The following is a 55,754-nucleotide window of genomic DNA, read 5'->3' as shown; positions in this document are numbered from 1 at the left end:
CGTCTCCCTGCCCTGGTGCGTCGTCGGCGGCTGGGCGCTCGACCTCTGGCACGGCCATCAGACACGCGAGCACGAAGACCTCTAATTCACGGTCCTGCGCAGCGACGTGCCCGTCTTCCGCCGCGCACTCGCCGGCATGGAATGCCACACTGCCGGAGATGGCATCGTCAAGCACCTGCCCGCGCAAAGCGCCCCGTCTGCCGAAATCTCCCAGATCTGGTGCCTGGACGTCGTGCGGCACTGCTGGCGCGTCGACATGATGATCGAGGAAGGTTCGCCGGATCTGTGGGTTTACAAGCGGAACCCGGCCGTAGCAGTGCCGCGCACTGACATTGTCGCCACGACGCCGGCCGGCATCCCCTACCTCAAGCCGGCAGCCGTCCTGCTGTTCAAGGCCAAATACGGGCGCCCCAAGGACGAAGTAGATTTCGTCAATGCCCTGCCGAAGCTGCAGCAGTCGGAACGCAGCTGGCTGAAGAACTGCCTCGACCTATGCCATCAGGGACATCGATGGGCGGAAAGGCTGTAACCTCGTCCATCACTAGTTTTGATCAGCACGCCCGACCTATTGCTTGAAGCAATGCTCGCGATGCCAGAGCAGGAAGTGTGGATGAGGACGATCGGACAGGCGCCGGGGGCCGATTGCTCGGCCGCTGCGATTGACGATGCCCTTTGTACCATCGGGATCGTTTGCCTGGCGGGAAATCAGGATTTCGAGATCGTCCGACAGGCTGATAAGGCCACGATCGAACATCCAATGGGCTGTTCCCGATAACGCGATGCCGTTGCTGACGACGTCCGGTCCGTCGGCCTCGACAGGGCGAATATGGGCCGCCGCAACTTCCGCCCTTCCGCCACCATTGATGAGCTTCAATCCGGTGATCGCGCAGCGCTCGTCATAGGCACGCAGAACGATCCTTCGGAAGACGCGGTCACGCACGATGCGGGATGTCAGGAACTGCGTACGCTCGCGGCTCTCCGCAAACACGAAGGGCGCCTGGTCTTCGAAGAAGCCGCTGGCCGGCGCTACCGGATCGACCCTTGGAAGCGTAGATTCTGCCTGATCCAGCCCCAGCGTGACGATGCGACTGAAATCGGCTGGAGAAAGCGGCCTTACCGCCGCCTGCGCGCGCCCAGAAATTCGCCCGTCGTCGTTGAGGAGCCCGCGCTCGATCACACCGTCAGCGTCGCTGAAGGGAACCGGATTGGCAAAATCGAGATAGCTGCCTGGTTCGACAAGCGCGAGAAACATGCCCTTCGCGCCGGGATCCGGGATGACCTGCTGCACCTTGGCAACAGCGAAGTATCCCTTGGTGTCGGCTACCTTACGTGGCTCGTAATAGACGATCCAATCGCCGACACAGGCCTGCACCCGGCCGAAATATTGCGGCGGAAACTGATACCGTTCGGCAGGACTGTCGTCGTAGATCGAATCCGACCGGTGAATGAAGACCCCGTACCCCATTCTCCCCAGTAACGCGAAGCAGGAAGATTCGCGAGAACAGTCATTCACGAAATCCAGCGACCGACTTGTACTGCTGCGCGACATCAATGCTGCGAGAGTACAATATGGCGCGACCGACACTGCACATAGCCTTAAGACGGCTTTGGCGCAGCAACTTTGCAGATGGACCCGACGCACAAAACTCTCGCATCAGGTCCAACGCCGCCCCGTCAGATGGTAGACGACCTCGATCGCCCGCCGCCTTGGCTACGCTCAGAACGGGATTTCGTCGTCGAGGTCGCGCGAACCGCCACCGCCCATGCCGCCACCGCCGCCCTGGCCGCCACGATTGCCACCGCCGCCGCGGTTACCGCCGCCATAGCTGTCGGTCGGGCTCGATTGGCCAAAATCAGAACGGCCGCCGCCATAACCACCACCCTGACCGCCGCCATAACCGACCTGGCCGCCACCGCCGCTATAGCCTGCGTCACCGCCCTGGCCGCGCGCGTCGAGCATCTGCAGTTCGCCGCGGAATTTCTGCAGCACGATTTCGGTGGTGTAGCGCTCGATGCCGTCCTTCTCCCATTTGCGGGTCTGGAGCTGGCCTTCGATGTAAACCTTCATGCCCTTCTTCAGGTACTGCTCGGCGACCTTGGCGAGGTTGTCATTGAAGATGACGACCTGGTGCCATTCGGTCTTTTCCTTGCGCTCGCCCGAATTCTTGTCGCGCCAGCTTTCCGAAGTCGCGATCCTCAGGTTGACGACCGGCTCGCCCGAGTTGAGCCGGCGGATCTCGGGGTCAGCGCCCAGATTGCCGACCAGAATGACCTTATTGACGCTACCTGCCATGACACCGCTCCGCGCTAGTCCTAAACCAATTCCAAGAAAATGTGAGGGCGCACACTAGCCCATCGCACCCTCCGCCCGCGCCCCCTGCCGGCGGAAAACCTCGTGCCGTCCACAAGTCATTTATGTTCTCATTTTGTTCTATCGCTAATGATTGGAAATGGCAAGAGGCGTCATGCCAAATGCCAGCGGGCCGCCCTTCCGGACGCCAAGCCAGCTTTTCGATGTCAGGAACAGGGGTTACGCTTCGCCCTGCATCCGTTCCTTGAAGAAGTCGAGATGCTTGCGCTGCGCCTCGATCATCTTCTCGCGGTAGATGCCGTAGATCACGTCGGTGTCGTGCAGCGTCACACCCTCGATTGTCGGCGAGGCAAATGTCGGCAGCTCGATGCCGCGGTCGGCAAGCTTTTGCGCCGTGCGCGCGATCAGCTCATGCGTCATGATCATGGCGAGCACCGTCGACGAGCCGGCTACCGGGCGGCTCCAGCCTTTCACCGGCACGATCGCGTCCTCGATCGGTGAGGTCGTGTCGATGACGACGTCGGCGGCGTCAGCCAGGCGCTTGCCCGAGGAATGGCTCGCCGGCTTATCGAGATTGTTCTTGCTGGTGATGGCGACGACAAACAGGCCGCGCTTCTTGGCATAGAGCGCGGTGTCGATGCCGGAGGCGTTGCGGCCGCTATGACCATAGATGATGATGGAATCGCCAGGGTTGAGCGGCTGGTGGTCGAGGAATTTTTCCGCATAGTTCTCCGTGCGCTCGAGCCACAGAAGCTCGCGCACGCCGCCCGAGCCGAGCACGTTGTGCCACATGACGCGCGGGTCGGTCAGCGGGTTGAAGCCGACATAAGAACCGTAGCGCGGAAACGCCTCCTGGCACGGCAACACCGAATGGCCCGAGCCATAGAGATGCACCAGTCCCTTGTTGGCAAGCGTCTCAGCAAGCCGGACTGATACGGTCTCGAACGCCGCCTCGTTGGCGCTCGCCGCCCCGTCGATGAGCTTGGCCAGCCGGCTGATGTAAGAAGTTTTCATTGAAGAACCTTTCAGATGGTCAGAGATGGAGAACGGAACGGATTTCGTAGCGGTCGCCGCGCATGGTCGAGACGGTGAATTCGAACGGGCCGGAGCGGTCGAAGGCGATGCGTTCGACCATGAAGGCGGAGCTGCCGGCCTTAAGCTGGATCAGCTCGGCATCCTCCGGCTTGACCTCGCCGATGCGGTAGATTTCGCGCGCCTCCTGGGGCACGATGCCGTAGCTCGCCTTCAGCGTCTCATAGAGCGAGGAGACGGTTCCCGCCGTTTCCAGCAGGCCTGGCACGCGCGCCGCCGGCAGATGCGCTGTCTGGATACCGATCGGCTGGTCGTTGCCAAGCCGAAGGCGGCGCAACCGGAGCACCGGCGTGCCTTCCTCGATCTCCAGCGCGCCGGCCACCTGGACGTCGGCGGCAATGATCCGGGCGTCGAGCAGCCTTGTGCCCAAATTGAGCCCGAGATTGGCCATCTCCTGGGTGAAGCTGGTCAGGCCGCGCACGCCGGCAATGACGGTCGGGCTGCGCACGAAGGTGCCGCGCCCGTGCTCACGGCTGAGCAGGCCGGAATCCTCGAGGTTGCGCAGGGCATGGCGCACGGTGATGCGGCTGACCCCCAACAGGTCGCACAGGCGCTCCTCATTTGGGATCTGCGCGCCCGTGGACCACTCGCCGGACGAAATCAGCGTCCGCATCGCCTGCTCGGCCTGGTGCCACAGCGGCTCCGGCCGGCTGCGGTTGGGTTTTGCAAACATTCCGCTCATCGGATTTCGTCCCATTGTTGGCCGCGGACGCCTGCGAATGCCGCCCCCACAAGGCTGGCATCCTTGCCGAAGCTGCCGGCCTCGATGCGCACGCATCTCAGATGCGGCGGCAATTGCTTCTTCATCGCGGCTTGCACCATCGGCACCAGCACGTCGGCCGCCTCGGCAACGCCGCCGGCCAGGATCACTGATTGCGGGTCGAGCAGCGCCACGGCGGTTGCCAAGCTCACGCCCAGCGCCTTCGCCGGCCGCGCCAATGCATCAATTGCATCCGTGTTTCCCGCACGCGCGGCCGCCACCACACCGCGTCCGTCACTGAAGCCGGCCTGCCGCCCGATGGCATCGAACGCCCTGCCCGCTGCCTGCCGCTCCAGCCAGCCGTCGCGGTCGTCTCCGTCATCGTCGAGATCGGCACAGGCCCAGCCGAAGGAGCAGGCAGCACCATGCCCGCCGCGTACGATTCTCGAGCCTGAGAGCACCGCCGAGCCGATGCCGGTGCCGATCGCCACCAGGATCGCATCCGAAAGCGTCTTTGCCGCGCCCGCCGAAGCTTCGGCAAGCAACGCCAGTTGCGCATCTTGTCCCAGACCGATCACGAGATCGGGGAATTGACCTGAGAGGTCGACACCATCAAGCCAAGGCAGATTGGGGATCCACAGGCAGCGCGCGCCGCGTGCCGTCCCCGGCACCGAAACGCCGAGCCGTTCCGCGCTATGTTCCTTGGCCAGCCAGGCAATCGTCTCGCACAGGCCGTCGAGCCCCTTGGGCGCCGGCCACGCGCCGATATGTCGAACGGCTGCAGGCGCAGCATCGTCGCAAATCCCAGCCCTGAGCTGCGTGCCGCCGAGATCGATGGCCAGAACCTTGCTCATCCCTTCACTCCGGAGCTTATGATGGAGTCGACGAAGAAGCGCTGCAGGAACACGAACAGCACCAGCGGCGGCAGCACGGCCAGCGTCGCACCGGCCATGACCAGATTTGTGTTGATCGCGCCCCGGTTGTAGCTGAGCAGCCGGCTGAGGCTGATGACGATGGGATACTGTTCGGCATTTCCCTGCAGCACCGTCAGCGGCCAGAGGTAGCTGTTCCAGTGATAGACGAATGCAAACAGCGCCAGTGCCGCAACCGCCGGCGTCACCAGGGGTGCTACGATCGCAAACAGGATGCGCATCTCCGAAGCGCCGTCCATGCGCGCCGCATCGATCAAGTCGTCAGGTACGCCAGCAATGAACTGCCGCATCAGGAAGATGCCGAAGGCATTGGCCAGATTGGGCAGGATCACGCCGGCAAGGCTGCCGTCGAGCCCGATGGTACCGATCATCCGGTAGAGCGGGATCAACGTCACGATCGGTGGCAGGAACATGGTTGCGATCAGCAGCGCAAACAGCGCGTTGCGACCATGGAAGCGGTGCTTGGCAAAAGCGTAGCCTGCCATCAGGCTGGTGACGATGATTCCCGCCGTGGTGATGGTGGCGATGACGGCCGAGCTCAGCATCGAGCGGCCGACATTGATGACGCCAGACACCTTGCCGAAGGCCTCCAGGCTCGGGCTCTCGGGCACCCACACCGGCGGCACCTGCATGGTTTCGGCCGGCGTCTTCAGGCTGGACAGCACCATCCACACCAGCGGAAAGGCCGAGGCCACGGCGACCACTAGCATCAGCGTTGCCACGACATAGTCGCCGCTGGTTGGGCGTGACCTGAAGAAGAACAGACCGCGGCGCGGACGCCATTCGCCAGCCGCGCTCATTCGTCGTCTCCCTTGCGAGCGAAAGAGAACAAAGCGAAGATCACCACGATCAGCGACAACATCAGCGTCACCGCCATGGCGGAGCCCAGGCCACCCTGGGCGCGTTCGATGCCGACACGCCTGATGTGATAGGTCAATACGTTGGTCGAGCCCACCGGCCCGCCCTGCGTGATCAGCGCCACCGGCTCGAACACCTGCACGGCATTGATGATGGCAATGACGGCGCTGAACAGTAGCGTCCGCTTCAGCAGCGGCAGGGTGATCGCCGTGAACTGCTGGCGCCCGTTGGCGCCGTCGATGGTCGCCGCCTCGTAGAGACTGGCCGGGATCTGCGTCAGCCCGGCCACGACAAGCACGGTAAAATAGCCGACCTGCTGCCAGACGTTCAGGACGACGATGGAAACTAGGGCCGTATCAGGGGACGACAGCCAGGGCTGTGGCCCGATGCCCACCCAGCCGAGCATCTGGTTTATCGGCCCCTCGCTCGGTGAATAGAGCTTCGACCACACCAGCGCCACTGCGATCATCGGCACCATGTATGTCGAAAACAGGATCGTCCGCAGTGCATTGCCGCCAGCGACATTGCGTTGGTAGACCAGCAATCCGAACCCCACCGAAGCAGGCAGGATCAGCGCCACCGACATCAGCGTGTAGAGCGCCGTGTTGACCAGCGCGCCCTTGAAGTCGCGGCCCACCGAGGTCGCGCCGAAGATCTCACGGAAATTGTCGAATCCGACGAACTGAGCCGTCTGGAATCCGGTCTGGGTCGACCAGTCCTGCAGCGACAGCCACACCGTCAGAACCATTGGCACGAAGATGAAGGCGCCGATCAGCGAGACGGCCGGCGTCAGCATCATCCAGACGGAATGTTGGTGGGTTCTGGTCATTAAATGAACGGCCAAGGGTGAGCGAGAGTGGGCGAGACGGCGCCGCTGCGTGCTTCTCCCCGTCACGGGGAGGTGAGAGGCGGCCAGCGCAGCGGACGAAAGGCCAATTGCCTGGCTTTTCGAGTATCGAACGCCGGCAGGCAGATGAGGGGCAGCGCCAAGTTGTCCAGACGTAGTGCCGCCCCTCATCCGACGCGTTGGCCACCTTCTCCCCGCAGGCGGGGAGAAGGAAAAAGCCTACTTCGCATCCTTCTCCAGGATCGCAGTCGCGTCGGCCTGCGCATTCGTCTGCGCCTCGGTGGCTGAAACCTTGCCGTATTGCAGCGCCTCGATGGTCTGCTGCAGCGACTCCGAGAACTCCTGGCCGCCGAGAACGACCGGGAATGGTTTGGCATCGGCCAGCACGCTGACATAGCCAGACAGGAATTCCGAGCCGAGCTTGTCCTTGAAGGCTTCGACGTCGGAACTGCGCGACGGCAGGATGCCCATCGACATCAGGATATCGGCCATGGCCGAAGCGCCGTTCGGGCCCGACTTCGGGCTGTTCAGCCAGGCGAGGAAATCCCACGCCGCCTCCTGCTCGGCCTCCGCCGCGCCAGCATTCACCACGGTCATCCACGAATAGGAGATCGAGCGCGGCTTGTCGCCTGAAGGCCCGACAGGGATCGGCGCCGTGGCGATATTGGCGAACTTGTCGCCCATACCTGCCTTGACCGCACTCTCCCACCAGTTGGCCATGATGATCATACCCGTCTTGCCGGAGACGAAATTGTCGAGGAACGGTCCAGTCGTGTTGGCATCGGCCGTGCCCATCGCCGGGTCGCTGGAGCCCGCCTTGATCAGGTCCTCGTAGAGCTCGAAGGTCTCGCCTGCGTTCTTGCTGTCCAGCACGGGCTTGCCGTCGCTTACAAGCTCGCCGCCGTTGGACACCAGCAGCGATGAAAACGGATGCACCACGCCCGCCGCCCAGCTGTTGATCATGCCAAAGCCCTGCTGGCCGGCGTCCTTCTTGGTCAGTTTCGCCGCCGCGTCCTTGAACTCGTCCCAGGTTTTTGGGGCCGCCTCGATGCCGGCTTCCTTGAACAGCGCCTTGTTGTAGTTCAGCGCATAGACGTCGATCTCGTTAGGGATGCCGTAGAGTGTGCCGCCGACGCTCGCCGCCGTCACCACGCCAGCGGGCCAGGCACCCTTGACCTCGCCGGCAACCGGCTCGGGCGCGGGGGCAACGAGCTTGTCGCGCGCCAGTTCCGGCAACCACAGATCGTAGATGCCGGCAATGGTGGCACCCTGCCCGCCGCCCTGCGAACGCAGTGTCGTCAACAGGTCGCCGAACGGCACGGCTCGCACCGTCACCGCCACTTCGGGATGGTCCTTGGAAAAATCCTTGGCCGCCTGCTCCAGCAGCGCCACTGTCTCCGGCGCCCAGTGGGTCAGGTAGGAAATATTGACTGACTGCGCCCAGACGGCGCTCGGCAACAGGGCGATGCCGGCGGCCAGCGCGCCCTTGATCCACGCGAGTTTCATGAATTCGTCCTCCACATGCGGGGCCATATTCCAGGCCTGACCCGCACCAAGAGGTTATAACGTCATACTGACCTGTCAAGCAGGCAATTCGATTTCCCGGACATGAGTGTGACGGCCTCCAGTGGAGCGTTGTCAGGAGACCGGCCGTACCGGCTTGCAGTGCCAGACGCCGTCTGCGACAGCTGCCCTCGGCAACGGCAAGCGTTTTGGAGGATCAGGTGATCGCAGCCTACATCGACGAGTTCATCATGCTCTGTGCCGGCGTATGATTGGCGGCTGTCGCTTACGGCTATGTCGACCTGCCGATGCCGCCCAACCAGCCCTGGCTCGGCAACCTCGTGCGCCAGTTCAAGTGGATGGGCCCGCTGCTGATGTTGATCGCCATCATCCTCGCCGTCGCCGCACCGGCCTAGCACTTGCGCATTGCATCAGCCGGGCGCGGAATCAAGCTCTCTCGGTTTAGTTGCCGCGCCGTTCAGCGAACCTCAACAGGCTGCCACTACCCGTTCAGATCATCTGGGAACGGGTGATAGTTGCGCGGTGATTTCGGAACATGTTCTTGACGCAGCCTTGCGAGACCTGTTCGAACTTTCGCCGGTGCCGTGCTCGATTTCAAAGATCGACCACAACTCCCGCTACATCAAGGTAAAACGGGCCTATCTCCGCATGATCGGGCGCTCATGGAGCGAGATCGAGAGCCAGCCTCTCGAGGTCGACCTGCCCTATTCGATCGACGATCGGGCACGCCGCGAGCGGATGGCGCTGCTCGCATCAAGCTGGATCGAATACCACTCCGTTGAAACCGTCCTCACCCCGCCAGTGCCAGCTCCACCGCCGCCTCGGCATGCAGCTTGACCACGTCGAATGCCGGCATCGGATAGGCATCCATACCGAGCAGCAGCGGCAGTTCGGTGCAGGCGACGACGGCGGCTTCTGCCCCGCGCGCGCCGAGATCGCCGGCCAGTTGCTGCAGCACCGCGGCCGACACCGGCTTCACCAAGCCGAGCGTCAGTTCGTCGATGATGATGCGATGCAGTGCCGTGCGCTGATCCTCCGACGGCACGATAACCTCGATGCCGAAACGCTGCTGAAGCCGCTCGGCGAAGAACCCAAGTTCCATCGTGTAGCGCGTGCCGAGCAGCCCGACGCGCTTGATGCCGGCGGCACGGATCGCTTCGCCGGTTGGGTCGGCGATGTGCAGCAGCGGAATGCCGATCGCGCCGGCCACCTGATCGGCAATCGTGTGCGGCGTCACCGCTGTCAGCATGGCGAAGGCGGCTCCCGCCTTTTCAAGGCTGCGCGCCGCCTCCGAGATCACCGCCGCGACCCGCATCCAGTCGCCTTCGGCAGCCAGCCGGTTGAGCTCATCGAAATCGAGCGTGAACATCAGCGAGCGCGCATTGTGATGCCCGCCCATCCTGGCATGTGCCGCCTGATTGATCAGCCGGTAATAGAGCGCGCTGGACTCCCAGCTCATCCCGCCCAAAAGTCCGATCAGCCCGGTCCGGTCAACAGTCACGATTGTTCCCCCCGCTCGGCCGTGTTGGCGGCCTCTCGATGCTAGGTCGGAACGATCAGGCGATTGTACAAGGGTTGTAGCGGAGTTTCAGCACCTCGCATGCTTTGGAAACTCGAGCCCGGAATCGGCAGCGACAAACAGCCCAGGGACAGCCGCAGCCCAGGGACAGGCGGGCCCAAAAAAGTTGGCCCCGCCGCTACAAGTTGGCCCCGCCGCTACCAGGAGCGCACGGGGCCTGTTGTCGGGTTATACCCTTGCCTGCCGGGAATGGTTTACCGGCTTTGCTCTCTCGGATGCTTCGTGGCTCACAGCCAACGATCCGACAATGGTTTCAAATTGTCTGGGGGAACAACAGGTCGGGGTTTGCGTGAGGCTTTTCGCTAGGGAAAGCCAGGCACCTGCGCCTGCTGTGGTTCCGTCCTGTTAGCGGAACCCTTTGGGACTGTCCGGTGGAGTCATGCTCTGCTCCTACGTCAGTTGCGCCATGTGTTCGCCTGCTGCTCAACTCGCGTGTCTGCGGCGTCTCGCAGACCGACCGTAGCATGGTGAGGAGCCCTCAACGAGGCTCGGCCTCAGGCGACATACGCAGTCTGCATCCCTGATTCGGCGGCGTCAACCACAACATTGTTAGTCGGGAAAAATGTGATCGAAGGCGGCTTTCGTGGCCCCGGATTCGCGTGAGGCTCCTGCCATAACGTTGTCAGGAGCGCGTTCGGCCTTTGTTCTTTCCACTTGCCCCTGCGCGCCAAAGGCGCTTAAACGCATTTGGTTGCGGCGCCTCTCGACCGGGCGGCGAAAGTACCTACATGAGGGATGGCCGGGTTCACCCGCCACTCCAAGCAATTCCAGATTTGAGGCGGCGGCGCGGCAATGGCCGATCACAAGTACATTTCCATTCGCGGTGCGCGCGAACACAATCTCAAGAATGTCGATCTCGACCTGCCGCGCGACAAGCTGATTGTCATGACCGGCCTGTCCGGCTCGGGCAAATCCTCGCTCGCCTTCGACACCATTTATGCCGAGGGCCAGCGCCGTTATGTCGAGAGTCTGTCGGCCTATGCCCGCCAGTTCCTCGAGATGATGCAGAAGCCCGACGTCGACCAGATCGACGGCCTTTCGCCGGCGATCTCGATCGAGCAGAAGACGACCTCGAAGAACCCGCGCTCGACGGTCGGTACCGTCACCGAGATCTACGACTACATGCGCCTGCTGTTCGCGCGCGTCGGCGTGCCCTATTCGCCGGCGACCGGCCTGCCAATCGAGAGCCAGACGGTCAGCCAGATGGTCGACCGCGTGCTCGCGGTCGACGAAGGCACTCGCCTGTTCATCCTGGCGCCCATCGTCCGCGGCCGCAAGGGTGAGTACAAGAAGGAGCTCGCCGAGCTCCAGAAGAAGGGTTTCCAGCGCGTCAAGATCGACGGCGCCTTCTACGAGATCGCCGAAGCGCCCGTTCTCGACAAGAAGTACAAGCACGACATCGATGTTGTCGTCGACCGCATCGTCGTCCGCCCCGACCTCGCCACGCGTCTGGCCGACTCGATCGAAACGGCGCTCAAGCTGGCCGAGGGCCTCGCCGTGGCCGAGTTCGCCGACAAGCCGCTCGATGCCAGCCAGACCGGCGCCGACGCGATCAACAAGTCCGCCAACGAAACCCACGAACGCATTCTGTTCTCGGAGAAATTCGCCTGTCCGGTCTCGGGCTTCACCATCCCGGAGATCGAGCCGCGCCTGTTCTCCTTCAACAACCCGTTCGGCGCCTGCCCGGCCTGCGACGGCCTGGGCAACCAGCGCGCCATCGACCCGGCGCTCGTCGTGCCAGAAGAGCATGTATCGCTGCGCGAGGGTGCCGTGGCACCCTGGGCCAAGTCGACCTCGCCCTACTACACCCAGACACTGGAAGCGCTCGGCAAGGTCTACGGATTCAAGATCGGCGACCGCTGGCGCGACCTTTCGACGGAAGCACAGGAAGCCATCCTGCGCGGCACGGGCGCCAAGGAAATCACCTTCAACTATGACGACGGCCTGCGCTCCTACAAGACGACCAAGACCTTCGAAGGAGTGATCCCCAATCTCGAGCGCCGCTGGAAGGAAACCGAATCCGCCTGGATGCGCGAGGAGATCGAGCGCTTCATGTCGGCCACGCCCTGCCCGGCCTGTTCGGGCTACCGCCTCAAGCCCGAGGCTTTGGCGGTCAAGGTCGGCGGCAAGCACATCGGCGAAGTCACCGAGCAGTCGATCCGCAAGGCCAATGCCTGGTTCGAGGAGCTTCCGGCCCTTCTCAACGACAAGCAGAACGAGATCGCCGTACGCGTGCTTAAGGAAATCCGCGAGCGCCTACGCTTCCTCAACGACGTCGGCCTCGAATATCTGACCCTGTCGCGCAACTCGGGCACTCTGTCGGGCGGGGAAAGCCAGCGTATCCGGCTGGCGTCGCAGATCGGCTCGGGACTGACAGGCGTGCTCTACGTGCTCGACGAACCGTCCATCGGCCTGCACCAGCGCGACAATGCCCGCCTGCTCGACACGCTGCGTCACCTCAGGGACATCGGCAACACCGTCATCGTCGTCGAGCACGACGAGGACGCGGTGCTGACCGCCGACTATGTCGTCGACATGGGCCCGGCCGCCGGCATCCATGGCGGCCAGATCATCGCCGAGGGCACCCCGCAGCAGGTCATGGCCAACCCGAACTCGATCACCGGCAAGTATCTGTCGGGCGAACTCGAGATCGCGGTTCCCGCCCAGCGCCGCGAGCTGAAGAAAAACAAGCGCATCAAGGTCGTCGGCGCGCGCGGCAACAATCTGAAGGACGTTACCGCCGAAATTCCGCTCGGCACCTTCACCGCCGTGACTGGTGTGTCGGGCGGCGGCAAGTCGACATTCCTGATCGAAACGCTGTTCAAGGCCGCGTCGCGCCGCATCATGGGTTCACGCGAGCACCCGGCCGAGCACGACCGCATCGAGGGCCTCGAGTTCCTCGACAAGGTCATCGACATCGACCAGTCGCCGATCGGCCGCACGCCGCGCTCCAACCCGGCCACCTACACCGGCGCCTTCACGCCGATCCGCGACTGGTTCGCCGGCCTGCCCGAAGCCAAGGCGCGCGGCTACCAGCCCGGCCGCTTTTCCTTCAACGTCAAGGGCGGCCGCTGCGAGGCCTGCCAGGGCGACGGCGTCATCAAGATCGAGATGCACTTCCTGCCCGACGTCTACGTCACCTGCGACGTCTGCCACGGCAAGCGCTACAACCGCGAAACTCTCGACGTGCTGTTCAAGGGCAAATCGATCGCCGACGTGCTCGACATGACGGTCGAGGAAGGCGTCGAATTCTTCGCCGCCGTTCCCGTGGTGCGCGACAAGCTGATGACGCTCAACCAGGTCGGCCTCGGCTATATCCATATCGGCCAGCAGGCCAATACGCTGTCCGGCGGCGAGGCCCAGCGTATCAAGCTCGCCAAGGAGCTGTCGCGCAAGGCCACCGGCAAGACGCTCTACATCCTGGACGAGCCGACCACCGGCCTGCACTTCCATGACGTCGCCAAGCTGCTCGAGGTGCTGCACGAGCTCGTCGACCAGGGCAATACCGTGATCGTCATCGAGCACAATCTCGAGGTGATCAAGACCGCCGACTGGGTGCTCGACCTCGGCCCTGAGGGCGGCGACGGCGGTGGCGAACTCGTCGCCTCCGGCCGGCCCGAAGACATCGTCGCCGCGCCGCGCAGCTACACCGGCCAGTTCCTCAAGGAACTCCTGGAACGCCGCCCGCGCGGCAAGCGAGAGGCGGCGGAGTAGTCCGCCGCCGTGGCAACGAACGAGCCACATGAACACGCGCGACGCGAGGCATTCGCGGAGATTCCAGGCGCCCGCGAGCTAATCGATTGGTTTGGCTTCGTGCCACATTTTCACGATGCCGAAATGTTCGACATCGACTTGTCCTCCAGCCGGTCCGGACAGCTGAAGATCCGAGCGTTTCGGATGACCGCTCAGGTTGATGACCAGGGCTATTTTATCCTTGATCGTCATGTTGTCGTGACACTCACACTCGAATCCATCAGCGAAATCTCGCTGTCCGACTTTCATCTGCCGGGCATTATCGGAGATCTCGTGGTCGTGCGGTCTGGCGACGAGTTTCGCGTTGAGTGGGACGCATCCTATGGCGTGGCCGGCCGCATCGCGGCGGCAAGGGTACGCTTTGATTTCGAAGCATGCCCCGTCGAACGAACACCATTGACCGCAACGCATCCAGTCTGACGCCCGACAAATTGGCAGGCTATCTTACGTGGCTGCCACCGAGCTCGCCTCGTGCTGCCGGCGCAGCAGCCACACATAGGCCAGGAAGACACCGCGACCAGGCAGGCAGAGATCAGGGCAACGATTGGCCTGATCAGCCCGAACAGCGTCCACTCGACACGGTCCTTTGCCAGCAGGTCTCGGTCGTTGTCGGCGAAATCGTAGGCGATGAGCGAAACGATGGTCGCCCCGGCCAGGGCGATCATGCCCATCCGCACCATCCCGGAGGGCGAAGCCGCCCGCGTCCCTGGGATCTTCGACATGAAGTCCACGAATGTTTGTGTTTGTATGACCTTCGCCAGGCGGCTATCCTCCAACAAACAGTAAAATCTCTTACCGGCTCCGCGCGATGTATTGCCTGCCGGCATCGGCCTTCGCGGAAGTTGCTGTCAGGATGCTTGCCCAAGACATCGTTCGCGGCTTTGACGCTCCTCTACCTTCGGCTAGAAGTGACCGCAGTGACTGAGAAGGGATAGGTCGATGAGTGGAAACATCCGGGCAGGCATGGGCGGCTGGACGTTTGAGCCCTGGGAAGGCACGTTCTACCCGGAAAAGTTGTCCAAGGCGAAGCAGCTGCAATTCGCCAGCAGCCACGTGCCGACGATCGAGGTCAACGGTACCTATTATTCATCCTTCAAGGAACCGACCTTTCTGAAATGGGCCAGCGAGGCCCCTGATGGTTTCGTCTACGCGCTCAAGGGCAACCGCTTCGTCACCAACCGCCGCGTGCTTGGTGAGGCCGGCGAATCGATGATGCGGTTTCTCGGCTCGGGCGTTGCCGCACTTGGCGACAAGCTCGGCCCGATCCTGTGGCAGTTTGCGCCGACCAAGAAATTCGACGAAGCCGACTTCGGCGCCTTCCTCAGGCTTTTGCCTGAAAAGCAGGATGGCGTGGAACTGCGCCACGCGGTCGAGGTGCGCCACGATTCCTTCATCGTGCCCGAGTTCGCTGCGCTGGCCCGGAAGCATGACGTCGCCATCGTTTATGCCGACCACGCCAAATATCCCGCAATCGCCGACATCACCGGCGATTTTGTCTATGCGCGGCTGCAGACCGGCAGCGACGACAATCACGATTGCTACACGTCGGAGGCACTTGATGCGTGGGCCGAGCGCGCCAAGGTCTGGGCTGCCGGCGGCACTCCCGCCGACCTGCCCCGCGCCGATCCCGCCGCTGAAGCACCGGCCAAACCGCGCGACGTGTTCGTCTACTTCATCACCGAGGGCAAGGTCCGCGCGCCCTTCGGCGCCATGGCCTTCATGAACAGGATCAACGGGTAAGCAATTTCAGGAAAACCGTGCCGCGGTTTTCTGCCCGGAATTGCGCAAGAAGGCCTGTCAGGTACGGGCGCCGCGTTCGGCGCCTGCCGTCAGCGCCCCCCACGCAGCTATCGCCCCGTCGGCTACCGCCAGCAGCGCCTCACGCGAGGCACCGTCGCGTGCCTGCACCGACATGCCTTGCTGAACGGCGAGGTAGAACGCAGCGATGGCGTCGCAATCGGCAGATTCAGGCAGCTCCCCCTCGGCGACGGCCTGTTTCAACCGGCCAGCCATATCGCGCGCGCTCGACATGCGGCGTTCACTGAGATCGCGGAACACCTCGACATTGGTTTCGCTGACATTGAGCGCACCCAGCACGATCAGGCAGCCCCTGGGGTCACCCGGTTCGCTGAAAGCGCGTGCCGAAGCGCGCAGGAAACCAGCGATCGCCTCCTTGACGCTGACGGGTCGCTCGAAGGCGCCCCAGATCTCGAAACCTTCGGTCGCGCCGTAGAGATCGACTGCCTCGCGAAACAATGCCTCCTTGCTGCCAAAGGCGGCATAGAGGCTGGGCGAGTTGATGCCCATCGCCGTCGTCAGCTCCGCCAGCGACGCCCCGTCATAACCCTTTTTCCAGAACACCCGCATCGCCTGCCGCAAGGCGGAATCGCGGTCGAAGCTGCGCGGACGACCCTTCCGAGACATCTGAAACCCTTCTGTTATGATCGATACATATTGCCCTTGACGCCCCCAGGCAAGGCTGCCATGTATTTTGTATCGTTCAATACAGAAAGATAAGCCATGTCCTCCCCCAGCGGTACGAAACGACACTCCGGGCTCAAATTGTCCGGACTGGAACTGGCAGGCAAGGTCGCCCTGGTGACCGGCGGCAGCCGTGGCATCGGTGCTGCCATTGCCGTCCAGCTCGCCACCTCAGGCGCCGACGTCGCCCTGACCTATGTCCGCTCTGCGGAAAAGGCCGAAGCCGTCGTCGGGCAGGTCGAAGCCGTTGGGCGGCGGGGCCTGGCGATCCAGGCCGACAATGCCGATGCCGCAGCCGTCGAAGCAGCGGTGACTGCCACCATCGCGGCGTTCGGGCGTCTCGACATCCTGGTCAACAGCGCCGGCATCTGGCACCACGGCCCCATCGATACGGTCTCGCTGGAACAGCTCGACGAAGTGATGTCGGTCAATTTCCGCGCCCCCTTCATCGCCTCGAAGGCAGCGGCTGGCGTCATGCATGACGGCGGCCGTATCATCTCGATCGGCAGCAACCTCGCCGACCGCGTGCCCTTCGAAGGCATTGCCCTCTATTCGGCCAGCAAGGCAGCGCTTGTCGGCCTGACCAAGGGCCTCGCGCGCGACCTCGGCCCGCGCGGCATCACCGTCAATGTCGTCCATCCCGGCTCGACCGAAACCGACATGAACCCCGCCGAGGGTGACGTCGCCGACTACCAGCGCAGCCTGATGGCCATCCCGCAATTCGGCTCGCCCGACGACATCGCCGGTCTTGTAACCTGGCTCGCCGGCCCGCAATCCCGCTTCGTCACGGGTGCAGCGCTGACCATCGACGGCGGCACCAACGCCTGAGCACGTCCTCTCCACCACTCTGCCTACGGAGCGTTGAGAGCATTTCACCTTTGTCGCGATCCTTCCCACGCCCTCTCGCCTGCCGGCCATCTCCCCCCGCAAAGGGGAGATCAGGCCGTCATTGACCTCGCAGTCAATCGCCATGCCAGTTGGTTGAACATTGGGACATCTCAGCATGGGCGCCGCCGGCGACGCGACTGATCTCCACCCTTGCGGGGGAGATGGCCGGCAGGCCAGAGGGGGGTGTGAAGGAACGTGAAGCAAAGGATTGCTTCGCTCGACACCTGCCAAACTGACCTAGTCCGTTGTCACCACCCGTCACCCAATCCGCGTGGACGGTCCGGCCCGATTGCCCACGCCCAACGCGGAGCAGCGCGCACCCTCACCCACTCAACCGCGCCACCACCTCCCTCAGCGCCAGCGGCAGGTCCTCGGCGATCAGGCCGGGCCCGAATCGCTGTGCCGCCTCGGCGTGCATCCAGACGGCGGCGCAGGCCGCCTCGAAAGCCGGCATCCGTTGCGCCAGAAGGGCGGCAACGATGCCGGACAGCACATCACCCGACCCGGCGGTGGCCAGAAGCGGCGTCCCGTTGGCATTGATCGCAGCACGCCCGTCGGGCACTGCAATCACCGTGTCGGGGCCCTTGTAGATGATGATGGCATTGGCCTTGGCCGCCGCCGCCCGCGCCCGCTCGAGCTTGGACAGCGACGCATCGGCGGCGATCTCGGGAAACAGCCGGCCGAACTCGCCATGATGCGGTGTCAGCACAAGCGCTGGCGCATTCGGGCGCTTTCGTGCCTCGAAGAACGCGGCGCGGCGATGCGAAAGCGAGGTAATGCCGTCGGCATCGAGCACAAGCGCGCCGAAACGGCCCTCGGCAACGGACATCAGCTCCAGCGCAAAACGCCCGATTTCGGGCTCGGATCCAAGGCCCGGGCCATAAACCAGCACCTCGGGCTTGCGTGCACCGAGGAAGGCCAGCGCATCCTGAAGCGTATCGGAACGCCTCAGGATGATTGAGGTCAGGTGCGCCGCATTGGCAGCCAGTGCCGCTCCAGGTGACAACACCGTCACCGCACCCGCCCCTGCCCGTGCTGCTGCCATCGCCGACAGTCGTGCAGCACCGGTGGCCGACGGACCACCGGAAAAGACACCGACATGGCCGCGGCTATATTTGTGAGCGTCGTTCGGCGGCGACGGAAAACGCGGCCGCCACCATGCCGGATCGTTTTCGAAGCAGCGCACGGACGTAGCGCCAACTATGGCCGCGGCAATGCCGATATCGGCAACCACCACCTCGCCGCACTGTGCGCGCCCGGGATAGAGCAGGTGCCCCGGCTTCTTGCGGGCAAAAGTCACGGTCACCGTCGCCTGGAAGGCACTGCCCATAATCTCGCCGGAAGCACCCGACACGCCGGAGGGTAGATCGACCGCAATCACCGGAACAACGGCCGAATTCGTCCGTGCTATCGCCTCGACCACCTCACCGTCGAGCGGCTTGGAAAGACCGGCGCCATAAAGCGCATCGACGACAATCACGCCCGACTCGGGAGCGAAGGCAGCCAACGGCTCCACCATGACGGAACATTCGGCAGCAGCCAGCGCCGCATCGCCTCCGCTGCGCGGCGCAGCGGTCGCGAATAGCCTGACGGCAACGCCGCTTTCGGCAAGCAGGCGCGCCGCGACATAACCGTCGCCGCCATTATTGCCCGGCCCACACAGCATATGGACAGCCTTCGCGCCGGGAAACCGCTTGAGCACCACATCGGCAACGCTGCCGCCCGCCCGCCGCATCAGGCCGATGCCGTCGACTGGCCCGGCGGCGATCGTCAGCCTGTCGGCCTCAGCCATCTCGCTGGGGGTCAGCAGTTCAAATGCCATGGCAGTCATCCCGGATGAATCCTCCTACCGAGTTAGCACGCCGCAGCCACTCGGCCCAAACGGCCATGCCTCAATTCAACCACGCACAAATCGAAGGCATGTTGCCGCATTTTTGTGCACCACCAACATTGCGAAAACGATGAATTTTTGTGCGCATCTCGACCGAACGCTGGAAATCGGTTCCAATCGCCCACGTCTTCGGCTGCCTGCAGGGCAAACCGAACAAAGTTGCCGCACCCTCTCGACTTGGCACGCTTCGTGCTTGAAGTTGCGCGAGTGGGTGCATCACCCCTGAGTTACGGCAGTGGAGGCCATATCCGCATGAAAAAAATCGAAGCGATCATCAAGCCGTTCAAGCTCGACGAAGTGAAGGAAGCGCTCCAGGAAGCCGGCCTGCAGGGCATCACCGTCACCGAGGCCAAGGGTTTTGGCCGCCAGAAGGGCCACACCGAGCTCTATCGCGGCGCCGAATATGTCGTCGACTTCCTGCCCAAGGTGAAGATCGAAGTCGTTCTCGGCGACGAATCGGTCGAGGCGGCTATCGAGGCGATCCGCAAGGCGGCCCAGACCGGCCGCATCGGCGACGGCAAGATCTTTGTCTCCAACATCGAGGAAGTCGTTCGCATCCGCACCGGCGAGACCGGCGTCGACGCCATCTGACCTCGCAAAGAATTCTCGTTTCAACGTCATCAAGACAGGAAAACCCCACATGACGACAGCCAAAGACGTAATGAAGCAGATCAAGGACAACGACGTTAAGTTCGTTGACCTGCGCTTCACCGACCCCAAGGGCAAGCTCCAGCACGTCACCATGGACATCGCCGAGGTCGAGGAAGAGATGTTCGCCGACGGCGTCATGTTCGACGGTTCGTCGATCGCCGGCTGGAAGGCCATCAACGAATCCGACATGGTGCTGATGCCCGACCTGGACACGGTCCACATGGACCCGTTCTTCGCCCAGTCGACCATGGTCATCCTGTGCGACATTCTCGATCCGGTTTCGGGCGAAGCCTACAACCGCGACCCGCGCGGCATCGCCAAGAAGGCTGAGGCCTACCTCAAGGCTGAAGGCATCGGCGACACTGTCTATGTCGGCCCGGAAGCTGAATTCTTCGTCTTCGATGACGTCAAGTACAAGGCCGATCCCTACAACACCGGCTTCAAGCTCGACTCGACCGAACTGCCGTCGAACGACGACACCGACTACGAGACCGGCAACCTCGGCCACCGTCCGCGCGTCAAGGGCGGCTATTTCCCGGTTCCGCCGATCGACAGCTGCCAGGACATGCGTTCGGAAATGCTGACCGTGCTGACCGAAATGGGCGTGCGCGTCGAAAAGCACCACCACGAAGTCGCTGCCGCCCAGCACGAGCTCGGCGTCAAGTTCGACACGCTGGTCCGCAACGCCGACAAGATGCTGATCTACAAGTATGTCGTGCACCAGGTCGCCAACGCCTATGGCAAGACAGCAACCTTCATGCCGAAGCCGATCTTCGGCGACAACGGCTCGGGCATGCACGTCCACCTGTCGATCTGGAAGGGCGGCAAGCCGACCTTCGCCGGCAACGAATATGCCGGCCTGTCGGAAAGCTGCCTCTATTTCATCGGCGGCGTCATCAAGCACGCCAAGGCGATCAACGCCTTCACCAACCCGCTGACCAACTCCTACAAGCGTCTGGTCCCCGGCTATGAAGCCCCCGTCCTGCTCGCCTATTCCGCGCGCAACCGCTCGGCCTCCTGCCGCATTCCGTTCGGCAATTCGCCGAAGTCCAAGCGCGTCGAAGTCCGCTTCCCCGATCCGGGCGCGAACCCCTATCTCGCTTTCGCGGCCCTGCTGATGGCCGGCCTCGACGGCATCAAGAACAAGATCCATCCCGGCCAGCCGATGGATAAGGATCTTTACGACCTGCCGGCCAAGGAGCTCAAGAAGATCCCGACCGTCTGCGGCTCGCTGCGCGAAGCGCTTCAGAGCCTCGACAAGGACCGCGGCTTCCTGAAGGCCGGCGGCGTCTTCGACGACGACCAGATCGACTCGTACATCGAGCTCAAGATGGCCGAGGTCATGCGCTACGATATGACCCCGCACCCGGTCGAATACGACATGTATTACTCGGTGTAATCACCGGAAAATAATAAGAAAAAGCCCCGGATCGCTCCGGGGCTTTTTTGTTTGGCGGGGCAGCCGTCGGCAGATCGACGACGACTGCGGAGGATATGCCGCCAAACGGTCAGATGCTCTTCGCGCTCATCTGTCCGGCGATGTAGTCGGCCTGGCGGATGGCCAGGGTGACGATCGTCAGCGTCGGGTTCTCGGCAGCACCAGTGGTGAACTGGCTGCCGTCGGAGACAAACAGATTCTTGATGTCGTGCGTCTGTCCCCATTTGTTGACCACGCCGTCGGACGCCTTCTCGCTCATGCGGTTGGTGCCGAGATTGTGGGTCGAGGGATAAGGCGGCGTCGGGAAGGTCCTGGTTGCACCGACAGCATCATACATTGCCATGCCCTGCTTATAGGCATGGTTGCGCATGGCGACGTCGTTGGGATGGTCGGTGAACCAGACGTCGGGGATCGGCATGCCGTGTTTGTCCTTGAGCTCGCCATGCAATTTCACCGCATTCTGCTCCTGCGGCATATCCTCGCCGACGATCCACATGCCGGCCATCTTGTCGTAGTGGTCGAGTGCCGTGGTGAAAGAACGGCCCCAGCCGCCGGGATCGAGGAACGCCGCCATGAACGGCAGTCCCAGCGCCAGCGTTTCGAGCTCGTAGCCGCCGACGAAACCGCGTGACGGATCGTGCTTCGCCTCGTCCCTGACGATGCCGGCCATGGTCGTGCCCCGCCAAAAATGCACCGGCTTGTCGAACACCGCATAGACCGAGCCGGTAGTGTGGCGCATGTAGTTCTTGCCCACCTGCCCTGACGAGTTGGCCAAGCCGTCAGGGAATTTCGACGATGCCGAGTTGAGCAGGATCCGCGGGCTCTCGATCGAATTGCCGGCGACGCAGACGATGCGCGCCTTCTGGCTCTGCAGCCTGCCATCCTTGTCGGCATAGACCACTGCCGTCACCTTGCCGCTGTCGTCGTGCTCGATTTTGAGCACGTGGCTGTTTGGCCTGACCTCCAGCTTGCCGGTCGCCTCGCCCTTGGGGATTTCGGTGTAGAGCGTGGACCATTTGGCGCCCCACTTGCAGCCCTGGAAGCAGAAGCCGGTCTGCTGGCAGCCCATGCGGCCGTCGCGGTCGGCGGAATTGATGGCCATCCGCCCGGTGTGGCACTCCTTGTAGCCGAGCTTGTCGGCGCCGGCCTTGAACACTTTGAAGTTGTTGTTGCCGGGCAGGCCTTCGATGCCGTTGGTGCGGGTCACGCCCATCTTGTCTTCGGCCTTGGCGTAATAGGGATCGAGGTCAGCCAGCGTGATCGGCCAGTCGAGCAGATTGGCGCCTTCGACCTTGCCGTAGTTGGTCAGCGTCTTGAACTCGTGCTCCTGGAAGCGCAGCGATGCGCCGGCCCAGTGTGTGGTTGTGCCGCCGACCGCCTTGACGATCCAGGCCGGCAGGTTGGGAAAGTCCTTGTGCACGCGCCATCCGCCGCCTGTCGTGCGATTGTCGAGCCAGGCGAGCTGGCCGAAGGAGTCCCATTCGTCGTTGATGAAGTCCTCATATTCGATGCGCGGGCCGGCTTCGAGAATGACGACGTCGATGCCCTTCTGGGCGAGTTCGTTGCCGAGCGTACCGCCACCGGCTCCGGAGCCGATGATGACGACGACGCTGTCGTCGTTGAGACCATATGGTGCAGGCATGTTTTCCTCCCGGGAATGCTGAAAAGGCTGGGTTCGCGACTGGGGCCAGTCAGAGCCACTCGATGTCGTCGAAGCCGCGCGCGATGTATCCGCCCTTGGAGTAGGACTCGCCTTCATAGCCAAAGATCGGCCATAGCTCCTTCTGGTTGTAGAGGCCGACGACGAGTCCGCCCCGGACCGCCTGGAAGAACGGGGTGCTTTCGATCTGCCGGAGGACGGCGACACGCTGGTCTTCCCATCCAAGGCCGGTGTAGCCGCCGGCGCCGGCCTTCTGGTCGAGATCGGCGATGCCTTTCTCGATCAGCTCCTTGTGGGCCGGATCCTTGCCGGCGAGCTCGTCATGGCTCTTGATGGCAATGGCGTAGAACTTGTCCGGTACCTGGTCGTGCGGATAGACATCGCGCGCCATCTGGATCAGCGTCGCCACGGTTTCGGGCTTCAGCGCCGTGCTTTCGAGCCCCCAGGCCTCGCCGGTGCTGAGTACGGCAGAGCCACTGATGATGAGCAGCGCGCCGGCTGCTGTGCCGCGCTTGAGCAGCTCACGCCGCGACAGGCCGGACCTGCCTTGATAGATCGTCACCATGATTTCCTCCCTTGCTTGCTATGCGCGCTCCGCGCTTGGCTGGCGCGGCGCTCCTCCGCCGCGGCATGTCACTTGAAACGGCCGCTCCTCTGCAAAACCTCGATTTTGTAGCCGTCGGGATCCTCGATGAAGAAGAAGCGGGCCAATGGCGTACCGCCCGGCGCGAAGTCGACGATGTCCCTGGGGGTGAGCCCGGCGGCAACCATGCGGGCGCGCTCGGCGTCGAGATCGGCCACCGACACGGCGAGATGGCCGTAGCCGTCGCCGAGAGCATAGGGCTCGGCCCTGCCCTTGTTGACCGTCAGCTCGACTTCGAACTCGGTCTCGGGATTGCTGAGATAGATCAGCGTGAAGGTCTCGAAGTCGAGCCTGTCGGCGATCTCGAGGCCGAAAGCCGCGCGATAGAATGACAGCGAGCGCGCTTCATCGAGCACACGCACCATGGAATGGATTGCCTTGGCCATTCGTCCTCCTGGCAGTTGGAACAGGACGATTATGAATCCGTGCAAAGCCAAGTGGTGGCAGCCCGTTACCACGCTTGCCTAGGCATAGTTTTCTACCCAGGAACGAATGCATGGTTGCGATGGCGTGCCGTTGGGTCGATGATGGCATTCAAGATGCCAGCACCGGCGCAATCGGCCGGGGCAAGCCATCGGGAGGATTGATATGTGCAAGGTGTTTGCCGGACAGGATCCGAAGGGCTATCGCCAGATCAACCGGTCGATCCGGATCGCCGGACATTCCACCAGTATCCAGCTGGAGGCGACGTTCTGGGACCTGCTCGACGAAATCGCGTCCTCGCAGGGGCTGACGACGCCGAAATTCATCTCGAAGCTCTATGATGAGGCGATCGAGATCAACGGCGAGATCCCCAACTTCGCTTCGATGCTGCGCACCACATGTGCGCTCTATCTGCGTGGTCACAAACCGGGCGCCGACGAGATCGACGCCTTGAAGCGCCAGGCAGCCTAGCGAAGCATCACGGCAGGCTGAAAACAAAAAAGCCCCGGGAATGGACCCGGGGCTTTTTGTTGGAACGACCTGCCCGAGTGTTAGGCAGCAGCCCTGGTCTCGATGCTGGTCGGCACCGAATTGATGGTCTTCAGGATCTGCGAGGCGATCTGGTAGGGGTCGCCCTGCGAGTTCGGGCGGCGATCTTCGAGATAGCCACGGTAGTCGTTGCGGACGAAGCTGTGCGGCACGCGCACCGAAGCGCCACGATCGGCAACGCCCCAGGTGAAGACATCGATCGAAGCCGTCTCGTGCTTGCCGGTCAGGCGCAGGTGGTTGTCGGGGCCGTAGACGGCGATGTGCTCTTCGCGGGCCTCGCCGAACGCTTCCATGAGCGCTTCGAAATAGGCCTTGCCGCCAACGTCGCGCATGTAGTCGGTCGAGAAGTTGGCGTGCATGCCCGAGCCGTTCCAGTCGGTGTCACCAAGCGGCTTGCAGTGGTACTCGATGTCGATCTCGTACTTCTCGGTCAGGCGCTGCAGCAGGTAGCGGGCGAGCCACATCTCGTCGGCAGCCTTCTTCGAGCCCTTGCCGAAAATCTGGAACTCCCACTGGCCCTTGGCCACCTCGGCATTGATGCCTTCATGGTTGATGCCGGCCTCGAGGCACAGGTCGAGATGCTCTTCGACGATCTGGCGGGCGATGCTGCCGACGTTCTTGTAGCCGACGCCGGTGTAATATTCGCCCTGAGGTTCGGGGAAACCGCTCTCCGGGAAGCCGAGCGGACGGCCGTCCTTGTAGAAGAAATACTCCTGCTCGAACCCGAACCATGCGCCCTCGTCGTCGAGGATGGTGGCACGGGTGTTGGACGGATGCGGGGTGACGCCGTCGGGCATCATCACTTCGCACATCACCAGAACGCCGTTCTTGCGGGCCGGATCGGGATAGACGGCGACCGGCTTCAGCACGCAATCGGAGCTCTTGCCTTCGGCCTGGCGGGTCGAGCTGCCGTCAAAGCCCCAGAGCGGAAGCTGCTCAAGCTTCGGGAACTCCGCGAATTCCTTGATCTGGGTCTTGCCGCGGAGATTGGCCGAAGGCGTGTAACCGTCCAGCCAGATGTACTCGAGCTTGTACTTCGTCATGCTATCCTCTCAGTGTCGTTCCTGCCGGCCTTGGGATGGCCGGCGCGTCACAAAAGAGAAAGCAAGCCCCGTGCCAATTCGAAAATCCCAGCTTCTACACAGGGGCGGCAGTTGCACGGAAAAGCCACTGCTCAAAAAACAGGCAAACTGCGGCAGCATGACTGACATTTTGCCCAAGAACCGTGCTGCCCCAGAACCGGGCTGCCCAAGAAACCGGACGGCCCAAGCCTCGGATCACCCAAGTCTCGGACCACCCAAGACTCGGATCACCCAAGACTCGGATCACCCAAGACTCGGATCACCCAAGACTCGGATCACCCAAGACTCGGATCACCCAAGACTGGGCGCTGAAGTGCCTGCCGGATCGCTCAGCCCTTGAGCGCCTCAAGCAAAGCCACCGCGGCAAGCATGTCGCGCTTGCGGGCGGCGCGGCGCGCCACGGCCTCGGAGTCCTGGCCCCAATGCTCGATCTGCCAGTCTTCGTCGACATGCGCTGCCGCCCAGGCGTCCTCGACAGACATTTCGCCGGTCTCGACGGCGAGGGCCAGAAGCGCCGAACCGGTCAGCGTGGTCATCACATGGAGCGCGGCAAGCTTCATCGGCTCGGCGCGTTGCGACAGGTGCACACTGAGCGCTGCGATCGCCTCGCGCGGCTGTTCGACATGCATGACACCCTCGGCCAGCACGAAGCGCGCGCCGAGCGAGGCGCGTGCCCAGTCCAGCACCGGATCCCAGGCTTCGGCCTGGCGCTCGACGAGCTTTTCCGGGCTGTCGACGCGGTAGCAGAGCAGGTCGCTGGACGAGAAGCGCAGGATATCCTCGAGAACGGCCTGCGGATCGGTGGCGACGCCGTCGATTGCCGTGTTGACGAGACGCAGCACCGGCATGGTGAAAGGATCGATGACTTCGACCTGGGCTGCGAACTCGTCGGCAACCAGCTGTGCCGCAGCAGCCGTCGGCAGCGCGAGCAGCGCCCTGCCCGGCGTTCGCACCGACTTGCCGTCGAGCAGAACGGCGTGGCCTTCTTCGAACGCAGCGACCGCTGCAGCTTGGTAAAACCGCTTGGGCAGTTGCTTGCGCAGCGTGCTTTGCGCGCGACGGATCGGATCTGGATCGGACAGGCCGTCGCTGGTTTCGAGGTCGCTCAGGATTTCTCGCATCTTTACTCCGCTCCGGCCGCACGTCTGCGCGATGGCCGATTTACAATGATCAGCCCGGTCGCGATGAGACCGAGCGCCAGAAAAATGTTCCAGGTCAGGGCTTCGCCAAGCACCAGCCAGCCGCATATCACGCTGAATGCCGGCGACAGGAAGGCAAAGCTGGAGAGGCCCGCCGCAGGATAGCGCCGCATCAGCCAGAACCACAGAATATAGGTGAAGGCGACGACATATACAGCCTGAAACAGCAACGCTCCGGTGGCGACCGTCGATACGTCGCGGAATGCCGGACCGGCGAGCCAGACGAGCGGGATCGCCATGAGCGCTGAGACGACAAGCTGGTAGAGCAGCACCTTCTCGGCCCCGGCGCTGGCCAGCCTGGTACCCTTGATCGCCAGCGTGGTCAGTGCCCAGAGCAGTCCGGCGACGAGTGCGAGAAGATCGCCGAACAGCGTCGAACCGCCGGTATCGCCGAGCTTGTCGGCAAAGACCACCGCAACGCCGCCGAAAGCCAGGATCAGGCCGAACAGCTTTTGCAGCGACATACGCTCGCCGAGCCAGAAATGCGCGCCGATCAGAACCCAGAACGGCATCGTGTTGACCAGGAGCGAGTTGCGCGCAACCGTCGTGTGTTCAAGGCTGACGAAAACCAGAATGAACTCGGTACCGAACAGAAGCCCGGCCAGGATGCCGGCCCACAAGGTGCCGTCGCGGGTAAACAGCGGAACCCGGCGGTAGAGGCACCAGAGATAGACCAGCACGCAGGCAATGCCCGAACGCGCTACATTGAGGAAGATCGGGTTGTAGCCCGACGTCGCCAGCTTGGCCGCCACACCGTTCATGCCCCAGGACATGGTCAGCATGAGCATGAACACGACGGCTGCCGTATCGATCGCGTCGCGACGTTCCAATGGCTGTGTGACGGCTGTCATGAATTCCTCCACGCTCACCGAGCGCGATGCTGATGGACAAGGGCTGGCCGGGCCGCATTGCGAGGCAGGCTGGCAACGCGGCACGAACAAGAACCCGGCCGCGCTGCGTGGGCCGCAACCTAACGCACGACGCTTGCCGCCACTTGGGCCAGCTAGTCGATAAGAGGTAGCAATTCGCCAGGTCTGTCGATGACAGCGTGCGCGCCGGTGGCAAACAGGCCCTCGCGATTGTGGTACCCCCAGGCCACGCCTATGGCACGGGCACCGGCACTGCGGGCCATCTGCATGTCGTAGATGGCGTCACCAATGACGAAGGTCGACGCCGGATCGACACCCATCTCGGCGCAGCACTCCAGCACCATCGCCGGGTGCGGCTTGGACGGGCAGTCGTCGGCGGTACGGATGGTCACGAAATGGCCAGCAAAGCCGTGCGTTTCCATCACCCGCTCGACGCCACGGCGCGATTTGCCGGTGACCATGCCGATCAACACGTCATCGCGTCGCGCGAGCGCTTCGATCAATTCGGCGATGCCGTCATAGAGCGGCTCCTTGAAGCTCGGCAGGTGCCGCGAGGCGATGAAGTGTTCCTTGTACCGTCCCGCAAGCCTTGTGCTTTCGGCATCCGGAGCGCGCTTCAGCAAGGTCGCGATGGCAATGTCGAGCGTGAGCCCGATGATACCCTTGGTCGCTGCCTTGTCGGGCTCCGCCAGACCCGCCTCACGAAATGTCGCCACCATCGAGGCATGAATGATGTCGGCGCTGTCGACCAGCGTGCCGTCGCAATCGAAAAGAACGAGCTTCAGGGCGCCTGCATCGCGCCCCGACGATGCAACAGATGTCACGCCGGCTCCCCGCTCTCGTCGTCGAAGCCGATCAGGTTCCAGCTCTGGCGCATATGCGGCGGCATTGGCGCGGTGACATCGATAACGCCCTGGTCGGGATGCGGAATGACGATACGGCGGGCATGCAGATGCAGCTTGTTCTGCAGGCCACCGGGAAATTCCCAGTTGGTGTCATGCTCGAAATATTTGGGGTCACCAATGATCGGGCAGCCAATATAGGCGGCGTGCACGCGCAGCTGGTGGGTACGGCCGGTATAGGGCTCCATTTCCAGCCAGGTCATGGTCTGGGCGGCCTGCTCCAGCACGCGGTAATAGGAAACGGCGTGGTCGGCACCCTTTTCGCCATGCTTGGCGACACGCATGCGGTCGCCGTCGGGTGTCTGCTCCTTGATCAGCCAGGTCGAAATCTTGTCTTCGCGCTTGGGTGGCGCGCCCTTGACCAGGGCCCAATAGGTCTTCTTGGTCTCGCGGGCACGGAAAGCCTCGGCGAGCTTCATTGCTGCCAGGCGTGTACGCGCAACGACCAGCACGCCCGAGGTGTCGCGGTCGAGCCGATGCACCAGACGCGGCTTCTCGCCCTTCTTGTTGCGCCAGGCTTCGAGCATGTCATCGAGATGACGCACCACGCCCGATCCGCCCTGGACGGCAAGGCCGGCCGGTTTGTTGAAGACGAAGACCTTGGAGTCTTCATAGATCAGCATCCTGGCCAGCACGTCGCCATCGTCCTGATCGCGCATGGTGCGGGCGGTCAACGGGCCGTCGTTCTTCTTGTCGACTTCAAGTGGCGGGATGCGGATGACCTGGCCAGGCTCGACGCGCGTGTCGGCCTTGACGCGGCCGCCATCGACACGGATCTGGCCCGAGCGCAGCAACTTTTGCAGGTGGCCGAAGCCGAGCCCCGGATAATGGGACTTGAACCAGCGATCGAGCCTCATGCCCGTTTCGCCGGCTTCCACCGTGATCTGTTCAACGCCTGCCATTGTTCAATCGTCCTTTTCGAAGCGGCCCAATAGCATCAGCCGATGCTTCTTGCGAGCCACATTCCCAGGAACAGCGCCAGTATGGCTGATATGACGCTGGCAAAAGCATAGCCGAAGGCCGAAATCGTCGCTCCACGCTCCCACAGAGTGGCGAAATCGAGCGAAAATGCCGAAAAGGTGGTGAAGCCGCCGAGAATGCCGGTTGCGACGAACAGCCTGAGTTCGGTCGAGCCGCCGAACCGGCGGGCCAGCAGTCCGACGAACAGTCCCATCGCCAGCGATCCCAGCACATTGATTGCCAGCGTACCCCAGGGAAAGTTCGGCCCGACCAGCCTGAGCGCCAGAAGATTGGCGAGATGACGCAGCGCAGCTCCAATGGCGCCGCCGATTGCAACGAGTAACAAGTGCAGCATGTACAAGCCCTGTCTGCGCGCGAATGTCCGGTCAATAGCACGGAACCGCCGGCGGACCGCGCGATGGTCGGCTGCTGCCGCCGAATTGGTTGTGGACAAGGCCAGCCGGCAGCAGGCCATTGTTGGGAGGGCGGCAACGGGGCTATAGCATCGCCCCATGCAACCTTCCAAAGACATCGCCCGCCTGATCGAGATCATGGCCGCCCTGCGCGAGCCGGAAACCGGCTGCCCCTGGGACATCGAGCAGAATTTCGCGACGATCGCACCCTATACGATCGAGGAGGCCTATGAGGTCGCCGACGCGATTGCCCGCAACGACATCGACCACCTCAAGGAAGAGCTCGGCGATCTCCTGCTGCAGGTGGTGTACCACGCCCGGATGGCTGAAGAGACCGGTGAATTTGCCTTTGGCGACGTGGTGCAAGGCATCACCACAAAGATGATCCGCCGACATCCGCATGTATTCGGCGATGCCAAGGCGCGCGAGGCCCGATCGGCCAAGGGCATGTGGGAAAAGATCAAGGCCGAAGAGAAGGCGGAGAAGCGCGCCACGCGCATTGCCCGCGGGCTCGACCCCGAGGATCACGGCAAGGGGTTTCTGGACAGCGTGCCGGTGGCGTTGCCGGCGCTGACACGGGCGCTGAAGCTGCAGGAAAAAGCAGCGCGCGTCGGCTTCGACTGGGGCGAGGCAGCGCCGATCCTCGACAAGATCGAGGAAGAGATCGGCGAATTGCGCGAGGCGATGGCCAAGGGCGACCAGGCGGCCGTCAAGGACGAGTTCGGCGACATGCTGTTTGCGCTGGTCAATCTCGGCCGCCACCTGGAACTGGACTCGGAGGCGGCGCTGGGCGGCACCAACGACAAGTTCCGCAAGCGTTTCCATTATGTCGAAAAGGCGCTCGATGACGCCGGCCATAGCCTGGAGGCGGCAACGCTCGACGAGATGGAAACGCTGTGGCAGCAGGCCAAGACGGCGAAGTAAGCCGTCTTAGCCCTTGTTCTTGCGCAATATTTTCGCTGCGATCTCGTCACGGGCGGAGGCGGTTGCCTTGAGCGTCATCGACACGCTGCCATCGTCATTGTCGGTACGCGAAACGACGTCGCCATTGCGGTAGAGCCAGTCGATCTGACCGAGCTGGCTCGGCTCCAGAGTGACGTCGATGCTCTCCAGCTCGCCCGAAACCCGCTTCTCGATCAGGCCGGTGAGCGCGGAAATGCCCTCGCCCGTAATGGCCGAAATGGCAATCGGCGGCGTCTTGCGGCCGTCGCTGCTGTCGGCAAGCAGGCGCTCGCGGTTGCCCTCGTCGAGCTGGTCGATCTTGTTCCAGACCTCGACGACGCGGTCGGTGTCGGCAGCATCGACGCCGAGATCGGACAGAATGCGCTCGACATCGTCGGCCTGGGCAGCCGTATCCGGATCGGAAATATCGCGCAGGTGGATGACGAGGTCGGCTTCGACGACCTCCTCCAGCGTCGCCCTGAAGGCGGCGATCAGGTGCGTCGGCAGGTCCGAAATGAAGCCGACGGTGTCGGACAGGATGATCGGCGTGCCATGCGGCAACCGGACCCGGCGCAAGGTCGGATCCAGCGTCGCAAACAGCATGTTCTCGGCCAGCACGCTGGCGCCGGTCAGCCGGTTGAACAGCGTCGACTTGCCGGCGTTGGTATAGCCGACAATGGCAACCACCGGGAACGGCACCTTGCGGCGCTTCGAACGGTGCAGGTCGCGGGTCCGGACGACGGTTTCCAGCTCGCGCTTGAGCTTGATGATCTTTTCCTGCAGCGCGCGCCGGTCGGATTCGATCTGCGTCTCGCCGGGGCCGCCGAGGAAGCCGGCACCGCCGCGCTGACGCTCGAGGTGGGTCCAGCTGCGAACCAGCCGGCCCTTCTGGTAGTTGAGATGGGCAAGCTCGACCTGCAGCGTGCCTTCCTTGGTACGGGCGCGCCGGCCGAAGATTTCGAGGATCAGCCCGGTGCGGTCGAGCACCTTGGCGTTCATCTCTTTTTCGAGGTTGCGCTGCTGCACCGGCGTCAGCGGATGGTCAACGATGACCAGTTCCGCCCCGCGCTCCTTCACGATCGTCGCGAACTCCTCGACCTTACCGCTGCCCAGCAATGTTGCCGGACGCGGATCGTTGAGCGTCACGATCGCGGTGTGAACGGGTTCGAGATCGATGGCGCGGGTCAGGCCGACCGCCTCGTCGTGGCGGGCCTCGGCCGAACGCTGCAAACGCGGACGCGCACTGTCGTCGTCACCCTTGGGCTGGCGCGTCAGCACCGGCACGATGACCACCGCGCGCGTGGGGGCCTTGTCGCCCCCTACCGATTCGGGTCCATTGCTGTCGCCGGCCTTGGCGCCGGCAGTCCTGTCGCGTGCCAATCAGCCGCCCTGGCTTTCCTCGCCATCGAACATCTGAACCGGCTGGCTCGGCATGATCGTGGAGATGGCATGCTTGTAGACGAGCTGCGAGTGCCCGTCACGGCGCAACAAAACACAGAAATTGTCGAAGGAGGTAACTACTCCGGTCAACTTCACGCCGTTAATCAGGAAAATGGTGAGTGGGTTTTTGCTCTTGCGAACTGAATTCAGGAAAAGGTCCTGAAGATTCTGCGATCGTTCCGCCATTGTTTTTTTCTTTCGCCGATCCCTGTCTGCTGCCAATGCGCCAAATTACCGGGCCCATGTCAAGCCAGCAAACACCCCCTTGCCACAACGCGTAGCAAGCTGAACGAGATGAATTTAACCATTTACGCCCAAGCGGTTATCAGGCTTGGATTTTTTCCGCAACGTCAAAAAATGCATCACGGAGTGAAAGCGCGACCGATCCGGGATGCCCGTTGGCGACCGGCTGGCCGTCAATGGCGACGATCGGCATGATCACGGTCGTTGCCGCGGTCATGAACGCCTCGCGCGCCGACTTGGCTTCCTCGACGGTAAACCCGCGCTCCTCGACCTTCAGGTCAAGCTTCTTGGCGACATCCATCAGCGTCGTACGCGTGATACCGCGCAGGATGCCGCTGTCTGCCGGACGGGTGACGAGGTGGCCGTCCTTGGTGACGATCCAGGCGTTTGTCGCAGCCCCTTCCTTCACGGTCCCATCCGGGTCGACGAACCACGCCTCCTGCGCGCCGGCCTCCTTGGCCTGCTGACGCGCCAGCACGTTGGGCAGCAGACCAACCGACTTGATGTCGACGCGCTCCCAGCGATTCTCCGGAACGGTAATCACCTTGATGCCTGCCGCCGCCCGCTTGGCCGACGCGACCGGGTCGGTGCGCTTGGCGGTCACGACGAGCGATGACAGGGTGGTTTCGCCTGGGAACACGTGGTCACGCGGCGCGACGCCGCGCGTCACCTGGAGATAGACCATGCCATTGCGAACACGATTGCGGGCAATGACCTCGCGCATGATGTGGACCAGCACGGCGCGATTGACAGGCCAGGCGATCCTGAGTTCGGAAAGCGAGCGGTCGAGGCGGTTGAGATGGCCGACGCTGTCGACGATGAAGCCGCGCGCCACCTCGCAGACCTCATAGACGCCGTCGGCGAACTGATAGCCCCTGTCTTCGATATGCACGCCTGCCTGGGCATGCGGGAGATAGCGGCCGTTGACGTAGGCTATGCGCGGCATGGTTTTCGTGTCCCCGAAAATTCAGACGGAGTTCTAGTCGATTTGCGCCGCGCGGCAACGCTCAAACGTCTGGTCCAGATCAGAAGAATTCGAGGCTGACGCGGAACATCTGCTCGACCTGCTTGACCGCCTTGTCGAGCGCGAAAATGACGACACGATCCTTGGGCTTGACCTTCACCGACCCGCTCGGCTTGACCACATGGCCATCCCTGTAGATGGCGCCGATACGCATGCCGTCGGGCAGATCCAGGTCGCGCAGCAGCGTGCCGACCAGCGGCGAGGTTTCGAGCGCCTCGGCCTCGATGATCTCGGCGGCACCGCGCTGGATCGAGTGCACCTGGCGGATGCGGCCGCGCCTGACATGCTGGAGCACGCGCGAGATCGTGACGGCACTCGGATTGACGTGCGCGTCGATGCCGAGCGGCTTGGTCAGGTCGTGATAGGCCGGGTTGTTGATCAGAGCGAGATTGCCCTTGCAGCCCAGCCGCTTGGCCATGACGGAGGAAAGGATGTTGACCTGGTCGTTGTTGGTCAGCGCCACCATCAGGTCGGCGTCCTGAATGTCGGCTTCCATCAGAAGCTTCTGGTCGAGCGCGCTGCCGTTGAGCACCACGGTACGACGCAACTCGTCGGCGACCTTGATCGCGCGCTCCCGGTGCGCCTCGATGATCTTGATCTTGGTGCGGCTCTGGCGCTGTTCGAGCGTGCGGGCCACAAACAGGCCGATATTGCCGCCGCCGGCAATGACGATGCGGGTCGCTTCCTGCTCATCGTGGCCGAACAGGCCGAGCGTGCGCCGGACCTGTTCCTTGGTGGTCACGACATAGGCAAGATCGCCCGCCACAAGCTGGTCGGCCGAATGCGGGATGAACAGGCGGCCATTGCGCGTCACGCCGACGACTGTCGACGGCAGGTCGGGGAAAAGCTCGCTGAGCTGCGCCAGCGGCGTGTTGATGACAGGGCAATCCTCCAGGCACTCGATCGCCACCATGATGATGTGGTTTTCGGCGAAGCGGACGACATCGACGGCACCGGGCAGCGTGATGCGGCGCAGCACCATTTCGCCCACTTCCAGCTCAGGCGAGATGATCACGTCGATCGGCAGATGGTCGCGCGAGAACAGGTCCTGGTAGTGCGGCTGCAAATAGGCCTGCGAGCGGATGCGGGCGACCTTCATCGGCACGTTGAACAAAGCGTGCGCCACTTCGCAGGCGACGATGTTGACCTCGTCGAACAAGGTCACCGCGATGATCATGTCGGCGTTCTGGGCGCCGGCGGCCTCCAGCACCTCTGGATGCGAGCCGTGGCCGACGAAACCACGCACGTCGAGCTGGTCGCGCACCGCATGGATCAGTTCGGGCGCGGTGTCGATGATCGAGACGTCGTTCTTTTCCGCCGCCAGCCTTTCCGCGATGCCGTAACCGACCTGTCCCGCCCCGCAGATGATTACGCGCATGTCATCGATCGATCCTGGCCGTTCGCCATCTCAGCTGAAACCGCATCGAGCACCATGCTAGACGCCGAGCGACTTGAGCTTGCGGTGAAGTGCCGAGCGCTCCATGCCGATGAACTCGGCAGTCTTGGAGATGTTGCCACCGAAGCGATTGATCTGGGCGATGAGATACTCCTTCTCGAACATCTCCCGCGCCTCGCGAAGCGGCAGCGCCATGATGTGCTGGTCCGACTGGTTCGGCGCACGCGGCATGACGTCGCCGATTTCGGACGGCAGCAGGTCGGCGGTAATCGGCGCCTCGGGATTGTCGCTGCGGGCGAGGATCAGCAACCGCTCGACATTGTTGCGCAGCTGCCGGACGTTGCCAGGCCAGTTGTGAGCCTGGAGCACGGCGAGCGCGTCGTCACCGATGCGGCGCGGCTTGATGCCCGCCTGCTTGGCCATCTGTTTCATGAAGTTGTCGACAAGGTAGGGAATGTCCTCGCGACGCTCGGCAAGCCCCGGCACCATGACAGGCACGACGGCAAGGCGGTGATAGAGATCCTCGCGGAAGCGCCCCTCGGCGATCATCGCCTCGAGGTTCTGCGCCGTTGACGAGATGATGCGGACATCGACCTTGACCCGCTTGGTGCCGCCGACGCGCTCGAACTGCTGTTCGACGAGCACGCGCAGGATCTTGTTCTGCGTTTCGCGCGGCATGTCGGCGATTTCGTCGAGGTACAATATGCCCTGATGCGCCTCTTCAAGTGCGCCGACCTTGCGTTCGCCACCATTCGATTCGGTGCCGAACAGCTCGATCTCCATGCGCTCCGGCGTGATCGTCGCGGCGTTGAGTGCGACGAACGGACCGTTCTTCCGCGACGACAGGGCATGGATGGCGCGCGCGGCCATTTCCTTGCCGGAACCCGACGGGCCGATGATCATGACGCGGCTGTTGGTCGGCGCGACACGATCGATGGTCTGGCGCAGCTGGCTCATCGCAGACGACATGCCGATCAGATCGTGCGTTTCGCCGCTGCGCATCTTGAGGTCGGAGACCTCGCGCTTCAGCTTCGAGGTTTCGAGCGCGCGCTCGGCGATCAGGATCAGCCGGTCGGCCTTGAACGGCTTCTCGATGAAATCATAGGCGCCGCGGCGGATCGCCGAAACGGCTGTTTCAATGTTGCCATGGCCGGAGATCATCACCACCGGCAGGTTGGGATGCAGCGTCTTGATCGCGTCGAGCAAGGCCAGACCGTCCAGCCGCGACCCCTGCAACCAGATGTCGAGGAAGACAAGGCGCGGCGCTCGGTCCGCAATAGCGGCAAGCGCGCTGTCGGCGTCGAACGCCGTGCGGGTTTCGTGACCTTCGTCGCTCAGGATGCCCGCAACGAGTTCGCGGATGTCTTCCTCGTCGTCAACGATAAGAATATCAGACGCCATTTCCGACCTTTTCGGTTTCTCTGCCCTGCACTGCGTCGTCGGCACCCTTGGGTGCCGCGGCCTCTTCGGCCGCCGCAGGCAGGACCATGCTGATCATCGCGCCGCGCCCGCCATGGAAATCGGCTGGTGCGTCGTGAAGTTCCAATCTTCCGCCGTGGTCCTCGACAATCTTCTTGACGATAGCGAGGCCGAGGCCGGTGCCTTTCTCGCGTGTCGTCATATAGGGCTCGAGCAGCCGCTGGCGATTCTCGCGCGGCAATCCCTTGCCATTGTCGATCACATCGATGCGGATCGAGTTGCCGTCCCGCCGCGCCCGGATCTTGATGACCCCGGCCTCACCGGTCTGGCGTTCCGCCGCCTCGATCGCCTCGGCGGCATTCTTGATGACATTGCCGAAGGCCTGGGCCATCAGGCGGCTATCGAAGGTTCCCTTGAGCGGACCGGGCGTGATCTCGCGCTCGAAGGCGATGTCGGCGCGGCTGACCTCGACAAGGAAAGACGCCTCGCGCAGCGGCTCGCGAATGTCGATCACCTTCATCTCGGGCTTCGGCATACGCGCGAAGGCCGAGAATTCATCGACCATACGGCCTATGTCGCCGACCTGGCGGATGATGGTTTCGGTGCACTGGTCGAAGACCTCGCGGTCTTCGGTGATGACCTTGCCATAGCGGCGGCGAATGCGCTCCGCCGACAGCTGGATCGGCGTCAGCGGGTTCTTGATCTCGTGGGCTATGCGCCGTGCAACGTCGGCCCAGGCAGAGGTGCGCTGTGCCGTGACGAGGTCGGTGATGTCGTCGATGGTCACGACATAGGACTTGTCGCCGACCTCGCTTTCACCCTCCTCGACCGTCACCTGCACGTTGAAGGTGCGCTCGGCGCCTGCGCGGTAGAAGGTGACCTGCTCGCGGTAGACGGCGCGGCCCGACTTGCGGCCGATCTCAAAGACGCGGCCGACGTGAGGCAACAGGATCGACAGGTTCTGGCCAAGCGACTCGGACGCCGAAATCGCCAGCATCGCTTCGGCCGAAGGATTGACGATGGTGATGCTGCCATAGGGGTCGACGCCAATGACGCCGGCGGTGACGCCGGAAAGCACGGCTTCCGAGAAACGGCGGCGTTCGTCGATGACGTCCTTGGCGGTCAGGATCTCGTTACGCTGCGACTTGAGCTCGAGCAGCATGTTGTTGAACGTGTCGCTGAGCGCGCCGACGTCGCCATCCGATTGCCGCACCGGCACCGAAACATCGAGATTGCCCGTCGCCACCTCGTCGGCGGCGCCGATCAGCTGGCGGATCGGCCGGACGATGCGGTCCGCGACCGCGATGCCGGTCCAGATAGCCGACAGCACGACGATCAGCGTGAGGCCGAGATAAAGCAGGGCGAAGGCGATCTGCGTCGTGCGCCGGTTGGCGCCGAGGTCGCGATACTCTTCGGTATTTGCAGTGACGATCTGGCGCGCCTTGATCACCTCGGGATCGACCAGGCGGATCGTGTAGAGATAGAGCCCTTCGATCTCACGCAGCTTGATGATGGCGCCGACGATGTTGCGCGTCTTCGGCTCGATCAGCACCGGCTTGCCGTCCGCCGCGGTCTGGACCGCAACGGCAGGAGGTTCGGGCATGGCGAAATCAGCGCCGGTCTTGGCGCTCATGACGAAAGAGCCGTCGGCGCTGATCAGGGCTGCATGGGCGAGCGCGCGCAGTTGCGCCTGCCGGCCCATGAAGTCGAGGAAGCCGCTGCGGTCGAGACCGTAGAGCGGACGGTTGTTGTCGAGGTCGTTGGCCATCGACAGCGTCGTGCTCTGCAGATTGCGCGCGTTCTCCTGGACATAGGCCTCGGCGATCGACAGCGACGAGTTGACGATTGTCGTGGTGCGGATCTGGAACCAGCGGTCGAGGCCGATGTCGAGCGTGATCGACGCGACGACGGCGACCAGCAGTGCCGGCAGCGCTGCCACCAGCGCGAACATTGTGACGATGCGCACATGCAGCCGCGACGCTGCCTTGCCGCGCCTGCGGGCCATGACGATGCGCTGGATCTCGAAGGCAATCAGCCCGACGAGGATCAGCACCAGCACTGCATTGATGGCGATAAGCGCCAGCGTTGTCGTCGAATCAGGGGTGATCGGCGTCACGCCGATCAGGATAGCGAACGACACCGCCGCCGAAACCAGCGCCGCGGCAATAGCCAGCACGCCCGGAAGCGCGAGAAGGCGGCGACCTTCCTGCCGGGGTTGCACGGGTGTCTTGTCGTTCAGAGGTTGTGCCTGGCTCGCCATGCTGCCGTGTAGAGACATTGATTGCGGCGCATCTATGCAACGCATTGTGGCGATTATGCAACATTTTCGCCTGAAGCGAAAATGTTTAGACGGGCTATCGACAGATAAGCGTCTTCAAGCAAGCGTCCTGGGGCCGGACGCGGGCTTGGGCGCGTCAGACGGGCCGCGACGATTTGTAGACGTTGACGCCGAGTTCACGGATCTTCTTGCGCAGCGTGTTGCGGTTGAGGCCCAGAAGTTCTGCGGCCTTGATCTGGTTGCCGCGCGTCGCCGTCATCGAAGCCAGCACCAGCGGGTATTCGACCTCGGCCAGGATGCGCTGGTAGAGCCCAGGCGGCGGCAGGTCGCCGGCGAACATCGCGAAATAGCGCTGAAGGAAGTGTTCGACGGCCTGGCCCACCGACAGATCGTCGGGAATGAGATTGCCGCCGGGCACGACGGGCTGCTCGCCTGACTTGAGCTCGGACTCGATGATTTCGGCCGAAATCTCGTCCTGCGGATAGAGTGCCGCCAGCCGGCGCACCAGATTTTCCAGCTCGCGCACATTGCCCGGCCAGGGATAGCGCTTCATCAATTCGACGCCGCCGGCCGAGATGCGCTTGGCCTGAAGGCCTTCGCTGACGCCCTGCTTGAAGAAATGGCGGACAAGGTCGGGAACATCCTCCGAGCGTTCGCGCAACGCTGGAAGACGAAGCGGTACGACATTGAGGCGATAGAATAAATCCTCGCGGAACAGACCCTGATTGATGAGCGTACGCAGGTCCTTGTTGGTGGCCGCAACGATGCGCACGTCGGTCTTGATCGGCGTGCGCCCGCCGACCGTTGTGTACTCGCCCTGCTGCAACACGCGGAGCAGCCTGGTCTGCGCTTCCATCGGCATGTCGCCGATTTCGTCGAGGAACAGCGTACCACCATCGGCCTGCTCGAAGCGGCCGGTCGAGCGGTTCTGCGCCCCGGTGAAGGCACCCTTCTCGTGGCCGAAGAGCTCGGATTCGATCAGGTCGCGCGGGATGGCGGCCATGTTGATGGCAACGAACGGCCCGTTGCGGCGGCGGCCATACTCATGGAGCGCGCGTGCCACCAGTTCCTTGCCGGTGCCCGATTCGCCCGAGATCATGACGGTCAGGTCCGTCTGCATCATGCGGGCGAGCATACGGTAGATGTCCTGCATCGCCGCCGAACGGCCGACCAGAGGCATGGCGTCGGGCTGCTCGTCATGGCGCTGTTCGCTCTTCGGCCGCCGTGGCTCTGACAGTGCGCGGTTGACGATGCTCAGCAGTTCGGTGAGATCGAAGGGCTTGGGCAGATACTCGTAGGCACCGGTTTCCGAAGCGCGGATGGCGGTCATGAAGGTGTTCTGCGCGCTCATGACGATGACCGGCAGCTCCGGCCGCGCCTTCTTTATGCGCGGCAGCATGTCGAAGGCGTTCTCGTCGGGCATCACCACGTCGGTGATGACAAGATCGCCCTCGCCGGCCGCCACCCAGCGCCACAGCGTCGCGGCGTTGGAGGTGACGCGAACCTCATGCCCCATGCGCGACAGCGCCTGATTGAGCACCGTGCGGATCGCCGCATCGTCATCGGCGACAAGGATGTTTCCGCGCACGCTCATCGATGGGCTCCTTCACTGTCGTCGTCGAGATGCACGGGCAGTTCCTTCCAGGCGGGCATCAGGATGCGGAAGGTGGTGCCGCGCGGTGTCGAATCGCACTCGATCACCCCGCCATGGTCACCGACGATCTTGGCGACAAGCGCGAGGCCGAGGCCCGAGCCATTGGGCTTGGTAGTGATGAAAGGGTCGAACAGGATCGGCAGGATGTCCTCGGAGACGCCCGATCCGTTGTCGTGGACGCAGAATTCCAGCGGCAGCGAGACGCGATCCTGGGTGCCGGGAATCGACATGCGGATGCCGGGCTTGAAGGCGGTGGACAGCGTGATCTCGCCATGCGGGTCGTGGCCGATCGCCTCGGCGGCGTTCTTGACCAGATTGAGGAAGACCTGGATCAGCTGGTCGCGGTTGGCATAAACCGGCGGCAGCGACGGATCGTAGTCCTCCAGGATCTTGATTCCATTGGCAAAGCCGTTCCTGGCCAGCGCCTTCACGTGATCAAGCACGACGTGGATGTTGACGGGATAACGGTCGATCGGCCGCTCGTCGGAAAACACTTCCATCCGGTCGACAAGCGAAACGATGCGGTCGGTCTCGTCGATGATCAGCCGGGTCAACGAACGATCGTCGTCGGAAGCATTCAGCTCCAGCAGCTGTGCCGCGCCCCTGATGCCCGACAGCGGGTTCTTGATTTCATGGGCGAGCATGGCGGCAAGGCCGGTGACCGAGCGCGCCGCACCGCGATGCGTCATCTGACGGTCGATCTTGTCGGCCATCGAGCGCTCCTGGAACATCACCACCACCGAACCCGGCAGCTCGGATGCAGGCGCGACGTAGAGATCGACCATCTTTTCGATGCCGAGCCGGGGCGACGACACGTCGACACGGTACTCGTTGACGGGCGTGTTGCGCGCGCGCACCTGCTCGACCAGTTGCAGGATGGGACTGCCGAAGGGCACGAAGCGCGACAGTTCGCTGCGCGCCAGCATGGCGGCGCTGGAACGGAAGAAATCCTCGGCATCGGCGTTGGCGAAGGTGATGAAGTTGTCAGGCCCGATCATGATGACAGGGCGGCGGATGGTGTTGAGCACGATCTGCGCGGCATCGGCCGGCTGAGGCGTCGGCGCACGGTCGAAGCTCATGCGGCATTCCTTTCGAACGAACTTTCGCCGAAAGCCGCAAGTGCTTCACGCAGCGAAGAAATCACCTGCTGCGGCTCGAACGAGGTCAGCACCCGGCGGCGCAGCTCGTCAGGCAGTTCTGTGGTGTGGCGATCGAGATACCAGCCGAGATGCTTGCGCGCCTGGCGCAGGCCGCTCTCGATGCCATAGAGTGCCAGCATGTCCTCGTAATGGGCAACGGCATAGTCGGCCAGTTCAGGCGACGTCCGGGGCACATCAGTTGCACCGCTCCTGCCTGCGGCAGCGGCGATCGCGCCGGCGGTCCAGGGCGCGCCGTAGTGCGAACGCCCCGCCATGACGGCGTCGGCGCCCGACTGTTGGAGAATACCCACGGCATCTTCCGGTGTCGCCACATCGCCATTGGCGACAACGGGAATGCGGACGGCCTGCTTGACCCGCGCAATGGCGCGCCAGTCGGCTTTGCCCTGATAGAACTGGCAGCGCGTGCGGCCATGCACGGTGACCATCCTGACGCCGGCCTGCTCGGCACGGCTGGCCAGGTCAGGCGCATTGAGCACGTCATCGTCCCAGCCCAGCCTCATCTTGAGGGTCACGGGCACGTCGACTGATCCAACGACGGCATCGATCAAGGTCAGCGCATAGTCGAGGTCGCGCATCAGCGCCGAGCCGGCATAGCCGCCCGTCACCTTCTTGGCCGGACAGCCCATGTTGATATCGATTACATCTGCACCTTCGCCAACGGCGATGCGTGCGGCCTCGGCCATATGTGCCGCCTCGCGGCCTGCGAGCTGAACCATATGCACCGGCAGGCCGGAATGGCGGATGCGGAAGCCGCTGGAGCCCCGCCCCTTTGCCAGTTCGCCGCTCGCCACCATCTCCGACACGACAAGGCCGGCACCATGGGCATAAGCGCGCGTGCGAAAGGCCTCGTCGGTGACGCCCGACATCGGCGCCAGGAACACCCGGTTGCGGATCGTCACATCGCCGATCGAAAGCGGCTCGCAAAGTTTTTCCAGATCAGTCATGCACAAAAACAAAGCACCATTCACTGCTGCACAATGAGTAGCCACGATTGGATCATTGTGCAACTGCGAAATGACAGCCGAATGCGGCGCTTTCTGGATTCCTCTGGCCTTCCGCAGGCCTCGCGGCTAAGCCTCTCTCATGAATCCGAAGCCGTTGCCCAACCAGCAGAATTCGAAGGTCGCCGTCGTGGTCGTGGCAGCCGGGCGCGGCGAACGCGCCGGCCAGGCTGACGGTCCGAAGCAATATCGCCGGATCGGCGGCAGGGCGGTGATCTGGCACACGCTGAAGGCATTTCTCGACCACCCCAGGGTCGGGCCGATCGCGGTCGCCATCCACGCCGACGATGGCGAGCTTTTTGCAGCGGCGACGGGGGAACTTGCCGCGCGCGTCACCACAGTCATAGGCGGCGCCACGCGCCAGGATTCGACACGCTTTGCACTCATCGCCCTGCAGGACGCCAGGCCGCAGGCCGTACTGATCCATGACGGGGTCCGGCCGTTCATCGGCGCCGAGGTCATCGACCGCGCCATATCGGGCATCGACGCCAGTCACGGCTCGTTGCCGTCACTGCCGGTTTCCGACACACTCAAGAAAGAAGCGTTCGACCGCACCGTGGCCGAAACCGTGCCGCGTGCGGGCCTGCATTCGGCGCAGACGCCGCAGGGCTTTCCGTTCGAGCCGATCTTTTCCGCGCACCAGCGCGCCTTCGAGGCCGGCCGCAGCGATTTCACCGACGATTCCGCCATCGCCGAATGGGCAGGCATCCCGGTTCGTCTGGTACTCGGCTCGCCCGACAACGTCAAACTCACCTGGGCTAAGGACATCGCCATGGCCGACCAGCGCCTTTCCGGCCACGCACCAAGCTTTCCCGACGTCCGCACCGGCAACGGCTATGACGTGCATTCGTTCGAACCGGGCGACCATGTCTGGCTGTGCGGCGTGAAGATTGCGCATTCGAAGAAGCTGAATGGCCATTCCGACGCCGATGTCGGGCTGCATGCACTGACCGACGCGCTGCTGGCCACCTGCGGTGCCGGCGACATCGGAACCCATTTCCCTCCATCCGACCCGCAGTGGAAGGGCGCTGCGTCACGCCAGTTCGTCGAACACGCGGCGGCGATCGTGCGTTCTCGCGGCGGCCGTATCGCCAATGCCGACGTCACGCTGATCTGCGAGGCGCCGAAGGTCGGCCCACATCGCGCGGCGATGACGACGGCGCTCGCCGACATGCTGCGCATCGCGCCCGAGCGCATCTCGATCAAGGCCACGACCAACGAGAAGCTGGGCTTCATCGGGCGCGAGGAAGGCATCGCCGCGATTGCGACCGCAAGCGTGGTCTATCCTGGAGAGCTGCCGGAATGAGCGACACCGCCCTCGCCTCGGCCCTGCTCGACGCTTGCCTTGCCCAGGGCATCATGATCGCAACGGCCGAAAGCTGCACGGGCGGCATGATCATCGCTGCCTTGACCGACATTGCCGGCTCGTCGGCCGTCGTCGACCGCGGCTTCATCACCTATTCCAACGAAGCGAAGATGGAGATGCTCGGCGTCTCCGAGGCGACGCTCGGCGCCCACGGCGCGGTGTCGCGCGAAACGGCGCTTGAAATGGCAGTGGGTGCGCTTGCCCATTCACGTGCCAGCCTGGCGCTTGCGGTAACAGGTGTCGCCGGCCCCGGCGGCGGCTCGGCCGAAAAGCCGGTCGGGCTCGTCTGGTTCGGTGTCGCGCGCACAGGCGCGCCCGTGGAAGCGGAGTTTCGAATCTTCCAAGACAAGGGGCGCGATTTCATCCGCCGCGAGACGGTGAGGACGGCACTGGGATTGGGCCTGCGGGCCATCGGTCAGGCCGGTTTCGCGGGCCCGTAGATCGCGTCGGCGCGCTTCTCGAAGGCTTCGGCGAACATGCGGAAGGCGCGGTCGAACATGGTGCCCATCAGGGCGCCGAGGATGCGGTTCTTGAACTCATAGTCGATGAAGAATTCGACGCCGGAGCCGCCGTCGGGCGCTGGGACGAATTTCCATTCATTGGTGAGATAGCGGAACGGGCCATCGAGGTATTTGACGTCGATGGTGTTTTCGTCAGGCGTGAGCAGCACCTGGGTGGTGAAAGTCTCGCGGAATGCCTTGTAGCCGACGGTCATGTCGGCCACGAGAATCTCACGTCCATCGCGCTCGCGCCGTGAGCGGACGTAGAGTGCCTCGCAAAGCGGCAGGAATTCGGGATACTTCTCCACATCGGCAACCAGGGCGAACATCTTGTCCGGCGGGTGGCCGACGTGGCGGGTGGTTTCGAATTTTGGCATCCGGCGCTGATCAGGCCTTTTTCGCGAGCAGCGCTTCGCGCGCGGCGCGGAGCTTGGCAAAATCATCGCCGGCATGATGCGACGAGCGCGTCAGCGGGCTCGAGGCAACCAGCAGGAAGCCCTTGGACTTGCCGACCGTGGCGTAGGACTGGAATTCATCAGGCGTCACGAACTTCTTGACCGGATGGTGCTTCTTCGAAGGCTGCAGGTACTGGCCGATGGTCATGAAGTCGACATTGGCGCTGCGCAGGTCGTCCATCAGCTGCAGCACTTCATTGCGCTCCTCGCCGAGCCCGACCATGATGCCGGACTTGGTGAAGATCGAGGGATCGAGTTCCTTGACCCGCTGCAGCAGGCGTATCGAGTGGAAGTAGCGCGCACCGGGGCGAACGGTCAGATAGTTCGACGGCACCGTTTCCAGATTGTGGTTGAAGACGTCGGGGCGCGCGGCAACGACGATCTCGAGCGCCCCTTCCTTGCGCAGGAAGTCGGGCGTCAGGATTTCGATGGTCGTGCTCGGCGTCAGCCGGCGGATGGCGTGGATCACGTCGGCAAAATGCTGGGCACCTCCGTCGGCCAGATCGTCGCGGTCGACCGAAGTGATGACCACGTGGGTCAGGCCCATCTGGGCGACGGCCTTGGCCACGCTCTCTGGCTCGTTCGGGTCGAGCGCCGTCGGGATGCCGGTGGCGACATTGCAGAACGCACAGGCGCGGGTGCAGATTTCGCCCATGATCATGAAGGTTGCGTGCTTCTTTTCCCAGCACTCGCCAATGTTGGGGCAGCCGGCCTCTTCGCAGACGGTGACCAGCTTGTGCGACTTCACGATCTCGCGCGTTTCCTGATAGCCGCGCGACACCGGCGCCTTGACACGGATCCAGTCCGGCTTGCGCAGAACCTCCTGATCGGGCCGGTGGGCCTTTTCCGGGTGCCGCGCGCGCGGACGGTCTTTGAGATCAAGCACAGTGACCATCAGTATATCCTATCAAGGCCGACGCGCTTGCGAGCGGCCGAAAATCCAGAGCACGACGACCGCACCTGCGATGGCGACGATCAGATTGCCCATGAAGCCGTAATAATTGATACCGAGCAGCCCCGCCAGAGTGCCGCCGACAAACGATCCGGCGATGCCGACGAGGATGTTGGTCAGGAAGCCGTGGTCACGATTCATCGTGCGCTCGGCGACGTAGCCGGCAAGGAAGCCGATGAGCAGCATGCCGAAGAAACCGACGCCCGGCATGCCCATGATTCCGTAACTCTGTTCCATCAGTCGTCTCCGGCCACTCGCGGACGTTCTGCTGATATAGTTCCATCAGGCGCGTCGCAACAGGCGCGCCGATGCGTATCGGTCATGCGTTGAGCGCACGCCCATAGGCGTCGAGCACGCTTTCCTTCATCGTTTCCGAGATCGTCGGATGCGGGAAGATGGTGTGCATCAGCTCTTCTTCCGTCGTCTCGAGGTTCATCGCCACGACAAAGCCCTGGATCAGTTCGGTCACTTCGGCGCCGACGAGGTGCGCGCCGAGCAACTGACCGGTCTTCTTGTCGAAGATGGTCTTGACCATGCCCTGGTCCTCGCCGAGCGCGATCGCCTTGCCATTGGCAACGAAGGGGAAGCGGCCGACGCGGATGTCGTGCCCGGTCTCCTTGGCCTTGGCTTCGGTCAGGCCGACGGAAGCGACCTGCGGGTTGCAGTAGGTGCAGCCCGGAATCTTGAGCTTGTCCATCGGATGCACGTTGGGCAGACCGGCGATCTTCTCAACACAGATGACGGCCTCGTGCTCGGCCTTGTGCGCCAGCATGGGCGGACCAGCGACGTCGCCGATGGCATAGATGCCCGGTACATTGGTCTTGCCGTAGCCGTCGATGACGATGCAGCCGCGGTCGGTCTTCACGCCGAGCGCTTCGAGGCCGATGTTTTCGATGTTGCCCTGCACGCCGACGGCTGAGATCATGCGGTCGGCGGTGATCTTCTCGATCTTGCCGTCCTTCATCTCGACATGGGCGGTAACCGAATTGGCGCCCTTCTCGACCTTGGTGACCTTGGCCTCGAGATGGATCTTCATGCCCTGCTTTTCGAACTGCTTCTTGGCGAAGGCCGAGATCTCGGCGTCTTCCACAGGCATGACGGCCGGCATCACTTCGACAACTGTCACCTCGACGCCCATCGTGCGATAGAACGAGGCGAATTCGATGCCGATGGCGCCTGACCCCATGACCAGCAGCGACTTCGGCATCTCCGGCGGCACCATCGCCTCGAAATAGGTCCAGATCAGCTTGCCATCCGGCTCGATGCCGGGCAGCGCGCGCGGACGGGCGCCGGTGGCGACGATGATGTGCTTGGCCGAGTATGTGCCCTCGCCCAATGTGTTCTTGGGCAGCGGCGCCTGCGGCTCCATCGGCTTTTTCGACGACTTGGAAACAACGATCTGACCGGGCTTGGTGAGCTTCGCCTCACCCCAGATGACGTCGACCTTGTTCTTCTTCATCAGGAAGCCGACGCCGCCATTCATCCGCTGGGCAATGCCGCGCGACCGGTCGACGATGGCCTTGAGGTCGGGCGAGATCGAGCCTTCGAGCTTCAGGCCGTAATTCTTGGCGTGCTCGGCGAGATGCAGCACTTCGGCCGAGCGCAGCAGCGCCTTGGTTGGGATGCAGCCCCAGTTGGAGCAGATGCCGGCGAGATGCTCGCGCTCGACAACCGCAGTCTTGAGGCCGAGCTGGGCAGCGCGGATCGCAGCGATATAGCCGCCGGGGCCGGAGCCGATAATGATGACGTCGTAGTTGTCAGCCATGAGTGTGCCTCTTGTTCAGGTCGCGCTGCGCGTGAGCAGCACCCAGTCGTGTTGCTTGCTGTAGGTCTCGGTCGATACGGATGGCTGGCGCGCGATTTCCTCAAACCCGCAGGATTTGTAGAGGCCGAGCGCCACGTCGTTATCGCTTTCGGTGATCAGGCTGACCGGTCGGGTGCCGGCGCGGGCGAGTTCGTGGTCGACGAGCTTTCGGCCGATGCCATGTCCACGATGGTGCTGGTAGACACCGACGCTGTCGATGAACCAGTGGCCGATCGTCCTTTGCTGAAGCACGAGGATCGGCTCGAACACCGGGTGCGGTGCGTTCTCTTCGGCAAAGGAAGGCTCGACGACATGGCCGATCACCAGGCCGGCGATCTCGTCATCGACCAGTGCAAGGCTGGCATTCGTCCAGCCGGCACGGTCGTCGTCGCAACGCAGCTGGTTGCGGCCATGTTCGAGTGCTGTCTGCGTCGTGCCTTCGAGCACCGCGCCGTACCAAAGCCACGACGCCAGCCCGTGCGACGACAGGTCGACAAGGATGGCCAGTTCGGCAGCGTCGCGCCGCTCGGCCCTGCGGATGGTGATAACGCCGGCCAAGCTCTAAAGCTCCAGCATCACGCGCACGATCGGCGCAATGGCGTGGCCGATGGCCCGCGTGTTTTCGGCATCGAGATGCACGCCGTCGAGCGGTATCGTCCCGGCAACGGAGCCGGCGTCGAAGAAGCCGCAGCCGACCTCGTCGGCGAGCGCCGCATAAAGAGGGGCAAGCTGCTTCGAGGCCTCGTCACCGCCGGCGAACATGTCCTTATATTCGGCATTTTCTGTGCGGCTGACAGCTGGCGGCGACACCAGCAGGATTTCTGGCGCGGCATGGCCCATGCCGTGGTCGTAGGAGCGCACGATGGCGACGAGGCGCGCCATGCCCTGCCTCGCGGCCAGCGGGTTGCCGTGGATCCAGGGCTTCATGTCGTTGGCGCCGAGCATGATGATGACGACATCGATCGGCGCATGGGTGCCGAGGATGGTCGGCAGAAGCCGCGCACCGTTACGGTCGGCAGCGGCAAGGTTGTCGTCGAAGGCAGTCGTGCGGCCGTTCAGCCCTTCGGCGATGACGTCGACGCCCTCGCCCAGTTCGGCCTGCAGCACGCTTGGCCAGCGGTCTTCAAGCGCGTGACGGCCCGGACCCGCGGCATCATAGCCCCAGGTCAGCGAGTCGCCATAACAAAGCACAGTCTTCATGATTGAAGTCCTCGAATCCCCTCCCTTTGCAGGGAGGGGAAATGGGGAAACTACACCAGCATGCCCATCGGGTTTTCGATGAAGCGCTTGAAGGCCGAGAGCAGTTCGGCGCCAAGCGCACCGTCGACGGCGCGGTGGTCGGTCGACAGCGTCACCGACATCACATTGGCGATCTTGATCTCGCCATTCTTGACGACCGCCCGTTCCTCGCCCGCGCCGACCGCCAGGATGGTGGCGTGCGGCGGGTTGATGACGGCCGAGAAGTCCTTGATGCCGAACATGCCGAGGTTGGAGACGGCACTTGTGCCGCCCTGATATTCCTCAGGCTTGAGCTTGCGGTTGCGGGCCCTGCTGGCAAGGTCCTTCATTTCATTGGAAATGACCGACAGCGTCTTGATGTCGGCCTGGCGGATGATCGGGGTGATCAGGCCGCCCGGGATTGACACGGCGACACCGACGTCGGCGTGCTTGTGCTTGACCATGGCCTGGTCGGTCCATGACACATTGGCGTCAGGAACGGCCGTCAGGGCCATCGCCATCGCCTTGATGATCATGTCATTGACCGACAGCTTGTAGGCCGGCACGTCGCCCTTTTCGGTCTTGCGCACCGGCGCCGCTGCGTTGAGCTGGGCGCGGAGCGCCAGCAGCGCGTCGATCTCGCAGTCGAGCGTCAGATAGAAGTGCGGGATGGTGCTCTTGGCCTCGACAAGACGGCGCGCGATGGTCTTGCGCATGTTGTCGTGCGGGATGAGCTCGTAGCTGCCTTCTTCGAACAGCTTGAGCACCTGTTCGTCCGACATGCCCTTGGCAGCGGGTGCTGCAGCCGGAACACCGGCCGGAGCCTTGGCAGCAGGAGCAGCCTTGGCGCCGCCACCCGAGATCGCAGCCTCGACGTCGGCTTTGACGACACGGCCATGCGGACCGGTGCCGGTGACAGCCGAAAGGTCGACGCCCGAATCCTTGGCGATGCGGCGGGCGAGCGGCGATGCAAAGGTCCGGCCGTCGCTGGAGGTTGCAGCGCCGTCGGTCGCAGCCGGCTTGGCTGCCGGAGCAGCAACGGGCGCGGCGGCGACCGGAGCAGCAGCGGCCGCCGCAGGTGCCGCGGCAGCAGGTGCTTCCGCCTTCGGCGCGTCTGCCTTGGCAGGAGCGGCATCGCCGCCCTTGGCCGCAGCCGCGACATCTTCGCCGTCGCCGGCGAGAATGGCGATCAGCGCGTTGACCTTGACGCCTTCGGTGCCGGCCGGAACCAGCAGCTTGGCGACGGTGCCCTCATCGACGGCCTCGACTTCCATCGTTGCCTTGTCGGTCTCGATCTCGGCGATCACGTCGCCGGGCGAAACCTTGTCGCCTTCCTTGACCAGCCACTTGGCCAGATTGCCCTCTTCCATGGTCGGCGAAAGGGCAGGCATAGTGATATTGATCGGCATGATGACCTCCCGCCCGTGTCAGCGATACGTGACTGCTTTGACCGCCTCGATCACTTCGCCGACATTCGGCAGAGCGAGCTTTTCGAGATTGGCGGCGTAGGGCATCGGCACGTCCTTGCCGGCGATGGTGATGACAGGCGCGTCGAGGTGATCGAAGGCACGCTGCGACACCTGGTTGGCGATGTGGTCGCCGACCGACGACTGCGGGAAGCCCTCTTCCACCACGATCAGCCTGTTGGTCTTCTTCACCGAGGCAATGATGGTGTCGAAGTCGAGCGGACGGATGGTGCGGAGATCGATGATTTCAGCATCGATACCCATGCCACGAAGTTCTGCCTCGGCCTTGATCGCATAGGTCATGCCGATGCCGAACGACACGATGGTGACGTCCTTGCCGGTCTTGTGGATGCGCGCCTTGCCGATCGGCAGAACGAAATCATCGAGCTTCGGCACATCGAAGGAATGGCCGTAGAGGATTTCGTTCTCGAGGAAGATGACCGGGTTCGGGTCGCGGATGGCAGCCTTGAGCAGGCCCTTGGCATCGGCTGCCGAGTACGGCATCACCACCTTGAGGCCCGGAATGTGGCTGTACCATGCGGCATAGCACTGCGAGTGCTGGGCCGCGACGCGGGCAGCCGCACCGCTCGGTCCACGGAAGACGATCGGCGCGCCCATCTGGCCACCCGACATGTAGAGCGTCTTTGCAGCCGAGTTGACGATCTGGTCGATCGCCTGCATGGCGAAGTTGAAGGTCATGAACTCGACGATCGGCTTGAGGCCGGTCATCGCGGCGCCGACGCCGACGCCGGCAAAGCCGTGCTCGGTAATCGGAGTGTCGACGACGCGACGCGGACCGAACTCCTGCAAGAGGCCTTGGGTGATCTTGTAGGCGCCCTGGTACTCGGCAACCTCCTCGCCCATGATGAACACGTCGCCGTCGCGGCGCATTTCCTCGGCCATGGCATCGCGCAGCGCTTCGCGGACGGTCGTCGACACCATCTCGGTGCCGACAGGAATGTCGGGATCGGCAGCGACTTCGGTTTTGGGCGCGGCAGCAACCGGTGCAGCGGCAACCGGAGCAGCAGCAGGTGCTGCAGCGGGAGGTGCCTCGGCCTTGGCCGGGGCTGCGCCCTTGCCGATGTCGGCAGCGCTTTCGCCATCCTGCAGCAGCACGGCGATCGGCGTGTTGACCTTGACGCCTTCGGTGCCGGCGGCGATCAGGACCTTGCCGAGGGTGCCCTCGTCAACGGCTTCCACTTCCATGGTCGCCTTGTCGGTTTCGATTTCGGCGATGACGTCGCCGGCGACGATCTTGTCGCCCTCGTTCTTCAACCACTTGGACAGATTGCCCTCTTCCATCGTCGGCGAGAGCGCAGGCATGAGAATTTCGATCGGCATGTTCGCGCCCTCCCTTAGATCAAGATGTCGGTCCAGAGCTCGGAAGCATCCGGCTCGGGATCGGTCTGAGCAAAGTCTGCGGCGTCAGCCACAATGTCGCGAACATCCTTGTCGACCGCCTTGAGGTCGTCTTCGCTGGCCCACTTCTTGGCGATGAGGCGCGCCTTGACCTGTTCGATCGGGTCGTGCTCGGAGCGCATCTTCTGCACTTCGTCCTTGGAGCGGTACTTGGCCGGATCAGACATCGAGTGACCGCGATAGCGGTAGGTCTCCATCTCGAGGATCATCGGACCGTTGCCCGAACGGCACCATTCGGTGGCGAGATCGCCGGCGGCCTTGACCGCGCGCACATCCATGCCGTCGACCTTGATGCCTGGAATCTTGAAGGACACGCCGCGCTGCGAGAAATCCGTCTCGGCCGAAGCGCGCGTAACGGCGGTGCCCATGGCGTAGCGATTGTTTTCGATGACGTAGATCACCGGCAGCTTCCACAGCGCGGCCATGTTGAAGCTCTCATAGACCTGGCCCTGGTTGGCAGCGCCGTCGCCGAAATAGGTCACCGAGACATTCGGGTTCTCACGATAGCGGTTGGCGAAAGCCAGTCCGGTACCGAGCGACACCTGAGCGCCGACGATGCCGTGGCCGCCGTAGAAGTGCTTTTCCTTGGAGAACATGTGCATGGAGCCGCCCTTGCCTTTCGACAAGCCGCCCCGACGCCCGGTCAGTTCCGCCATAACGCCGCGCGCCGACAGACCCATGGCAAGCATGTGGCCGTGATCGCGATAGGCGGTGATCATCTGGTCGCCTTCGATCAGCGACATCTGCAGGCCGGTGACGACCGCTTCCTGACCGATATAGAGGTGGCAGAAACCGCCGATGAAGCCCATGCCGTAGAGCTGGCCGGCCTTTTCCTCGAAGCGGCGGATCAGAAGCATCTCGCGATAGGCGGCGAGATCCTGTTCCTTGCTGAAATCAACCGGCTTAGGCGTGACCGGTGCTGAAAGGGATTTTGAGTCAGATTTAGATTTGGCAGGCGCTTTTTTGGCTGCGGTGGCCATGCATCACTCCCTAGTGGCGTCTCTTTGCGGACAATGAGGAGATCATGCATAATCTCTCCTCTCCATGTCCAAACGCTAGCATGGTGAGTGACGCTGCGCCATGCGGAAAAATGCATAGCAGGCATGCGGTTAAGCGTCTAAAAACGTTGGATTTCTTGTTGATTAACTGGAAGTCAGTTAATCCGGCGACCGGATGGCCGCATTATGGTGAGCTCATCGGCATGGGACATATTCAAGGCGTTGCGCGCCTGCTCGTCAAGCATGTCCTTCTCCAACGAGCCATCGTGGAGCATGTGTACGCGGCGTTCGACGTCGAGGCGTTGCGCCCTGACAGTGTCCAGCCGGGCCTGGAGTTCGACGGCGCGCGCTTCGAGCCGGTACTTGGAATAGATGCCGAACTCGCCGTGATAGGCGTGGAAGCCGAAATAGGACAGGAACATCACCGCCAGCGCCGGCACGATCAGGCGCCCAGTGTTTGTCTGCTTGTGCTGGCGTGTCCACATGGTGCGCAAAAACCTTTTGCACCCTTGTTGCCCAATCATACTTAATGTCGGGTTACGACAGTCTCGTTTCGCACGAAAAACCGCGTCAGATTCAAAACAGCCGCTGTCGCGCCCGCGAAAGCGCAAATCCCGCGCCCCGCCCGTTGATGCAGGTCACGCCCGAGCGCTCGGAGACGCAGCTGATGTCTCCGCGCTCGAAAGTTTCGCCATAGGCCAGGTCCGGATAGTCGCCGACGATCGTGTCGCCGACGCACATCAGCACACCGCGTCTCGACGTTTCATCCAGGCCGAAATCATTGCCCCAGTCCAGTTCGCAGTCCTGCGGGCGCGGTGGCAATGGCGTTGTCTTGTCGGCGATGTTACAGCGTATCGATGCATCGTCGTCGAAGAACATGCATTGGATGTTGCCGGTCGGCGAACGGAAGCCATCCGTCGAGTCCTGCGCCAGTGCGGGCGACGCAGGAAGCCAGTTGAAGGCGGCAGCCATCAGCAGGCAGCAAGCCAGTCTGTTTGATCGCTCGCTTTGCCGCCCGCCTGATGTGCCCATCGGATCAGCCGCGCAGGATCGACCTGCCAGCAAAGCGCGCCTGCTTGCCGAGCTCTTCTTCGATGCGGATGAGCTGGTTGTACTTGGCGGTGCGATCCGAACGGGCGAGCGAGCCGGTCTTGATCTGTCCGCAGTTGGTGGCAACGGCGAGATCGGCAATGGTCGAATCCTCGGTTTCACCCGAACGGTGCGACATGACGGCGGTGTAGCTTGCCTTGTGCGCGGTCTCGACTGCGTCGAGCGTCTCGGTCAGCGAACCGATCTGGTTGACTTTGACCAGGATCGAGTTGGCGACGCCCATCTTGATGCCGTCGCGCAGGCGGGCCGAGTTGGTGACGAACAGGTCGTCGCCGACCAGTTGCACTTTGTCGCCGCAGATGTCTGTCAGGTACTTCCAGCCTTCCCAGTCGTCCTCGGCCATGCCGTCCTCGATCGAGATGATCGGGTAGTCGGCGGCGAGCTTGGCCAGGTACTTGGCCTGAGCCTTGGGATCGCGGGTCTTCTTCTCGCCTTCATAGACGTAGTTGCCGCCCTTGAAGAACTCGGTCGCGGCACAATCGAGCGCCAGTGCCACGTCCTCGCCAGGCTTGAAGCCGGCCTTCTCGATCGATGCCATGACGAAGTCGAGCGCAGCCTGCGCGCTCTTGAGGTTCGGCGCGAAGCCGCCTTCGTCGCCGACATTGGTGTTGTGGCCGGCTTCCTTCAGACCCTTCTTGAGGGTGTGGAAGATCTCCGAGCCCCAGCGCACGGCGTCGCGCAGCGAAGGCGCACCGATCGGCATGATCATGAATTCCTGGAAGTCGATCGGATTGTCGGCATGCGCGCCGCCATTGATGATGTTCATCATCGGCACCGGCAGCACGCGAGCGTTGGGTCCGCCGACATAACGATAGAGCGGCAGGCCCGACGACTCGGCGGCCGCCTTGGCGACGGCGAGCGACACGCCGAGGATGGCGTTGGCGCCGAGGCGGCTCTTGTTGGGGGTGCCGTCGAGCTCGATCATCGTCTGGTCGATGTGGATCTGGTTCTCGGCTTCCATGCCGCCGATCGCCTCGAACAGCTCGCCATTGACGGCTTCGACAGCGCGCTCGACACCCTTGCCGAGATAGCGCGGGCCGCCGTCGCGCAGTTCCATCGCCTCATGGGCGCCGGTCGATGCGCCAGACGGAACCGCCGCGCGGCCCATCGAACCGTCTTCGAGGACCACGTCCACCTCGACGGTGGGATTGCCGCGGCTGTCGAGAATCTCGCGGCCGATAATGTCGATGATTGCTGTCATGTGAGGCATCCCCGGGAGCTGATCGCAAAGAAGGATCGGTTGGATTTCCGCGCCCGTCTTAGCCAAAGATCAGGAAAACGCAATCGCGGGCGGCCAAATATCACGCTGCGTCAGCCGCGGGATTCACTTTAGACAAAACGCTGTCATCATAATTCATCCGAACAGGCAGGCATCGGCCAAACTTTCGGGTAAACTGCGGGCGCGCGGGGCGAAACAGAGGGAGTTTCGCCATGTCCGAGTTGAGTGGTATTTTGAGTTTGTTCTTCATCGCCGCAGCGTTTCTGACCTCATGCGACAGTCAACCGCCCCCGCAAGGCGTGTCGCAGGTACGGATACTACCGACACCAAGGTAAGGCGCCGGCACAAAAGAAAAGCCCCGCTTCGGCGGGGCTTTTTGTTGTTCGGCGATCAGTGCCAATAGGGCTCGACACGATAGTGCTGGTATGAAGCGTCGCGCGCCAGACGGCCATCATCCTCGGTCAGTTCGTTGACCGAATAGGAAGGCGCCGCCTTGAGCTGCTCCCTGGAGAACGGAACGACGTAGCCGCCGCGGCCCTTGTCGAAATCCAGCGTCGACCACGGGATGGCGTGGTAGCGCTCGCCGATGCCCAGGAAACCGCCGAAGCCGATGACGGCGAACATGATGCCGTTCGACAGCTTGTCGAGCATCACGTCCTCGATCTTGCCGATCGTCTCACCGGCAACATTGTAGACGTTGGTACCGATGACCCGCGATGCGGGAATGGCTGCGGTATGACCAGTCTGGGTCGTCATGATCCTGCTCCTCGTTGGTTGGGATGCAGGGGTAACGGGCCCCCGGCGTGGAGGTTCCAACATTTCCCGATAGTGTGTGCGATCAGTCGGCGAGGATGAAGGTCACCTTCATGTTGACGCGGTAGGCAACGATCTTGCCGTTTTCAACGACCACCTTCTGGTCCTGGATCCAGGCGCCCTCGACATTCTTGAGCGTCTTCGAGGCGCGCGCGATGCCCTCTTCGATGGCGTCCTTGAAACTCTTGGTCGACGATGAGGTGATTTCGGTAACGCGGGCAACAGACATGGA

At 63.1% G+C, this 55,754-nt stretch carries 57 protein-coding genes (1 of these 57 only partly in view); 14 read left to right on the top strand and 43 right to left on the bottom strand.

The window, feature by feature from the left end; translation table 11 throughout:
* Together DY201_RS29850 and DY201_RS15250 are read left to right on the top strand one after the other, a co-directional pair.
* Positions 1–85 carry the 3' portion of a nucleotidyltransferase domain-containing protein gene (locus DY201_RS29850; protein WP_425358733.1) on the top strand. It extends 77 nt beyond the left edge of the window, so the window shows 85 of its 162 coding nt (coding positions 78–162); the start codon falls outside the window, past its left edge; its stop codon occupies positions 83–85.
* 21 nt (positions 86–106) lie between these two features.
* On the top strand, positions 107–529 hold the full coding sequence (locus DY201_RS15250) for an amino acid transporter (RefSeq protein ID WP_425358732.1): 423 nt from the start codon (positions 107–109) through the stop codon (positions 527–529).
* Between the two features lie 36 nt (positions 530–565).
* On the opposite strand, the gene DY201_RS15245 is transcribed toward DY201_RS15250, so the two are convergent.
* From DY201_RS15245 to DY201_RS15210, 8 genes are all read right to left on the bottom strand, one after another.
* Positions 566–1,465, bottom strand: coding sequence for an HNH endonuclease (locus DY201_RS15245; RefSeq protein WP_115731924.1), 900 nt, complete (start codon positions 1,463–1,465; stop codon positions 566–568).
* A gap of 252 nt (positions 1,466–1,717) precedes the next feature.
* Positions 1,718–2,293, bottom strand: coding sequence for a single-stranded DNA-binding protein (gene ssb / locus DY201_RS15240; RefSeq protein ID WP_115731923.1), 576 nt, complete (start codon positions 2,291–2,293; stop codon positions 1,718–1,720).
* Positions 2,294–2,530: 237 nt separating this feature from the next.
* Complete coding sequence (locus DY201_RS15235; protein WP_115731922.1) at positions 2,531–3,325, bottom strand: sugar isomerase domain-containing protein; 795 nt, start codon at positions 3,323–3,325, stop codon at positions 2,531–2,533.
* A gap of 19 nt (positions 3,326–3,344) precedes the next feature.
* Entirely contained in the window at positions 3,345–4,085 is a 741-nt protein-coding gene (locus DY201_RS15230; protein ID WP_115731921.1) for a GntR family transcriptional regulator, read from the bottom strand.
* Positions 4,082–4,957: an ROK family protein gene (locus DY201_RS15225; RefSeq protein WP_115731920.1), complete on the bottom strand. Its 876-nt coding sequence runs from the start codon at positions 4,955–4,957 to the stop codon at positions 4,082–4,084. The genes DY201_RS15230 and DY201_RS15225 overlap by 4 nt, the downstream gene beginning before the upstream one ends.
* The gene (locus DY201_RS15220; RefSeq protein ID WP_115731919.1) at positions 4,954–5,835 is read right to left on the bottom strand and encodes a carbohydrate ABC transporter permease; all 882 of its coding nucleotides are present in this window, start codon (positions 5,833–5,835) and stop codon (positions 4,954–4,956) included. The genes DY201_RS15225 and DY201_RS15220 overlap by 4 nt, the downstream gene beginning before the upstream one ends.
* Positions 5,832–6,722, bottom strand: coding sequence for a carbohydrate ABC transporter permease (locus DY201_RS15215; protein ID WP_115731918.1), 891 nt, complete (start codon positions 6,720–6,722; stop codon positions 5,832–5,834). The genes DY201_RS15220 and DY201_RS15215 overlap by 4 nt, the downstream gene beginning before the upstream one ends.
* A gap of 237 nt (positions 6,723–6,959) precedes the next feature.
* The gene (locus DY201_RS15210) at positions 6,960–8,246 is read right to left on the bottom strand and encodes an ABC transporter substrate-binding protein (RefSeq protein WP_115733815.1); all 1,287 of its coding nucleotides are present in this window, start codon (positions 8,244–8,246) and stop codon (positions 6,960–6,962) included.
* Positions 8,247–8,515: 269 nt separating this feature from the next.
* Here DY201_RS15210 and DY201_RS29060 point away from each other — a divergent pair, with 269 nt between their 5' ends.
* Positions 8,516–8,659, top strand: coding sequence for a hypothetical protein (locus DY201_RS29060; RefSeq protein ID WP_245432004.1), 144 nt, complete (start codon positions 8,516–8,518; stop codon positions 8,657–8,659).
* A 10-nt stretch (positions 8,660–8,669) separates the two neighbouring features.
* Entirely contained in the window at positions 8,670–9,101 is a 432-nt protein-coding gene (locus DY201_RS15205) for a hypothetical protein (RefSeq protein ID WP_131922286.1), read from the top strand.
* On the opposite strand, the gene DY201_RS15200 is transcribed toward DY201_RS15205, so the two are convergent.
* Positions 9,055–9,765 (bottom strand): aspartate/glutamate racemase family protein, encoded by a 711-nt coding sequence (locus DY201_RS15200; RefSeq protein ID WP_245432003.1) that lies wholly within the window; start codon positions 9,763–9,765, stop codon positions 9,055–9,057. The two genes, DY201_RS15205 and DY201_RS15200, sit on opposite strands and share 47 nt — an antisense overlap.
* 870 nt (positions 9,766–10,635) lie before the next feature.
* Between DY201_RS15200 and uvrA the strand changes: the two genes are divergently transcribed.
* The 3 genes from uvrA (at position 10,636) to DY201_RS15185 (ending at position 15,336) form a co-directional block, all read left to right on the top strand.
* A complete protein-coding gene (gene uvrA, locus DY201_RS15195) occupies positions 10,636–13,557 on the top strand; it encodes an excinuclease ABC subunit UvrA (RefSeq protein WP_115731915.1) in 2,922 nt (973 codons plus the stop codon).
* A 9-nt stretch (positions 13,558–13,566) separates the two neighbouring features.
* Entirely contained in the window at positions 13,567–14,016 is a 450-nt protein-coding gene (locus DY201_RS15190; RefSeq protein WP_115731914.1) for a hypothetical protein, read from the top strand.
* A gap of 519 nt (positions 14,017–14,535) precedes the next feature.
* Positions 14,536–15,336 (top strand): DUF72 domain-containing protein, encoded by an 801-nt coding sequence (locus tag DY201_RS15185; RefSeq protein WP_115731913.1) that lies wholly within the window; start codon positions 14,536–14,538, stop codon positions 15,334–15,336.
* Positions 15,337–15,393: 57 nt separating this feature from the next.
* On the opposite strand, the gene DY201_RS15180 is transcribed toward DY201_RS15185, so the two are convergent.
* Complete coding sequence (locus tag DY201_RS15180; protein ID WP_115731912.1) at positions 15,394–16,020, bottom strand: TetR/AcrR family transcriptional regulator; 627 nt, start codon at positions 16,018–16,020, stop codon at positions 15,394–15,396.
* A gap of 138 nt (positions 16,021–16,158) precedes the next feature.
* Between DY201_RS15180 and DY201_RS15175 the strand changes: the two genes are divergently transcribed.
* Complete coding sequence (locus tag DY201_RS15175; protein WP_115731911.1) at positions 16,159–16,905, top strand: SDR family NAD(P)-dependent oxidoreductase; 747 nt, start codon at positions 16,159–16,161, stop codon at positions 16,903–16,905.
* A 382-nt stretch (positions 16,906–17,287) separates the two neighbouring features.
* Here the strand turns inward: DY201_RS15175 and DY201_RS15165 are convergent, their stop codons facing one another.
* A complete protein-coding gene (locus DY201_RS15165; RefSeq protein ID WP_115733814.1) occupies positions 17,288–18,787 on the bottom strand; it encodes an NAD(P)H-hydrate dehydratase in 1,500 nt (499 codons plus the stop codon).
* Between the two features lie 321 nt (positions 18,788–19,108).
* On the opposite strand from DY201_RS15165, the gene DY201_RS15160 reads away from it, so the two are divergent.
* Both DY201_RS15160 and glnA read left to right on the top strand, forming a co-directional pair.
* A complete protein-coding gene (locus DY201_RS15160) occupies positions 19,109–19,447 on the top strand; it encodes a P-II family nitrogen regulator (RefSeq protein ID WP_055976860.1) in 339 nt (112 codons plus the stop codon).
* A 49-nt stretch (positions 19,448–19,496) separates the two neighbouring features.
* The gene (glnA, locus tag DY201_RS15155; RefSeq protein WP_115731910.1) at positions 19,497–20,906 is read left to right on the top strand and encodes a type I glutamate--ammonia ligase; all 1,410 of its coding nucleotides are present in this window, start codon (positions 19,497–19,499) and stop codon (positions 20,904–20,906) included.
* Between the two features lie 109 nt (positions 20,907–21,015).
* Here the strand turns inward: glnA and DY201_RS15150 are convergent, their stop codons facing one another.
* The 3 genes from DY201_RS15150 to DY201_RS15140 form a co-directional block, all read right to left on the bottom strand.
* Positions 21,016–22,587: a GMC family oxidoreductase gene (locus DY201_RS15150; protein ID WP_115731909.1), complete on the bottom strand. Its 1,572-nt coding sequence runs from the start codon at positions 22,585–22,587 to the stop codon at positions 21,016–21,018.
* A gap of 49 nt (positions 22,588–22,636) precedes the next feature.
* Positions 22,637–23,170, bottom strand: a complete 534-nt coding sequence (locus DY201_RS15145) for a twin-arginine translocation signal domain-containing protein (RefSeq protein ID WP_115731908.1) — start codon at positions 23,168–23,170, stop codon at positions 22,637–22,639.
* 68 nt (positions 23,171–23,238) lie between these two features.
* Positions 23,239–23,634, bottom strand: coding sequence for a VOC family protein (locus tag DY201_RS15140; RefSeq protein WP_115731907.1), 396 nt, complete (start codon positions 23,632–23,634; stop codon positions 23,239–23,241).
* A gap of 202 nt (positions 23,635–23,836) precedes the next feature.
* On the opposite strand from DY201_RS15140, the gene DY201_RS15135 reads away from it, so the two are divergent.
* Entirely contained in the window at positions 23,837–24,142 is a 306-nt protein-coding gene (locus DY201_RS15135) for a ribbon-helix-helix domain-containing protein (protein ID WP_115731906.1), read from the top strand.
* Positions 24,143–24,222: 80 nt separating this feature from the next.
* On the opposite strand, the gene DY201_RS15130 is transcribed toward DY201_RS15135, so the two are convergent.
* From DY201_RS15130 to crcB, 6 genes are all read right to left on the bottom strand, one after another.
* Positions 24,223–25,263, bottom strand: a complete 1,041-nt coding sequence (locus DY201_RS15130) for a glutamine synthetase beta-grasp domain-containing protein (RefSeq protein ID WP_115731905.1) — start codon at positions 25,261–25,263, stop codon at positions 24,223–24,225.
* A gap of 368 nt (positions 25,264–25,631) precedes the next feature.
* Positions 25,632–26,423 carry an ATP12 family chaperone protein gene (locus DY201_RS15125; protein ID WP_115731904.1) on the bottom strand — a complete coding sequence of 264 codons (792 nt, stop codon included), beginning with the start codon at positions 26,421–26,423 and terminating at the stop codon, positions 25,632–25,634.
* A gap of 2 nt (positions 26,424–26,425) precedes the next feature.
* A complete protein-coding gene (locus DY201_RS15120; protein WP_115731903.1) occupies positions 26,426–27,352 on the bottom strand; it encodes a DMT family transporter in 927 nt (308 codons plus the stop codon).
* A gap of 152 nt (positions 27,353–27,504) precedes the next feature.
* Positions 27,505–28,155 (bottom strand): HAD family hydrolase, encoded by a 651-nt coding sequence (locus DY201_RS15115; RefSeq protein ID WP_115733813.1) that lies wholly within the window; start codon positions 28,153–28,155, stop codon positions 27,505–27,507.
* A gap of 35 nt (positions 28,156–28,190) precedes the next feature.
* Positions 28,191–29,174, bottom strand: coding sequence for an RluA family pseudouridine synthase (locus DY201_RS15110; RefSeq protein ID WP_115731902.1), 984 nt, complete (start codon positions 29,172–29,174; stop codon positions 28,191–28,193).
* Positions 29,175–29,209: 35 nt separating this feature from the next.
* On the bottom strand, positions 29,210–29,587 hold the full coding sequence (gene crcB, locus DY201_RS15105; protein ID WP_115731901.1) for a fluoride efflux transporter CrcB: 378 nt from the start codon (positions 29,585–29,587) through the stop codon (positions 29,210–29,212).
* Between the two features lie 157 nt (positions 29,588–29,744).
* Here crcB and mazG point away from each other — a divergent pair, with 157 nt between their 5' ends.
* Positions 29,745–30,569, top strand: a complete 825-nt coding sequence (mazG, locus tag DY201_RS15100) for a nucleoside triphosphate pyrophosphohydrolase (protein ID WP_115731900.1) — start codon at positions 29,745–29,747, stop codon at positions 30,567–30,569.
* 6 nt (positions 30,570–30,575) lie between these two features.
* On the opposite strand, the gene hflX is transcribed toward mazG, so the two are convergent.
* The 9 genes from hflX to dusB form a co-directional block, all read right to left on the bottom strand.
* Positions 30,576–31,967 carry a GTPase HflX gene (gene hflX, locus DY201_RS15095; RefSeq protein WP_115731899.1) on the bottom strand — a complete coding sequence of 464 codons (1,392 nt, stop codon included), beginning with the start codon at positions 31,965–31,967 and terminating at the stop codon, positions 30,576–30,578.
* Complete coding sequence (hfq, locus tag DY201_RS15090) at positions 31,968–32,213, bottom strand: RNA chaperone Hfq (RefSeq protein ID WP_018428055.1); 246 nt, start codon at positions 32,211–32,213, stop codon at positions 31,968–31,970.
* A gap of 139 nt (positions 32,214–32,352) precedes the next feature.
* Positions 32,353–33,216: a D-amino-acid transaminase gene (locus tag DY201_RS15085; RefSeq protein WP_115731898.1), complete on the bottom strand. Its 864-nt coding sequence runs from the start codon at positions 33,214–33,216 to the stop codon at positions 32,353–32,355.
* Between the two features lie 79 nt (positions 33,217–33,295).
* A complete protein-coding gene (gene trkA, locus DY201_RS15080) occupies positions 33,296–34,672 on the bottom strand; it encodes a Trk system potassium transporter TrkA (RefSeq protein WP_115731897.1) in 1,377 nt (458 codons plus the stop codon).
* A gap of 57 nt (positions 34,673–34,729) precedes the next feature.
* Positions 34,730–36,091 carry a nitrogen assimilation response regulator NtrX gene (ntrX, locus tag DY201_RS15075; RefSeq protein WP_115731896.1) on the bottom strand — a complete coding sequence of 454 codons (1,362 nt, stop codon included), beginning with the start codon at positions 36,089–36,091 and terminating at the stop codon, positions 34,730–34,732.
* The gene (locus DY201_RS15070; protein WP_425358731.1) at positions 36,081–38,414 is read right to left on the bottom strand and encodes a sensor histidine kinase NtrY-like; all 2,334 of its coding nucleotides are present in this window, start codon (positions 38,412–38,414) and stop codon (positions 36,081–36,083) included. The genes ntrX and DY201_RS15070 overlap by 11 nt, the downstream gene beginning before the upstream one ends.
* Before the next feature lie 109 nt (positions 38,415–38,523).
* Complete coding sequence (gene ntrC / locus DY201_RS15065) at positions 38,524–39,981, bottom strand: nitrogen regulation protein NR(I) (protein ID WP_115731894.1); 1,458 nt, start codon at positions 39,979–39,981, stop codon at positions 38,524–38,526.
* A complete protein-coding gene (locus DY201_RS15060; RefSeq protein WP_115731893.1) occupies positions 39,978–41,120 on the bottom strand; it encodes a two-component system sensor histidine kinase NtrB in 1,143 nt (380 codons plus the stop codon). The genes ntrC and DY201_RS15060 overlap by 4 nt, the downstream gene beginning before the upstream one ends.
* Positions 41,117–42,145 carry a tRNA dihydrouridine synthase DusB gene (gene dusB, locus DY201_RS15055; RefSeq protein WP_115731892.1) on the bottom strand — a complete coding sequence of 343 codons (1,029 nt, stop codon included), beginning with the start codon at positions 42,143–42,145 and terminating at the stop codon, positions 41,117–41,119. Before dusB ends, DY201_RS15060 begins: the two co-directional genes overlap by 4 nt.
* A 139-nt stretch (positions 42,146–42,284) precedes the next feature.
* Between dusB and DY201_RS15050 the strand changes: the two genes are divergently transcribed.
* The gene (locus DY201_RS15050; RefSeq protein WP_115731891.1) at positions 42,285–43,508 is read left to right on the top strand and encodes a bifunctional 2-C-methyl-D-erythritol 4-phosphate cytidylyltransferase/2-C-methyl-D-erythritol 2,4-cyclodiphosphate synthase; all 1,224 of its coding nucleotides are present in this window, start codon (positions 42,285–42,287) and stop codon (positions 43,506–43,508) included.
* Positions 43,505–44,008 (top strand): CinA family protein, encoded by a 504-nt coding sequence (locus tag DY201_RS15045; RefSeq protein ID WP_115731890.1) that lies wholly within the window; start codon positions 43,505–43,507, stop codon positions 44,006–44,008. The genes DY201_RS15050 and DY201_RS15045 overlap by 4 nt, the downstream gene beginning before the upstream one ends.
* Here DY201_RS15045 and DY201_RS15040 read toward each other — a convergent pair.
* From DY201_RS15040 to DY201_RS14975, 14 genes are all read right to left on the bottom strand, one after another.
* The gene (locus tag DY201_RS15040; RefSeq protein WP_115731889.1) at positions 43,984–44,445 is read right to left on the bottom strand and encodes a type II toxin-antitoxin system RatA family toxin; all 462 of its coding nucleotides are present in this window, start codon (positions 44,443–44,445) and stop codon (positions 43,984–43,986) included. The genes DY201_RS15045 and DY201_RS15040 overlap by 25 nt on opposite strands.
* 10 nt (positions 44,446–44,455) lie before the next feature.
* Positions 44,456–45,418, bottom strand: coding sequence for a lipoyl synthase (gene lipA, locus DY201_RS15035; protein ID WP_115731888.1), 963 nt, complete (start codon positions 45,416–45,418; stop codon positions 44,456–44,458).
* A 12-nt stretch (positions 45,419–45,430) separates the two neighbouring features.
* Positions 45,431–45,712: a GlsB/YeaQ/YmgE family stress response membrane protein gene (locus DY201_RS15030; protein WP_115731887.1), complete on the bottom strand. Its 282-nt coding sequence runs from the start codon at positions 45,710–45,712 to the stop codon at positions 45,431–45,433.
* Between the two features lie 82 nt (positions 45,713–45,794).
* Positions 45,795–47,240: a dihydrolipoyl dehydrogenase gene (lpdA, locus tag DY201_RS15025; protein WP_115731886.1), complete on the bottom strand. Its 1,446-nt coding sequence runs from the start codon at positions 47,238–47,240 to the stop codon at positions 45,795–45,797.
* 15 nt (positions 47,241–47,255) lie between these two features.
* The gene (locus tag DY201_RS15020) at positions 47,256–47,837 is read right to left on the bottom strand and encodes a GNAT family N-acetyltransferase (protein ID WP_115731885.1); all 582 of its coding nucleotides are present in this window, start codon (positions 47,835–47,837) and stop codon (positions 47,256–47,258) included.
* A gap of 3 nt (positions 47,838–47,840) precedes the next feature.
* Positions 47,841–48,479 carry an SGNH/GDSL hydrolase family protein gene (locus DY201_RS15015; RefSeq protein ID WP_115731884.1) on the bottom strand — a complete coding sequence of 213 codons (639 nt, stop codon included), beginning with the start codon at positions 48,477–48,479 and terminating at the stop codon, positions 47,841–47,843.
* 50 nt (positions 48,480–48,529) lie between these two features.
* Positions 48,530–49,906 carry a pyruvate dehydrogenase complex dihydrolipoamide acetyltransferase gene (locus DY201_RS15010; RefSeq protein ID WP_115731883.1) on the bottom strand — a complete coding sequence of 459 codons (1,377 nt, stop codon included), beginning with the start codon at positions 49,904–49,906 and terminating at the stop codon, positions 48,530–48,532.
* A gap of 18 nt (positions 49,907–49,924) precedes the next feature.
* Positions 49,925–51,304 carry a pyruvate dehydrogenase complex E1 component subunit beta gene (locus DY201_RS15005; protein WP_115731882.1) on the bottom strand — a complete coding sequence of 460 codons (1,380 nt, stop codon included), beginning with the start codon at positions 51,302–51,304 and terminating at the stop codon, positions 49,925–49,927.
* A 14-nt stretch (positions 51,305–51,318) separates the two neighbouring features.
* On the bottom strand, positions 51,319–52,362 hold the full coding sequence (pdhA, locus tag DY201_RS15000; protein WP_115731881.1) for a pyruvate dehydrogenase (acetyl-transferring) E1 component subunit alpha: 1,044 nt from the start codon (positions 52,360–52,362) through the stop codon (positions 51,319–51,321).
* 173 nt (positions 52,363–52,535) lie between these two features.
* The gene (locus tag DY201_RS14995; protein ID WP_115733812.1) at positions 52,536–52,865 is read right to left on the bottom strand and encodes an FtsB family cell division protein; all 330 of its coding nucleotides are present in this window, start codon (positions 52,863–52,865) and stop codon (positions 52,536–52,538) included.
* Positions 52,866–52,956: 91 nt separating this feature from the next.
* Positions 52,957–53,352, bottom strand: a complete 396-nt coding sequence (locus DY201_RS14990; RefSeq protein WP_115731880.1) for a DUF6636 domain-containing protein — start codon at positions 53,350–53,352, stop codon at positions 52,957–52,959.
* Between the two features lie 64 nt (positions 53,353–53,416).
* Positions 53,417–54,691: a phosphopyruvate hydratase gene (gene eno / locus DY201_RS14985; protein ID WP_115733811.1), complete on the bottom strand. Its 1,275-nt coding sequence runs from the start codon at positions 54,689–54,691 to the stop codon at positions 53,417–53,419.
* 408 nt (positions 54,692–55,099) lie between these two features.
* Positions 55,100–55,465 carry a PRC-barrel domain-containing protein gene (locus tag DY201_RS14980; protein WP_115731879.1) on the bottom strand — a complete coding sequence of 122 codons (366 nt, stop codon included), beginning with the start codon at positions 55,463–55,465 and terminating at the stop codon, positions 55,100–55,102.
* Positions 55,466–55,547: 82 nt separating this feature from the next.
* On the bottom strand, positions 55,548–55,751 hold the full coding sequence (locus DY201_RS14975; RefSeq protein ID WP_115731878.1) for a dodecin family protein: 204 nt from the start codon (positions 55,749–55,751) through the stop codon (positions 55,548–55,550).
* Positions 55,752–55,754: the final 3 nt, after the last annotated feature.

Source organism: Aminobacter aminovorans (genome assembly GCF_900445235.1).
Taxonomy (GTDB): domain Bacteria; phylum Pseudomonadota; class Alphaproteobacteria; order Rhizobiales; family Rhizobiaceae; genus Aminobacter; species Aminobacter aminovorans.
The sequence above is the reverse complement of the archived record's forward strand: the minus strand, read 5'-3'. Positions and strand labels throughout refer to the sequence as shown.

What these genes read in the sequence shown, in the direction of transcription:
- DY201_RS15030 (WP_115731887.1), bottom strand. Translation starts at nt 45,712, where the DNA reads ATGGAACAGAGTTACGGAATCATGGGCATGCCGGGCGTCGGTTTCTTC.
- DY201_RS14975 (WP_115731878.1), bottom strand. Translation starts at nt 55,751, where the DNA reads ATGTCTGTTGCCCGCGTTACCGAAATCACCTCATCGTCGACCAAGAGT.
- DY201_RS15180 (WP_115731912.1), bottom strand. Translation starts at nt 16,020, where the DNA reads ATGTCTCGGAAGGGTCGTCCGCGCAGCTTCGACCGCGATTCCGCCTTG.
- DY201_RS15015 (WP_115731884.1), bottom strand. Translation starts at nt 48,479, where the DNA reads ATGAAGACTGTGCTTTGTTATGGCGACTCGCTGACCTGGGGCTATGAT.
- DY201_RS14990 (WP_115731880.1), bottom strand. Translation starts at nt 53,352, where the DNA reads ATGGCTGCCGCCTTCAACTGGCTTCCTGCGTCGCCCGCACTGGCGCAG.
- DY201_RS14995 (WP_115733812.1), bottom strand. Translation starts at nt 52,865, where the DNA reads ATGTGGACACGCCAGCACAAGCAGACAAACACTGGGCGCCTGATCGTG.
- DY201_RS15160 (WP_055976860.1), top strand. Translation starts at nt 19,109, where the DNA reads ATGAAAAAAATCGAAGCGATCATCAAGCCGTTCAAGCTCGACGAAGTG.
- crcB (WP_115731901.1), bottom strand. Translation starts at nt 29,587, where the DNA reads ATGCTGCACTTGTTACTCGTTGCAATCGGCGGCGCCATTGGAGCTGCG.
- DY201_RS15185 (WP_115731913.1), top strand. Translation starts at nt 14,536, where the DNA reads ATGAGTGGAAACATCCGGGCAGGCATGGGCGGCTGGACGTTTGAGCCC.
- DY201_RS15245 (WP_115731924.1), bottom strand. Translation starts at nt 1,465, where the DNA reads ATGGGGTACGGGGTCTTCATTCACCGGTCGGATTCGATCTACGACGAC.
- trkA (WP_115731897.1), bottom strand. Translation starts at nt 34,672, where the DNA reads ATGCGCGTAATCATCTGCGGGGCGGGACAGGTCGGTTACGGCATCGCG.
- DY201_RS15070 (WP_425358731.1), bottom strand. Translation starts at nt 38,414, where the DNA reads ATGCGTTGCATAGATGCGCCGCAATCAATGTCTCTACACGGCAGCATG.
- DY201_RS15135 (WP_115731906.1), top strand. Translation starts at nt 23,837, where the DNA reads ATGTGCAAGGTGTTTGCCGGACAGGATCCGAAGGGCTATCGCCAGATC.
- DY201_RS15060 (WP_115731893.1), bottom strand. Translation starts at nt 41,120, where the DNA reads ATGAGCTTCGACCGTGCGCCGACGCCTCAGCCGGCCGATGCCGCGCAG.
- DY201_RS15230 (WP_115731921.1), bottom strand. Translation starts at nt 4,085, where the DNA reads ATGAGCGGAATGTTTGCAAAACCCAACCGCAGCCGGCCGGAGCCGCTG.
- DY201_RS15140 (WP_115731907.1), bottom strand. Translation starts at nt 23,634, where the DNA reads ATGGCCAAGGCAATCCATTCCATGGTGCGTGTGCTCGATGAAGCGCGC.
- glnA (WP_115731910.1), top strand. Translation starts at nt 19,497, where the DNA reads ATGACGACAGCCAAAGACGTAATGAAGCAGATCAAGGACAACGACGTT.
- DY201_RS15120 (WP_115731903.1), bottom strand. Translation starts at nt 27,352, where the DNA reads ATGACAGCCGTCACACAGCCATTGGAACGTCGCGACGCGATCGATACG.
- mazG (WP_115731900.1), top strand. Translation starts at nt 29,745, where the DNA reads ATGCAACCTTCCAAAGACATCGCCCGCCTGATCGAGATCATGGCCGCC.
- ntrX (WP_115731896.1), bottom strand. Translation starts at nt 36,091, where the DNA reads ATGGCGTCTGATATTCTTATCGTTGACGACGAGGAAGACATCCGCGAA.
- DY201_RS15210 (WP_115733815.1), bottom strand. Translation starts at nt 8,246, where the DNA reads ATGAAACTCGCGTGGATCAAGGGCGCGCTGGCCGCCGGCATCGCCCTG.
- DY201_RS15225 (WP_115731920.1), bottom strand. Translation starts at nt 4,957, where the DNA reads ATGAGCAAGGTTCTGGCCATCGATCTCGGCGGCACGCAGCTCAGGGCT.
- DY201_RS15045 (WP_115731890.1), top strand. Translation starts at nt 43,505, where the DNA reads ATGAGCGACACCGCCCTCGCCTCGGCCCTGCTCGACGCTTGCCTTGCC.
- ssb (WP_115731923.1), bottom strand. Translation starts at nt 2,293, where the DNA reads ATGGCAGGTAGCGTCAATAAGGTCATTCTGGTCGGCAATCTGGGCGCT.
- DY201_RS15165 (WP_115733814.1), bottom strand. Translation starts at nt 18,787, where the DNA reads ATGGCATTTGAACTGCTGACCCCCAGCGAGATGGCTGAGGCCGACAGG.
- DY201_RS15110 (WP_115731902.1), bottom strand. Translation starts at nt 29,174, where the DNA reads ATGGCAGGCGTTGAACAGATCACGGTGGAAGCCGGCGAAACGGGCATG.
- uvrA (WP_115731915.1), top strand. Translation starts at nt 10,636, where the DNA reads ATGGCCGATCACAAGTACATTTCCATTCGCGGTGCGCGCGAACACAAT.
- DY201_RS15050 (WP_115731891.1), top strand. Translation starts at nt 42,285, where the DNA reads ATGAATCCGAAGCCGTTGCCCAACCAGCAGAATTCGAAGGTCGCCGTC.
- eno (WP_115733811.1), bottom strand. Translation starts at nt 54,691, where the DNA reads ATGACAGCAATCATCGACATTATCGGCCGCGAGATTCTCGACAGCCGC.
- DY201_RS15150 (WP_115731909.1), bottom strand. Translation starts at nt 22,587, where the DNA reads ATGCCTGCACCATATGGTCTCAACGACGACAGCGTCGTCGTCATCATC.
- DY201_RS15130 (WP_115731905.1), bottom strand. Translation starts at nt 25,263, where the DNA reads ATGACGAAGTACAAGCTCGAGTACATCTGGCTGGACGGTTACACGCCT.
- lpdA (WP_115731886.1), bottom strand. Translation starts at nt 47,240, where the DNA reads ATGGCTGACAACTACGACGTCATCATTATCGGCTCCGGCCCCGGCGGC.
- DY201_RS15235 (WP_115731922.1), bottom strand. Translation starts at nt 3,325, where the DNA reads ATGAAAACTTCTTACATCAGCCGGCTGGCCAAGCTCATCGACGGGGCG.
- lipA (WP_115731888.1), bottom strand. Translation starts at nt 45,418, where the DNA reads ATGGTCACTGTGCTTGATCTCAAAGACCGTCCGCGCGCGCGGCACCCG.
- dusB (WP_115731892.1), bottom strand. Translation starts at nt 42,145, where the DNA reads ATGACTGATCTGGAAAAACTTTGCGAGCCGCTTTCGATCGGCGATGTG.
- DY201_RS14980 (WP_115731879.1), bottom strand. Translation starts at nt 55,465, where the DNA reads ATGACGACCCAGACTGGTCATACCGCAGCCATTCCCGCATCGCGGGTC.
- ntrC (WP_115731894.1), bottom strand. Translation starts at nt 39,981, where the DNA reads ATGAGCGTGCGCGGAAACATCCTTGTCGCCGATGACGATGCGGCGATC.
- DY201_RS15145 (WP_115731908.1), bottom strand. Translation starts at nt 23,170, where the DNA reads ATGGTGACGATCTATCAAGGCAGGTCCGGCCTGTCGCGGCGTGAGCTG.
- DY201_RS15005 (WP_115731882.1), bottom strand. Translation starts at nt 51,304, where the DNA reads ATGCCGATCGAAATTCTCATGCCTGCGCTCTCGCCGACGATGGAAGAG.
- DY201_RS15040 (WP_115731889.1), bottom strand. Translation starts at nt 44,445, where the DNA reads ATGCCAAAATTCGAAACCACCCGCCACGTCGGCCACCCGCCGGACAAG.
- pdhA (WP_115731881.1), bottom strand. Translation starts at nt 52,362, where the DNA reads ATGGCCACCGCAGCCAAAAAAGCGCCTGCCAAATCTAAATCTGACTCA.
- DY201_RS15215 (WP_115731918.1), bottom strand. Translation starts at nt 6,722, where the DNA reads ATGACCAGAACCCACCAACATTCCGTCTGGATGATGCTGACGCCGGCC.
- DY201_RS15010 (WP_115731883.1), bottom strand. Translation starts at nt 49,906, where the DNA reads ATGCCGATCAATATCACTATGCCTGCCCTTTCGCCGACCATGGAAGAG.
- hfq (WP_018428055.1), bottom strand. Translation starts at nt 32,213, where the DNA reads ATGGCGGAACGATCGCAGAATCTTCAGGACCTTTTCCTGAATTCAGTT.
- DY201_RS15085 (WP_115731898.1), bottom strand. Translation starts at nt 33,216, where the DNA reads ATGCCGCGCATAGCCTACGTCAACGGCCGCTATCTCCCGCATGCCCAG.
- DY201_RS15220 (WP_115731919.1), bottom strand. Translation starts at nt 5,835, where the DNA reads ATGAGCGCGGCTGGCGAATGGCGTCCGCGCCGCGGTCTGTTCTTCTTC.
- DY201_RS15125 (WP_115731904.1), bottom strand. Translation starts at nt 26,423, where the DNA reads ATGCGAGAAATCCTGAGCGACCTCGAAACCAGCGACGGCCTGTCCGAT.